The following is a 56776-nucleotide window of genomic DNA, read 5'->3' as shown; positions in this document are numbered from 1 at the left end:
AGGAGAGTGGCTGCGCCGGACAGACGCCACTGGCCTGCAGTCGGAGGTCGACATACAGGCGCACGGTGAGGTGCCAGATGTTGGTCATCGCCTGCCGACGCTACTCCCCGCCGACCCACCGGCGGAAGGAGCGGCTCCCGTGACGCTCCTTACAGGTCCGATTCCTGCCCCGATGCTCCGGTCGGCACGGTCGCCCGGGTCAGCCCGAGTGTGGTCGCGGTGGCCAGGCCCCAGCTGGCCGCCACCGCCAGCAGCACCCGCTCCAGCACACCCACCACGCCGCTGCGGCCCACGGTCAGCATCGCCACGGCGATCGCGGCGGAGCACGGCAACGCCAGCACGGCGCCCAGGCCGGCGATCCACCGCACCGCCCGGCCGGCGGCGGCGGAGCGGAGCAGGGCCAGCATCGCGAGGACCACCGAGGCCGTCGCCGCGATGCTCGCGCCGCCGTGTACCAGATCGGCCACGGTGGGCGTCTCGAAGGGCGGCAGCGGGCAGCCCGCGCTGCACGTCACCGCGCCCGATAGCAGCGTGAGGACGCCGCCGGCCACGAGCAGCGCCCCGGCCACCCGCAGCGCCGTGGGCAGCGCCACCGCGAGCAGCAGCAGCGCGGCGGCCAGGGCGAAGATCCCGATCCGGTACGCCGCGGCGTACCGGCTGTCGGTGACGCCGGCCTCGCTGACGTACCCGGTGGGGCCCGGACCGGGACCGGCGACCACGGCGACCGTCACCGCGACCACGCCCGCCAGGGTGCAGCCGGCGGCGGCCGACGCGGCGGCGACCCGGCCGAGGCCCCGGTCAGCCACGCCCGTGTGGCGTGGTCCAGCCGTGCAGGCCTGGACCGAGCGGCACGATGCCGGTCGGGTTGATCTCCCGATGCGTGCCGTAGTAGTGCCGCTTGATGTGGTCGAAGTCGACCGTCTCGCCGAAGCCCGGGGTCTGGAACAGGTCCCGGGCGTACGCCCAGAGCACCGGCATCTCGGTCAGCTTCTGCCGGTTGCACTTGAAGTGCCCGTGGTACGCCACGTCGAAGCGGACCAGTGTGGTGAAGAACCGCACGTCCGCCTCGGTGATCGCGTCGCCCATCAGGTAGCGGCGCCCGGCCAGTCGCTCCGACAGCGCGTCCAGCCGGGCGAAGAGCGCCAGGTACGCCTCGTCGTACGCCTCCTGCGAGGTGGCGAAGCCGCACCGGTAGACGCCGTTGTTGACGTCCCGGTGGATCTCCGTCATCAGCGCGTCCATCTCCGGGCGCAGCTCGACCGGGTAGAGGTCGGGCGCGTCGGGCTTGTGGAACCGCCGCCACTCGGTCGAGAAGTCCAGGGTGAGCTGCGGATAGTCGTTGGTGACCACCCGCCCGGTCAACGTGTCCACCAACGCCGGCACGGTGACTCGGCCCAGGTAGTCCGCGTCGGTGGCCAGGTACGCCTCGGAGAGGAAGCCGATGCCCAGCACCGGGTCGAAGCCGTCCTGGTCGAGGGTGAACCGCCAGCCCCGCTCGTCCCGGATCGGGTCGACGGTGCCGAGCGAGATCACCTCGTCCAGCCCCAGCAGGCTGCGGACGATCCGCGCCCGGTGCGCCCACGGGCAGGCCCGGCACCAGATCAGCCGGTACCGGCCGGCCTCCAGCGGCCAGCGGTCCTGGTCGTCCGGGCCGCCGCCCTCCGGCGAGGTGGAGTGCGGGGTGACCCGACCGGTGAACCGGTTGGGCTGGCGGACGAACGCGCCGCTGCCGGCGGTCTCTGCGCTGAACTGGGCCCGGGCCATGCCGCCAACCTATCCGGTCGGCGCGCGGATATCCTGGCGCTCGGGCGTCCCCGCGACCCGGGCGACGCCGCCGCCGAGCCCCTTCCCACCCCCGAAGGACAGCGCCGATGACCGTGGCATACCTCGTGGCCGGAGTCCGCACCCCGATCGGCCGGTACGCCGGCGCCCTCGCCGGGGTACGCCCCGACGACCTCGCCGCCCACGTGATCCGCGAGCTGGTCGCCCGCCACCCGTCGGTGGACTGGGCCCGCACCGACGACGTGATCCTGGGCTGCGCCAACCAGGCCGGCGAGGACAACCGCAACGTGGCCCGGATGGCGGCGCTGCTGGCCGGGCTGCCCGAGGAGGTCCCCGGCAGCACGGTCAATCGGCTCTGCGGCTCCGGCCTGGACGCGCTGGCCACCGCCGCCCGGTCCATCGTGGCCGGGGAGGCCGACCTGGTGGTCGCCGGTGGCGTGGAGAGCATGAGCCGCGCTCCCTTCGTCATGCCGAAGGCGGCGACGCCGTTCTCCCGCACCGCCGAGGTGTACGACACCACCCTCGGCTGGCGGCTGGTCAACCCGCTGATGAAGGCCGGTTGGGGCATCGACTCGATGCCGGAGACGGCGGAGAACGTGGCCGCCGAGTTCGGCGTCGACCGGGCCGTGCAGGACGAGTTCGCGCTGCGCTCGCAGCAGCGGGCCGCCAAGGCGCAGGCCGACGGCCGGTTCGCCGAGGAGATCGTGGCGGTGACCGTGCCGGCCGGGCGGCGCGAGACGAAGCTGGTCGAGGTCGACGAGCACCCCCGGGAGACCACGCTGGAGAAGCTCGCCGCGCTGCCCACCCCGTTCCGCGAGGGCGGCACGGTGACCGCCGGCAACTCCTCCGGCGTCAACGACGGCGCCGTGGCGCTGCTGGTGGCCTCCGAGGCCGCGGTCGCCCGGTACGGGCTGACCCCCCTCGCCCGGATCGGCGGCGCCGCCGCTGCCGGCGTACCGCCCCGGATCATGGGGATCGGGCCGGTGCCGGCCACCCGCAGGCTGCTCGACCGCCTCGGGGTGGGCCTCGGCGAGGTCGACGTGGTGGAGCTGAACGAGGCGTTCGCCGCGCAGGGTGTCGCGGTGCTGCGCGAGCTGGGCCTGCCCGAGGACGCCGAGCACGTCAACCCCAACGGCGGCGCGATCGCGCTCGGCCACCCGCTCGGCGCCAGCGGCGCCCGGCTGGCGCTGACCGCCGCGCTGGAGCTGCGCCGCCGGGGCGGCCGGCGGGCCCTGGCCACCATGTGCGTCGGCGTCGGGCAGGGCATCGCGCTGATGCTGGAGTCCGCCGCCTGACTCGCGCCGCCGACCCGCCCTGCGCCGCGAGGTCAGCGACGTGGCGGTGTCCCGGGGCCCGGGACACCGCCGGCGGGCGGTTCGGCGGTCCACCCGCGAATGTGGATCCCCCGCGCTCTGGCGTACGCGCATAGAGTGGTCTGCACCACACGATCCGCAGGTCGGCCGGTGTCGCCTTTGCGTGCCCGCGCGCGCCGGACATCGGTGCCGTCCCGCGCCATTGCGACGAACTGGGGCGAAGCGATGCAGATGCCGGACGGACTTCCCGCCGAGATAGACCTGAGCCGGCCGAGCGCGGCCCGGGTCTACGACTACTTCCTCGGTGGCGCGCACAACTTCGAGATCGATCGGCAGCTGGCCGAGCAGATCGCCAGCATGACCCCGAACCTGGCGGCCACCATGCGCTCCGGGCGGGAATTCCTGCGCCGGGCCGTCCGGGTGCTGCTCGACGCCGGCATCGACCAGTTCCTCGACATCGGTTCGGGCATCCCCACCGTCGGCAACGTGCACGAGGTGGCGCAGGCCGCCAACCCGCAGGCGCGGATCGTGTACGTCGACATCGACCCGGTGGCGGTGGCGCACAGCCGGGAGCTGCTGGCCGGCAACGACCGGGCCACCGCGATCCGCGCCGACCTGCGGGAGCCCAAGCTGATCCTGGACGAGGCCCGGGCCAGCGGCCTGATCGACTTCAGCCGCCCGGTGGGCATCCTGCTCGCCGGAGTGGTGCACTTCATCCCCGATGTGGACCGCCCGGCCGACATCCTCGCCGCCCTGCGGGCCGCCGCGGTGCCCGGCAGCTTCCTGGTCATCTCCCACTCCACCTTCGAGGACCAGCCGCAGGAGATGCTCGACGCGCAGCGGCTGTCGGCGCGTACCGCCACCGAGATCACGCTGCGGTCCCGGGCCGACGTCACCGGCTTCTTCGGCGACTGGACGATCCTGGAGCCGGGCGTCGTGCACATGCCGCTGTGGCGGCCCGACTCGCCCTCCGACGTGGACGAGCACCCCGAGCGGTTCGGCGCGTTCGGCGGCGTCGCCCGGTACGACCGCCACGCCGGCTGAGCCCGACATGGCCGCCGTCCCGGATCCTGGCGGAGACGACCTCGACCGCCCCGGCGCCCACCGGTACGCCGCCGAGTGGGCCCGGGCGGTGCGCCGGCTCGGTTTCGTGCCGCTGAGCGCGGACGAGACCGAGCGGCTGCTGTTCGCGCACACCGTACGGCTGGGCCAGGCCGTGCTGGCCGGGGAGTTCGCCGCCACCCCGGCGGAGGACGTGGGCCGGGCGCTGGTGGCGGCGCACCTCACCGAGCCCCGGGTCCTGGACTGGTCGGTGCACGCCCTCGGTGACCGGTTCCTGGCGCAGGTGCTGCCGGTCCGGGCCCACCGCGCCGACGCCGCCGACCGGGTGGCGGCGTTGCAGGGGGCGCTCGCGTCCGGGTTCGCCCGCGCCCTGCGCAACCGGACCTTCAGCCAGCAGGAACGCATCGCGCGCTCGGCCTGGCAGGCCCGGGACGCGGTGGAGCGGGCGCTGCGCGACAGCGAGGCCCGCTTCCGCGCGGTCTTCACCGGCGCGGTGATCGGCATCGGCATCGCCGGCATCGACGGACAGATCATCGAGGTCAACCAGTCCTTCGCCGACATGCTCGGCTATCCCACGGACGAGCTGCGGCAGCTCAACGTGACGTCGCTGTTCCACGCCGACGACGCCGCCGGCATGTGGGAGCTGTACCAGGAGCTGATCGAGGGCAAGCAGGACCACGCCCGGGTGGAGAAGCGCTACCACCGCAAGGACGGCACAGTCGTCTGGACCGACCTGGCGGTCTCGCTGATCCGGCACGACGACGGCCGCCCCCGGTTCACCGTGGCGATGATCGAGGACATCACCGAGCGGTACGAGCTCCAGCAGCGCCTGCGCTTCCAGGCCCTGCACGACCCGCTGACCGGCCTGCCCAACCGGACGCTGTTCTTCGAGACGCTGGGCCGGTGCTTCGACCTCGCCGGTCCCGAGCAGCGGATCGGCGTCTGCTTCCTGGACCTGGACGGCTTCAAGGCGGTCAACGACAGCCTCGGCCACGACCTCGGCGACCGGCTGCTGATCACCATCGCCCGCCGGCTGGCCGACTGCGTGTCCGGGCAGGGCCACCTGGTCGCCCGGATGGGCGGCGACGAGTTCGTCATCCTGGTCGACGGCGGCGAGGGGCTCGACGAGGCGGTCGGCGTCGCCGAGCTGGCCCTGGCGGCGGTGGCCGCCCCGGTGCTGATCGGCGACCACCAGCTCGCGGTCTCCGCCAGCGTCGGCGTGGTGGAGTGCCCGGCCGCGGAGACCAGCGCCTCCGAGCTGATGAAGGCCGCCGACACCACCCTCTACTGGGCGAAGGCGGAGGGCCGGGGCCGCTGGGCGGTGTACGACCCGGAGCGCAGCGCCGCCTACATCGCCCGGTCGGCGCTCGCCGCCGGCCTGCCGGCCGCCCTGGACCGGGACGAGTTCGTGGTCCACTACCAGCCGATCGTCTCGCTGCTGGACGGGCAGATGCTGGCGGTGGAGGCGCTGGTCCGCTGGCGGCACCCGGAGCTGGGCCTGGTCGGGCCGGACCGGTTCATCGGGCTGGCCGAGGAGACCGGCCTGATCGTCCGCCTCGGCGAGTGGGTGCTGGGGCAGGCCTGCCGGGACGCCCGGGCCTGGCACCGCGAGTTCCCGGCGCAGCGGCTGGTGGTGAGCGTCAACCTGGCCGCCCGGCAGGCCGACGACCCGGCCATCGTGGACACGGTCGCCGGTGCGTTGCGCCGCACCGGCCTGCCGGCGGAGCTGTTGCAGCTCGAGCTGACCGAGAGCGCGGTGATGGGCACCGCCGGGGAGCCGCTGCGCTCGCTGCACCGGCTGGCCGACCTCGGGGTACGGCTGGCGATCGACGACTTCGGCACCGGGTACTCCAACCTGGCGTACCTGCGGCGGCTGCCGATCCACTGCCTGAAGCTGGCCGGCCCGTTCGTCGAGGGGATCCGGGCCGACGACCCGGACGCCCCGGCCGACCACCGGGACGAGCGCATCGTGGACGCGCTGGTCCGGCTGGCGCACGCGCTGGAGCTGTCGGTGACCGCCGAGGCGGTGGAGACCGGCGCGCAGGCCGAACGGCTGCGGGCGCTGCGGTGCGACACCGGGCAGGGGCGTTGGTTCGGTGCGCCGATGCCGGCGGACCAGATCACCGCCCGGCTGCGCGGTGGGGAGGCGGCGTGAGCGGGCGGTGGTCGTACCGCCCTCGGTCGCCGGAGCGGCGACAGGCGGAGGCGGCGGTGTGGGCCTGACGGACTCGCAGGCGGCGGTGTCGGTGGTGGCGGCGCTGGCCATCCTGGCCGGGCCGGTCGACGTGGCCGAGCCGGGCGTCGTGGTCACAGTGCCGTAGCCGCGCCGGCTACCGCGGGAACTGGGTTGCCTGGTCCCCACACCTGCGGCAGCCTTCGCAAGGTGATGGAAACCCGTGTGCTCAACGAGGGCGATTGGAAGATCTGGAGGGAACTGCGGCTCGCCGCGCTGGCGGAGGCGGCGTACGCCTTCGGCTCCCAACTGGCGGACTGGCAGGGCGACGGCGACCGTGAGGAACGCTGGCGCGGGCGGTTGGCCATCCCCCGCTCGTACAACGTGGTGGCGATGCTCGACGGGCAGCCCGTCGGGATGGCCAGCGGGGTGCCGACCGATCTGGACGGCGTCGTCGAGCTGATCTCGATGTACGTGGCGCCGGTGGGACGGGGCCGGAGCGTGGGCGACCACCTCGTGCGGGCGGTCGAGCAGTGGGCCCGGCAGGTGGGCGCGGGGACGCTGCGGCTGGCCGTGGTGGAGGGCAACAAGAACGCCTGGGCGCTCTACCAGCGCAACGGCTTCCGTGACACGGGTGAGCCCGGCGATCTCATGCCCGACGGCCTGCGTCGGGAGCACATCATGGCCAAGAGTCTCGTTCCTTAGCGGTCCGGCCGCCGATCGAGGGCGCGCCGCGACCGGATACCTGTGGCCAGCAGCCCGGCGACCGGGCCAGCGTGTCCGCGCCGACCGCACGTCCGTCACTTACCGTGATGCACGATCGGCGGCAGAGGTGTGCGCCCCAAGCGCGTCGGCGGTTGTTAAGGTCGACGCCTTGATCGGTGGGAGGGCGGCGGCAGGACATGCGGGTGACGATGACGAGCGCCGCGGCACGGAATGGCCGCGCGAACGAGGACTTCACCGGCGCCGTACCGACGGCAGCGGTGCTGATCGACGGCGCCGGCATCCCGGGCGCCGAATCGATCTGCCGGCACGGCGTGGCCTGGTACGCCGGCCGCCTGGGAGGCAGCCTCCTCAGCCTCTTGTCACTCGTGCGGGACCGCAGCCTGTCGGCGCTGCTCGCCGAGGCCATCGAGCGGGTGACGGACGATCACCGGGACACCTGCGACGTCGCCGACCCCATCAGTCCGTCGGCGACCGTAGCCATCCTGCGCCTGTCCGACGGCCTCGTCGAGTATCTGGTGCTCGGTGATTCGGTCCTCGTGCTCGACAGAGCAGACGGTGCGCCGCTCGTCGTCTCCGATCCCCGGGAGGTGATCATCAGCCGGTCGTACCGGTCCGCGCTCGAGGCCGCCGCCGACGGTAGCGACGAGTACCACCGACTCCTGCGAGACTTGCGCGCCAACCGGAACCAGCCGGGCGGCTTCTGGCTGGCGAAGGACGACCCGCGGGCGGCAGACGAGGCGATCACCGGAAGCTGTCCGAGCTCCGAGCTGACCGGTGCCGTCCTGCTCAGCAATGGAGCCAGCCGCATCGTGGACCGGTTCCGGCTCGCCGACTGGCCAGGGGTCATGGCCGTCCTGGCGTCGAGCGGGCCCGCCGAAATCATCCATCGTGTTCGGCAGGCGGAGGCGCGCCACGCGGTGGCGGCGGACGATGCGACGATCGCACACTGTACCGACCTCGGCGAGGCCTGACCGTCGCCAGTGGAGAATGCCCGGCCGCCTGGCGTGGTATGACTGACTGCCGCCGCCGGCCCACCCTGGGGCAGCGGTGGACCGCCTGGTAGCGCACATCCGCTCATTGGCTACGACCGATGACTCGACCTCACCGCATCTCGTCACGGAGCGTAGCGCACGTCGACGGCATGAGCGGATGCGACGGCGCCGTCCACTAAGGTCCAAGTCATGGCAGCAAGGGCAGCGGGCGCGTTTCGTCGGACGTCGATCGAGCGATCAGACCAGCGCGTCGCATGGGAACGGCCAGACCAAGCCTTCTTCGCTGCCGGAGCGTGTCACATCCTCGCCTGGGTTTGCCGAGATTCCTACCCGGACCGGTCGATCGAGGTAGCGGCGGTGCGCTTCCCAGGCGAGCGGCAGGTCTTTCACGCCTATGCGACCTGGGATGGCTGGGCGTTCGACCACTCGGGCTGGAATCCGGAGCCGCAACTACTTCTGGTCAACACGGACTTCGAAGGCCGCCCACTCGAGCGGGTCGAGATCACGGTCGGCCTCGCAGAGTTCTGCGAGGTGCACAACTCCCGCATGCCCGACCAGTACTGGCGTGACCCTCTCCCGCGTGCTCGCGAATATGTGGGCCGGTACATCCCGCCGTGGACGTAGCGCCTTCGCCGCACACGCGTCGCGGCTCTTACCGGCCGGTGGCACCGTCGACAAGCTCCCGCAGGATGTCGGCGTGTCCGGCGTGCCGGATGGTCTCGCTCGTCATGTGGGCGAGCACCCAGCGAAGCGTACGAGGCTTGTCACCGACCGGCTGCGCGGTGAGGACGTCCGGGCCAGCGGCTGCGGTGATGTGGGCGTCGCTTTCGGCAATCGCAGCCCGATAGTCGGCGAGGATCTGATCTGGGGACCGGTCCGGCTCGACCACCATGTCGAAGTCGACGTCGGCGTAGCGCGGGTCGCCGGCGAACGTGTAGCCGAACCAGTACCGTTCGGCGTCGGTCAAGTGCTGAACCAGTCCCAGCAGTGTGGTGTCGGAGACGACCAGGCGGCGCCGCAGCTGCTCCTCGCTCAAGCCGGCGACCTTCTTCAGCACGCATGACCGAGCGAAGGACAAGAAGGCGAGGGTGGTGTCAAGCTCGCCACCGTCGTTGCGCGGCACGGCTTCGCGTTGGGACTCAAGCACGCCCCAACCTTACGTGCTGTCACCCGGGGAGGCAGACGCGGACCTCCCGCTGGTGGAGGTCAGCCTCACCTACGGCGCCGACCTGCCCGGCCATGGGAGCGACCGCAGTGGCTGCTGCGGCGCTGGTAGCGTGTGTTTGCATTCCAGCCAGCCCGCCGCGGCGGAGTGTTTAGGAGCAACGCGTGGTCGTGATCCTCCCCGAGGTTTCCCGCACCCTCAACGAGTACCTGCTCGTGCCGAACCTCACCACCGAGGACTGCACCCCGGACAACGTCGACCTGTCCACCCCCGTCGTGCGGCACCCGGTCGGCGGGTCCTCGCCGCTGCGCATCGCCGTACCGCTCGTCAGCGCGATCATGCAAGCGGTCTCCTCGCCCCGCCTCGCCATCGCGCTCGCGCAAACCGGCGGGCTGAGCTTCATCCACCAGAACCAGACCGTCGAGGCGCAGGCCGAGTCCGTCAGCGCGGTCAAACGCCACAAGGCGGGCTTCCGGCACTCCGACATCAACACGAAGCCATCCGCGACGCTCGGCGAGGTCAGCCGCCTGCTCAAGGCCGCCGAACGGGACGTCGCGGTCGTCACCGACGACGGCACCTCGAGTGGCCTGTTCATCGGCCTGATCTCCACCGCCGACTTCCATCCCCATCGTCACGACCTCAACGACACGGTCGAGTCCCGGATGCGCCCGGCCAACGGTCTGGTCACCGCGCCACCGACGATCTCGCTGTCCGACGCGAACACCCTCATCTGGGACCACCGCCTCGACCTGCTGCCGATCGTCACCGCCGGCGGTCACCTCGCCTCGATTGTGCTGCGCCGGGACTACGAGCTGCACAAACAGTTCCGCAACGAGTCCATCGACGACGATAAGCGGTTCCGGGTCGGCGCCGGGATCAACACCCGCGACTACCGCGACCGGATCCCCGCCCTCGTCGAGGCCGGCGCGGACGTGCTGTGCATCGACTCCTCCGACGGCCACTCGGTCTGGCAGCAGAAGACGTTGCAGTACGCCGTCGGTGAGTTCAACGGCGCTGTCCCGGTCGGCGCGGGGAACGTCGTCGACGGCCGCGGATTCCGGTACCTCGCCGATGCCGGTGCCGCGTTCGTCAAGGTCGGTATCGGCGGCGGGTCGATCTGCATCACCCGCGACCAGAAAGGCATCGGCCGCGGGCAGGCTTCCGCACTCATTGACGTGGTTGCCGAACGCGACCGCTACGCAGACGAAACCGGCATCTACGTGCCGATCTGCTGCGACGGCGGTCTCCTCGCCGACTACCACATGGCGATCGCCCTCGCCCTCGGCGCCGACTTCATCATGCTCGGGCGCTACTTCGCCCGATTCGACGAAAGCCCCTCCAACCTCGTCAATCTCGACGGGCAGATGTTCAAGGAATACTGGGGTGAAGGCTCCCAACGGGCCCGGAACGTCGCCCGCTACGACCAGGGCGAGACCGAGCTGCCGTTCGAGGAAGGCGTCGACGGCTACGTGCCGTATGCCGGCAGCCTCTACCCCAACATTGCCCGTACGGTCGCGAAACTGCGCGCCACCATGGTCAGCTGCGGCGCCATCACACTGCCGGACTTTCACCGCGACGCGATGCTCGTTCAGGTGTCGCAGCAGAGCTACGAACAGAATGGCGCCGAAGTCCGGTTGCGCAGCGGCTCAGGCGGCAGCGGACAGTAGACGGCCGCTTCGTCATCCGAACGGGCGGCCTGGGCGCAGCATCCGCGTTCCCGGGCATGACACCGCGCTTCATCCCCGCCTCGGCAACGCTTTCGTGCCCGGTCGGGCGCACACCAGGTACAGGCGTAGTCCCCAGAAGATGGCTGTCGAACCAGAAGTCACTGTCGCGGGCCAGCTTTCGATCGTCTTCCTGATCAGCGGCAGGGCGGCGCGCAGTCGCTTGATTTGACGATCTCTCCGCCCTAGAGGACGGAGATTCCCTCTACGCTGCGTGTGGAACGCGCGGCGTCCGGGCGGATTCCTGCTTCCCCGCGCGGTGCCGGCGCGGATGCCGGTCTTACCTGCGCTCCACAGGCGTTTAGGGTCTCGGCGCGTCCCGCCGCGAGCACGTTGATGGCCGCGTTGACGTCCCGATCGTGGGTGCTGCCGCACGGGCAGACCCACGATCGAACGGCGAGCGGCAACTTCTCGTTGATCCGGCCGCAGTTCGAGCACATTCGGGTGGACGGGAAGAACCGGTCCACCCGGCCGAAGGTACGCCCGTACCGGGCAGCCTTGTACTCCAACATCGCGGTGAAGCTGGCCCACCCGGCGTCGTGTACCGACGTGGCGAGCCGGGTCCGGCCGAGACCGACGACGCACAGGTCCTCGACGTACACCGCTTGGTTGTCGCGGATGACCGTCGTGGACAGTTTGTGCTGCCAGTCCCGCCGGGTATCGGCCACCCGCGCATGCTCCCTGGCGACCTTGACGACGGCCTTCTTGCGGTTCTGGGTCCCTCGCTGTTTGCGGGACAGGTCCTGCTGCAATCGCTTGAGCTTGCGTGCGGCGCGACGCAGGAACTTCGGCGCGGCGACCTTCGTGCCGTTCGACAGCACCGCGAAGTGCGTCAGGCCTAGGTCGATGCCCACCTCGGAGTCGACCGGCGGCAGTGTCTCGTCCGCGCTGGTCTGCACAACGAACGAGGCGAAGTATCGGCCCGCCGCATCTTTAACCACCGTCACGGACGACGGCTCGGACGGCAGGGCCCACGACCAGCGCACCCGCACGTCGCCGATCCTTGGGCAGGCGCAGGCACCCGTTGTCGAGGACCGTGAACCGGGAGTTCTTGGTGAAGCGGATCGCCTGCCGGTTGTCCTTGCGTGACCGAAACCGTGGTGGTGCAACCTTGCGGCCCTTGCGCTTGCCTGTGATCGAGGTGAAGAAGTTGCGGTATGCGGTGTTCAGATCCGCCAGGGCCTGCTGCAACACCACGGCGGACACCTCGCCCAGCCATGCCCGCTCTGGGGTGCCCTTGGCTTGGGTGATAACCAGCTTCGACAGGTCGGCGTCGGAGACGTACTTCTCGCCCGCCTCCTGGAGCTGCTGGCGCAGGCGCAGCCCGTCGTTGAACACCACCCGCGCGCACCCGAACGCCCGCGCCAGCGCTTCCTGCTGGGCGGGCGTCGGGTAGACGCGATAGTTGTACCGGAGCTGCACATCGGACAGTCTACCATTGGTCTATAGTCGAAATTGAAAACGTCCGCACCGGCAGGAACTGTGTTTTCGTCTTGCATGCCCACTTGGTCTTCGTGACGAAGTTCCGGCACCGGGTGTTCGCCGACCGGCACCTGACCCGCCTGGAGGAGATCATGCGGGCGGTGTGCGCCGACTTCGAATGCGAGCTGGTTGAGTTCAACGGTGAAGGCGAACACGTCCACCTCCTGGTGAACTTCCCACCCAAGGTCGCCCTGCCGAAGCTGGTCAACAGCCTCAAAGGCGTCTCCTCACGTCGATTACGCCAAGAGTTCCCCGACCTCGTACGCCACTACCACCGAGCCAACCGCCTCTGGTCCGCCTCATACTTCGCTGGCTCCATCGACGGCGCACCCCTGACCACGCCGCGCCAGCACATCGAGCAGCAGAACCAGCCAGGTTAGACCACGCTCGGGCCTCGGCGGCCCTCCCGCGCGGGCCTCCACCCCCGCCCTAAAGTGCGGAGCACTGGCCCGCATTTCGGTAGCGGACCCAGTGGGCCTCGGAGCTCCGCCATGACATAGATCATGAGACCGCGCCAGAGCCACTTCGCCGGCCTGACCGTCAGAGATGACAAGTCCGTTCCGACCGGATGACAGCGTGGAGACCGATATAGAGGCTCCGTGAACCCATCCACCGGATGCATCCGTTCTCCCATAGACGCGCGTTTTACGCGCGTGTCAGGCCCAACTGATCCACGGGCAATGTCCCACTACAAGGCCTTAGGAGGCCCAGATGACAGCTTTGACTCACACGCGCAAGGCATGGCGACCGGTCCTGATCGGCGCCCTGGCGCTGGCAGGGATGGCCACCACCGCGACGCCGGCAAGCGCAGCGAGCAGCAACCGCACCGGACTTTGCAACAAGTCAACAACCTACTCGTCGACCCTGGAGTTCCCCTCATCGCCCCTGAAGTCCCCCTCGCGTGGCGCCGCCCTGGACCTGCCGGCGGGCGACGGGTTCTCTAGCCCTCTGGTCGCGCCGGGCAAGTGTTGGAGCATCGAACTGCCCGCCGGCAGCTCTCAGACTGTCCAGGTGTATGCCCACAGGAACGGCTCGATGGTCTCCATCGGCCGGTGGACGATCAAGACGGGCGAGCACAACGTGTTCCGGACCTACGGCTCGATCTCCTCGCCCTACTTCACCTTCTCACACAACTGACCGCCGCAATCGCCCCGCGCGCCCTTTTGACGGGCGCGCGGGGCCAGGGCCAATCGCGTAATCGTGCGGCGAGGCTCTGAGCAGGTGTGTTTTCCCGCATCACCATGAACTGACAGGGCCGACCACTGACCAGCCACGAGGTTCATCAGGCAACTCCCCGCAACCGGCGGAACCTGTGCCCGGCTCATGCTCGGCAAGCCACGTCATCGGATGCGTCAGCAGCAGCGGGTGCGGCCCGGGCTCAATCGTCGACGGCCCTGCGCTGACGCGGCTTGGCACGCACACACGCATGCGTTCACCCTGGCGATCGGGCGACGCACTCGCATCGGCAGATCCGTGCGCTGAGCGCCGCGATCCATCCGTTACACGGCGTGACGCGCGGATCGCGGCAGATGTGCGAACCCGATCAAGCAGCCAGATCGTCTCCTCCTGGCGTTGTTGTCGAGATCGGGACAGCCCCTGGGAGGGCGCCGCAGCCATGCTGCGGAGGCGTTGCGGCAGCGGTTGGTCGCCGTGGTGGTTGATCGATACTGTGCCGTGGTGGCCCGTACACAGCTCACCGCCGAGTTGGTGGTTGACGGTCGTGTTCCGCACGCATTGGCGCTGTCGCCGGACGGCAAGTGGGTCGCCTACGTGGTCGCCCCGGTCGGACGGGCTGGTGATCACCCCGTTAGCGAACTCTGGGTCGCCGCCACCGACGGGACCGGGTCGCCGCGACGATTCACTTCGGGTGAGGCGCACGATTCGGCGCCGCGGTGGGCCGACGATTCGCTGCTGGTCTACTTTCTCTCCGACCAGGCCGAGCGTGGCACGGCGCAAGTACACCGGGTCGGGCTGGTCGACGGTGTCGTGGAGGCGGTCACGTCCTGGTCCAGTGGGGTGTCAGGTCACCTCCCGTTGGCCGATTCCGACCTGGTCGTCGTGATCGCAGCCGATGAACCGTCCGCTGAGGACCAACGTCGGGACAGGGAGCGCGACGACGCTCGGGTGTGGGGCGAGCGTGTACGCCCGGACCGGCTGCGGCTGCTCGACGTACGGAGCCGGGAGGTCCGGGCACCTGATGTGCCGTCGGCTGATCCCGCACACCCCCATGCGCCCGCTCTGGCGGTGCAGAAACTGCGCAGCGGAGTGGCCCTGCCAGCCGGCCCGGGTCGCCCTGCTCGTCGAGTACCGGGGCGACCGGACCGGGCTGCTGGTGTACCTCGGCGGGCTGCTGGCGGAGGCGACCGACCAGCTCGGCCAGCTCCACCCGCAGGCGAGGCTGGATCTCACCGAGCGTTTTCTCGCCTGGGCCAGGGCCCGCGGCTGACCACCCTTCCCACCCGAACGAGCAGGGTCCCGGTGCTGCTGGCGGGAACCAGCGGCCCCGGGGCCCTGCTCATCGCAGCGCTACCACGTGCGCGGGAAGAGCAGCGGCGCGGGGCACCCGTCGGGTACGGCGGAGCACGCCGTACGTGAGAGAGAGGTGGGTGCCCCGCGCCGCCGTGGAGCGGGCGTTGCCGAGCGCCCGGTGGAGGCCCGTCGCGATCGGGCCTGGTCACGGGCTCAAGCATGCGGCCGGACGGGCCCGGGCGGCAACCCGATTTGCGAGTTCGGCACCCGCGACGGATTGACCGCCGTGATCGACGGGACGAGACTCGGGCGCACTCGTACCGGGGACCACCTCAAGGAGGTGTGCAGTGGCCACGACGCCCTCGCCGACCGCCGAGCAACCGATGGACGACGACGCCCGACGACTCGCCGAACTCGGCTACCAGCAGGAGTTGCACCGCAAGTGGAGCGGCTTCTCCAACTTCGCCATCTCGTTCTCGATCATCTCGATCCTGGCCGGCTGCTTCACCACGTTCGGCCAGGCGTGGAACAACGGCGGCCCGGTCGCCATCTCCTGGGGCTGGCCGCTGATCTCGCTGTTCATCCTGATCATCGGCTTCTGTCTGGCCGAGCTGGTCTCGGCGTACCCGACGGCGGGTGGCATCTACTGGTGGGCGGCGAAGATGGGCCGCCCGGTGCACGGCTGGTTCACTGGCTGGCTCAACCTGATCGGGCTGGTCGCGGTCACCGCGTCGGTGGACTACGGCTGCGCGACCTTCCTCAACCTCACCCTGTCGGCGTTCTTCGACGGCTGGGCCGGAACCCTGCACCAGGCGTTCGGGCTCTTCGTGGTCATCCTGGTGCTGCACGGGCTGATCAACATCTTCGGGCACCGGATCATCGACGTGCTCCAGAACGTCTCGGTCTGGTGGCACGTGGCCGGCGCGGCGGCCGTGGTGGCGATCCTGCTGCTGGTGCCGGACGACCACCAGAGCTTCCGGTTCGTCTTCACCGAGCGGTTCAACAACTCCGGCTTCGGCGACGGCGACACCGGCGGGCTGACCTTCTGGTTCTACGTGCTGCCGCTGGGCTTCCTGCTCACCCAGTACACGATCACCGGTTTCGACGCCTGCGCGCACGTGTCCGAGGAGACCCGGGGCGCGTCGCAGGCCGCCGCCAAGGGGCTCTGGCGGTCGATCTTCTATTCCGCGGTCGGCGGCTGGATCCTGCTGCTCGCCTTCCTCTTCGCCGCCACCGACGTGGACGCGATCAACTCCGCCGGCGGCTTCTCGGGGGCGATCTTCGAGACCGCGCTGACGCCGTTCTTCTTCAAGGCGGTCATCATCATCTCCACCGTCGGCCAGTTCTTCTGCGGGATGAGCTGCGTGACCTCGATGAGCCGGATGGCGTACGCGTTCAGCCGGGACCGCGCGGTGCCCGGCTGGCGGCTCTGGTCGAAGGTGGACCGCAACGGCACGCCCGCCAACGCGATCGTCGGCGCCACCCTGGCCGGCCTGCTGCTCACCCTGCCCGCCCTCTACGGGAACTCCGGCGGAGTCCCGGTCGCCTTCTACGCGGTGGTGTCGGTGGCGGTGATCGGCCTCTACCTGTCGTTCGTCATCCCGATCGCGCTGCGGCTGCGGATGGGGGACCGGTTCCAGCCCGGGCCGTGGACGCTGGGCCCGAAGTACAAGCTGCTCGGCTGGATCGCGGTGGTCGAGATCGCGGTCATCTCGGTCTACTTCCTGCTGCCGATCGTTCCCGCCGGGGTGCCCGGCAACGCCGACTTCAGCTGGTCGGCGGTGAACTACGCGCCGCTGGCCGTGGGCGGGGTGCTGCTGCTGGTGGCCGTCTGGTGGTACGCCTCGGCCCGGAAGTGGTTCACCGGCCCCCGCCGTACCGTCGACCTGCCGGCGCCGCGAGCGGCCACGGACGCCGCGCCCGCCGACGAGCCGGCCTGACCCCGGCCGTCCCGGTCCGCCGAGCCAGCCGGTGGACCGGGGCCGGGGTACGTGGGCAGGCCCATGACGACGTTCGACGATTGACCCCGACCCTCTGGTGCCGTGCTGAACGACGGCGCTTGCTCATCGGATCCTGGATCTAGGATGCGGCGATGCAGATCTCCATCTGGGTCCCCTACGACGAGAAACAGCTACGGCGCACACTCCAGTTCGTCCTCCGTCCGCAACTGAATTCCATCCGCATCCTGGGCGGAGGGCTGATCGTCCTCGGCCTCGCCCTGGTGGCCCTGGAGCCGTCAACGTCGCTGGCCTACGTTGCCCTGGTCCTCGGACTGCTGTTCGTGGTCGCGATCGCACCGATCACGGTGGCTCAGTCGATGCGTATGCAGTCCAACGTCATCAGGGACGGGTTTCACATGACGCTGGACGACGAGTGGGTCACCCTGACCTACCCGCTTGCCGAGTCGCGGTTCCGGTGGAGCGGCCTCGGCCGCGTCATCGAGACCCCCGAGGTCTGGTACATCATGTTCGGCAAGATCCAGGCGATCATGATCCCGAAGGACCCGATGACCGAGGAGCAGCGGGCCGCGTTCGCGGCGTTCGTCAACGGCTTGCACCCCGCCAGTAAGTGACCGCGCCCATGGCGAAACAGCAGGGGGCCACGATCGGTGAGGCGAGCAGCGCATTCGCCGCGCTGACCAGCAGTGGCATCCTCGGCACGCCCGCTGAGATGAGGCTGCTGGCCGAGCGACTTACCGCTGCAGGTGCGACCGTCTCGCTGGTGCGACGCGCTGGCAGCCGGTGAGTACGCGAGGCATCACCACCCAGCACGCCAATCGCGGCAGATGCGTGCAGATGATCATGAAGATGTCGATTACGGCGAGTTCGGAGGCTTGGCCTTTTGCGGGTAGATCGTCTCGTGACGGGCCAGCATGGCAACGAACTCGTCGATCTTCCGCTCGCGGGTCTGCGACCGCTTGACGGCATTGACGCGGTGGATGAGAGCGAACCGGTTGGTTTTGGTGAGTACGCCGAACATGGCCTGGGCGGCGGGGTTGGCAGCGATGGCGGCGAGGAGGTCGGCCGGCACCTCGGCTTCCGACGGCGGGGCGTAGGCGGCCGCCCACCGCCCGTCCGCCTTCGCGGCTTCTACCGCGACGCGGCCTGGGGGCAGCATTCGCCCCTGCGCCTCCAGCCGGGCCACGTGGGCGACGTTGCGTTGTGACCAGGAACTGCGGGGCCTGCGAGGGGTGAACCGGATCCAGGAGGTTTCCTGATCCCGTTTACGGGCCTGCCCGTCGATCCAGCCGAAACACAGGGCCTCGTCGACCGCCTGCTGCCACGTCAGCATGGTGACTGTGCCGCCCTTCTTGGCCAGGGCGAGCCAGACACCGGGCGAGGTGGCGTGGTTGGCCGACAACCACGCGCGCAGCGCCTCGGCGTCCGCAACGATCAACTCATCCAGTTCGGCGCTGCCCATGACTGCAGGCTATCGCTGCGCCGTTGTCGCAGCCTCTGCCTGTAGGCCAGACCGACTCGCCGGGCTGCCGGCGCGCCGGTCGCTCGGCGGCGGGGCAGGACCTCGACGCTCAGGACGGTCTCGAGGTCGGGCCGGCATGTCGGACTCCTCGTGCACGTGCCGGTTGCGGCGAGCGTCGTCCACGACTACGGGCCTCTGACAATCGCCAGCGCCATCCACGGTGGCGGCCAGACGCCGTACGAGCCGGCCACCGCAGCCCGCCATCTCGGTGGCAAAGACGCTGCGGCGTGTGGCGTCATCGTTGGTATGTCCGCGTTGCGGCAGCGGTTGGTCGCCGTGGTGGTTGATCGATACTGTGCCTCGGTGGCCCGTACACAGCTCACCGCCGAGTTGGTGGTTGACGGTCGTGTTCCGCACGCATTGGCGCTGTCGTCGGACGGCAGGTGGGTTGCCTACGTGGTCGCCCCGGTCGGGCGGGCGGGTGATCACCCGGTCAGCGAACTCTGGGTCGCCGCCGTCGACGGGACTGGGTCTCCCCGACGATTGACTTCGGGTGAGGCGTACGATTCGGCGCCGCGGTGGGCCGACGATTCGCTGTTGATCTACTTTCTCTCCGACCAGGCCGAGCGTGGCACGGCGCAACTGCACCGGGTGGGGCTGGTCGACGGCGTCGTGGAGGCGGTCACGTCCTGGGTCGGTGGGGTGTCCGGGCACCTTCCACTAGCCGATCCGGACCTGGTCGTGGTGATCGCAGCCGATGAACCGTCCGCTGAGGACCAACGTCGGGGCACGGAGCGTGACGACGCTCGGGTGTGGGGTGAACGCGTACGCCCGGACCGGCTGCGGTTGCTCGACGCACGGAGCCGCGAGATACGGACACCGGATGCGTTCGGCGATCGCCATGTCGTCGAGGTGGCCCAGCGGCCCGACGATGGAGTGCTGGCGGTACTGACCTGGTCGACCCCCGACGTGGACCCGGGCCTGGTGGAGCCCGGTCTCCACCTGCTCGACCCGGACAGCGGCGTGACGCGGGACCTCGGACCGGCTGCGGCGGACGCGTCGTCGCTTGTCTGGTGGCCCGCCGACGAGGGCTGGCACCTGGCATATGTCGCGACGACCCCGCCCGCTCTGGTGGGCGGACACGCGGTTCTCGATGTCGCCGTGCCGGTGAACGGGCCGGTGGGCGAGCACCGCAGTCTGACCGCCGGCACGACCGTCTGCCCGAGCAACCTGGTTCAGGTCGACACCGGTCCGCCACTGGCGCTGGTCGCCGACGGGCTCGATACCGCGATCCACCGGCTCGATCCAGCCGGGCCCACCCTCGTCGAGCTGTCCCGGGTCAACGGCCTCGCGACGTCGTTGACCACGAACCGGCACGGTGACGCCGTCGCGGCGGTGGTCAGCACGTCCTACGAGCCCGGAAACGTCCACGCCGGCCCCACGAGTGGGCCGCTGACGAGGCTGACCGACCTCAGGCCCGAACTCCGCGACATCCGGTGGGGTGTCCAGGAACGCCTGTCATACGAGGCATCCGACGGGCTGGCCCTCGACGGCCTGCTGATCCTGCCCGCCGGCCGGTCCCACAAGGACGGGCCCTTTCCACTGGTGACACTGGTCCACGGCGGCCCGTACCACCGGCACGCCGACCGGCTCATGCTCGGCTGGGACCCGTCCGGCCAGTGGCTGGCGACCGCCGGCTACGCCGTGTTCCTGCCGAACCCGCGTGGCGGCCAAGGGCACGGCCACGACTTCGCGGTGCGCGTCGCCGGCGCGGTCGGCCTCGACGAGTGGACCGACATCTGCGCCGGCATCGACCTGCTCATCGCCGACGGCGTCGCCGACCCGGACCGGCTGGGCATCGGCGGCTGGAGCCACGGCGGCTTCATGGCCGCCTGGGCGGTCGGGCAGACCGACCGGTTCAAGGCCGCCGTGATGGGCGCCGGAATCAGCGACTGGGGAATGCTCGCCGCAACCGGAGAACAGGGGCCGTTCGAGGCCGCCCTCGGCGGTAGCAGCGGCTGGGAAGGAACGGGCCCACACCGCCACGACCGGCTCAGCCCGATCTCGTACGCCTCCAAGGTCCGCACGCCGGTGCTGATCCTGCACGGCGAGAACGACACGAACGTTCCGCTATCACAGGCGGAGTTCTTCCACCGCGCGCTACGCAGGTTCGGAGTCGAGCACCAGTACGTCGTCTATCCCCGAGAGAACCACTCGATCCGCGAACGCAACCACCAACTCGACGTACTCCGCCGCACCCGCGCATGGTTCGACCGGTGGCTCGGATGACCCCGACGTCCGACCGCGCCACGCACTCATCTCGGCAGTTTCGACGGTCGTTCGTCACGACCCGAAACGGGCGGATCGCGGCAAACAGCGCGCCCGGTCAAGCAAGGGGGGTGCGGCGCGGTCGTCGATGGGACACCTCGTGGGTTGGTGGAGGAGCCGATCGTCGTGGGAGCGGGGCGCGAGCACCGGTGGATCTTGGTTTGTTCGTTGGTTCGTATGGGGATGGCTACGGGGCCGGTACCACCGATGCGGCCGCGGTCGCGACCAGACCGGCGAGCGTGGTCGTCTCGGCCATGATGCCGATGTGGCCGCGGCGCGGCACGAGCACGAGGCGGGCGTTGGGCGCGGCGGCCAGAAACCGTCGCTCGTCCGCGCGGAACGGGTCACGCGCGCCATTGAACAGCAGCACGGGTCCCGGATAGCGGCGAAGATCTGCGATCGGGTCCAACCCGGACATGGCCGCGACGACCTCGGGCATCACCGCGCATCGTACGCCGCCGGCGATCATCGCCTCGGCGATCGGGCCTGGCAGCGCTCGCCGGAATCCGCGTGCGCTGAGCCGGTCGGCGACCGCCGGACTGCTTGCCGAGAGTCGGGCCATGAGGCGGTACGCGGTGAGGAAGCCTCCGCGTGGACGGACGGTGCAGCCGCCGGCGACGAGGGCCGCGACCCGGTCGGGGTGTCGGCCGGCGGTGGCGATCGCCAGGAAACCGCCGAGTGAGTGCCCGACCAGCACGGCTCGACCGCCCACATCGTCAATGGCGGCAAGGATCGCCTCGACCGCGCTGTTGGTGGTGAACGGCTCGGTGTGTCTCGTTCCGTGGCCTGGCAGGTCCGGCGCGGCGATATGGCCGTTGACGAGTGCGGCGACCGGCCCCCACATGCTGCCGCTGACTCGGATGCCGTGGACGAACACCGTAGGAATCGTGCCGGCTGGAACCATGGCGCCCCCTCGGCGGGTTACAACGCAACGTTGCGTTGCATTCAAAGGTAGGCTGCTTGCCATGACGGAGGCAAGTGGCCCACGGCGTACCGCGGAGATCCTCGACGCAACCCTGCACCTGCTGGCTGAACGCGGCTACGAGCGGCTTACGATCGAGGGCGTCGCCGAACGCGCCGGCGTGAACAAGACCACCATCTACCGCTGGTGGCCGTCCAAGGCCGCGCTCCTCGGCGCGGCGTTGATCGACGCACCCCTACTGCGGTTCACCGCGCCAGACACCGGCAGCCTGCACGGCGACCTGATGGCCCTCGTCCAGGCATTGGTCAGACTGCTCACCGAGCCGCCATCGGCGGCCGTCGCGGTCGCCGCGTTCGGCGCCGCCGCGCAGAACGCGGAGCTGGCGGCATACGCGCGGGCCTTCTTCGCCGACCGTCTCGCCGCCGAGCTGCCGATCTTCACACGCGCCGCGCAACGTGGCGAGCTGGCCGCCGACGCCGACCCGATGCTCATCATGGACGCACTCGCGGGCGCGGTCTGGGTCCGCGTCGTGCTGCGCCAATTTCCGATCGAGGAGGGCTACGCAGCGAAGCTCGCGTCCATGTTGCGCGCGGGAGTCGCCTTGTGAGCAGCGACCCCACGGCCGCGCGATCGCCGACCTGCCGTAGCCCTCGTCTGCGCATGCTATTGCGACGCCACGAAGGCGACTGCATGGCGTACTGATTTCGGCAAGACCGCGCATCGAGCGCCACCCCACGTCCCGTCACGTACCGTGACGCCCGGTCGGCGGCAGATGAGGGCGTCTTCAGGCGCATCCGCTGGGGCCGCCGGAGCACCGCTCTGCGGCGCGGAGGTCGCAAGCAGTGGCAGGCCCACGGCAGGGTGCAGCGGGTCGACTGCGGTGCGTTGCGGGCGGCCAGGGCGGCCATACCCAACCTCGATGTAAAGAATTCTGGACACCACGTCAAACATTCGTTACGTTCATGGTGTCGAAAATGTTGTACACCGAGGGGCAGGCATGGCGCACAGAGAGAAGCGCGCGTGGATCATGTTTTTCGTCGCCGTGGTGGCGTACGTCGTCTACGTGATCACTGTGGTGGGCCGCGCGGGTGGGCGGCCGTTGACGGAGGTTCCTTACGCGGCGGCGTTGCTGTGGACCGTCGGTGCGTCGATCGTTGCGAACATCGTGGCCGAGACCGCGATCGGTGTCGTGAGCCCCAAAGCGTCGCGCGCCGCGGACGTGCGTGACCGACAGATTGGCCAACTGGGCGACTACGTCGGTCAGTCGTTCCTGGTCATCGGGGCGGTCGCGGCGATGCTCATGGCGATTGCTGGGTGGGACCGGTTCTGGATCGCTAACGTGATCTACCTGGGCTTCACGCTGTCGGCGGTCCTGGGCTCGGTCGCGAAGATTGCCATGTACCGCGGGAGGCTCCCGCAATGGTGAAGCCGACCCGCGTGACGAACTGCATCCGCGCACTGCGCTTCGCGCACGGCGAGATGACCCAGGCCGAACTGGCCGAACGCGTCGGCGTGACCCGGCAGACCGTCATCGCCATCGAGCAGGGCCGGTACTCGCCCTCCCTCGAAGTGGCCTTCCTCATCGCCAACGTCTTCGGCGTACGGCTCGACGAGGTGTTCCAGCACCCCAACTCTGGCGAGGAGACATCATGAAGGCGATCGTTCAGGACGTGTACGGCCCGGCCGACGTGCTGGCACTGCGTGACATCGACCGGCCCTCGGTCGGTGACGACGAGGTGCTCGTACGGGTGCGTGCCGCAGGCGTGGACCCGGGCGTCTGGCACCTCATGACCGGCCGGCCGTACCTGGTGCGAGCCTTCGGGTTCGGACTGCGCAGGCCCAAGGCGCCGGTACGCGGCCGGGACCTGGCCGGGGTTGTGGAGGCCGTCGGCGCGCGGGTTACCCGGCTGCGACCGGGGGATGAGGTGTACGGGACCTGCGAGAGCGGCTCCTTCGCCGAGTACGCGACCGCCCGGCAGGACCGGCTGGCGATCAAGCCGGCGAACCTCTCCTTCGAGCAGGCCGCGGTCACGCCCATCTCCGGGATGACCGCGCTGCAGGGCCTGCGCGACTGCGCGGGCCTGCGGCCAGGGCAACGAGCCATGGTCATCGGCGCGGCGGGCGGCGTGGGCAGCTTTGCCGTGCAGATCGCCAAGGCATTCGGCGCCACGGTCACCGGCGTGTGCAGCACCGCGAAGGTCGACCTCGTCGGTTCCCTCGGCGCCGCCGACGTCATCGACTACATCCACAGCCAGATCGACGGCAACGGGGCACGGTACGACGTCATCATCGACACGGCGGGCAACCGTCCGGTATCCCTGCTGCGGCGCGCTCTGACGCCGCGCGGAACCCTGGTCCTGGTCGGCGGCGAGAATGGTGGCGGCCGGCTACTCGGCGGCTTCGACCGACAGATGCTGCGCGCACCGCTCATGTCCATCTTCGTCAGTCAGCGCCTGCGCAGCCTGATGGCCAAGGAACACGCCGCCGACCTCGAGGAACTACGACGGCTCATCGACTCCGGCGCCGTCACCCCCGTCATCGACCGCGCCTACCCCCTCGCCGACGCCGCCGACGCGATCCGCCACCTCGCTCAAGGCCACGCCGCCGGAAAGACCGTCGTCACCGTATAGGTACCTCGACCAGCTGCCGGCAACATCCTCAATTCGGCAAATTAGTGAGTTGATCATGGATATCCAACCGCCGTCCCGCTACGCAACGTAGTCCCCCGTCGGGAAGTCGGGCTCCATGCGGGCGCTAAGCCCTCGGCGAGTCGGCGTGGGCCAGCTCCGGCGGAACGCGTTTCGTTCCTGCGTGGCCGTGCCGGCGTTGTTCTGACCATGTCGGGAGCGAAGCGCCGCATACCCGTTGTGGTGAGGCGAGGTCCGAGGACGGCGCCGTTGTCGGCGGAAGATCGGCGGCAGGCGGTCACTGCCTTGACTGTCATGATCCACCAGTGGTGGTCGGGCGGCCGGAGCCGCAAGCGCCGATGCTGTTCGCGGATCGAATCAGTCGGGCGGCACTGCGGCGGGCGGCCGTCGGTGAGCTGGTCAGGGTAGGCGTCGGCGTACGGCCGTAAGTGTGACGATCGGCCCCTGAACAGCGTGAATGCGGTTCGGGTTCTGCCACATCCGGTCCACCGACAGCTTCCGAGCTGGAAAAACGTGAAACCGCATCGGAGGTACGCGAACCACCCTGGCGAACTGCACTGTGACCTGGGGAAACATGGGTGTCCCGGTTGGTGCGGCCCGCGATCGTGCGTTGACGGCTGCTTGGGCCGAGAGGCATGGTGATTGGCCTGATCAGGTACGCCGCGCGTTATCGGCGACATGAAGACACGTTGGACCATGGTCGCTCGGCTGCCTCGGGATTCTCGTCGAAAGCCGCTGACTCTCGTGAGCGCTGATGTGCTTGTGGATGCATGAGATCGATGCGCTGATCGTGAGTCAGGTCGACCGCAAGTCCTCACCTCACGGCTGGAAGTACTCCGACATCAGGCGGCTGACCCATTCCGGCTGCTCGACGTTCTCCGGTAGGAACTCTGCCATCACTGGCTTCAGGTCGATAACCGGGGTGCCGGAGACCGCGTCGAGGCCCACCACCGTCAGTTCGCGGCCGTGGACGGATTCGATGGCGCAGCACGTCACCCCGATGCGGTTCGGTCTGCGAGGGCCGCGGCCGGCGAACACGCCAACGGGCGGGAGGTCGGGACGGCCGCGGTTGGGACGGGGCTCGCGGTAATCGCCGTGGTCCGGGAACTGGTCGAAAATGAAGAGGATCTCCACGTGGGAGAAGCCTTCCAGGCCTTGGAGGCACGCATCGCCGAAGCGCTCGTCGACGGTGATCGTGCTGCGGACGGCACCCCAGTTGTCCGTTTGCTGAACGTCCGTCCTCGCGTTCTGGACGGTACCTATCGGGGTGATTTCGAAGCTGAGCATGATTCCTTGTCCCTCTGAAGCGAAGCGAATGTAGCGACGGAAAAGCTTGTAGCTACTGGCACCGCGCCTTATCCGCGGCACGAGAGTGCGTGGTGGGGCGGTGATCCAGTGCGGCAGATTACGGAACGATCACTACGCCTCCGCGCACTCCGCCTCGGGCCAGCCGGTGGTGGGCCGCTGCCGCCTCGGTGAAGGAGTAAACACCGGCGACCCGCAGCGGGATGTCACCGCTTTCCACCAACTTCACCAGTTCGCCTAGCCGGGCGCTGTCGGGCAGCACGTTCAGTGCGAACGTCCGGATTCCCCTCGCCGGCTCCGGGCGCAGTGGGGGTGAGGCGGCCACGTAACCGCCGCCGTCCCTGACCAGTCCCATCAGTGACGAGCCGATCACTGCGAGGTCGACAACCGCGTCGAAGCTGGCCGCCGCTACCGGGATCGGATCGTCCGAGCGTGGCACGAACGCCGCGCCGTGCGACTCGACGAACTCGCGGTCGCCCGCCGCCGCTATTCCTGTGGCGTGCAGGCCGGCGACTCGGGCCAGCGCCAGGGTGAACCCGCCGACCTGCCCCGCGGCGCCGGTGACGAGCACGGACGAGCCTGCCGGGAGCGCGAGCAGGTCGAGGGCTTGGGCGGCGGCGAGGCCGTTGGTCGGCAGGGTCGCGGCCTCGCTGGCGGGAATGCCGGCGGGCGCGGCGGTCAGCCATGCGGCATCGAGGACCACATACTCCGCGTGGGCGCCGACCGTGGTGCGCAGCCAGGGTGAGAAGCCGATGACGTTGTCATCCACGGTGAGATCGCCGACGGACGGACCCACGGCGTCGACCGTGCCGACCACGTCCCAACCGGGTACGTACGGCAGCCCGGCCGGCAGTGGTGCCGGGAATCGACCGGCGCGAATCATGAGATCAACCGGGTGTACGACGGACGCGGCGACCCGTACTCGTACCTGACCCGGCCCCGGCTGCGGCACCGGCAAGTCCGCCACCACCTGCAAGACCTCCGGCCCTCCGAACTGTGCATAGCTGACTGCGCGCATCGCCGTACCCTCCGTTGAACGTCATGATCGCCATTACGGTAGGTATCCTCGGGCACTGTGAGAAAGTAGGCACCTGGAAGTGCCTAGGGGGCCGGCAAGGGGTGGCAGATGGCGACGACGACCGCTGGGCAACGACGAGAGCAGGCCAAACGCGACTATGACGCGTTTCTGGCGGGCTGCCCGACCCGGGAACTGCTGAGCACGCTCACCGACAAATGGGCGGCACTGGTGATCGCGGCGCTCGCCAGCGGTCCGCAGCGGCACAGCGAGCTCGCCCGCCGCATCGCCGGCGTCAGCCAGAAGATGCTCACCCAGACTCTGCGCACACTGGAACGCGACGGTCTGCTCACCCGTACCGTGACCGCGTCGGTGCCTGCCCGCGTCGACTACGAGCTCACCCCGCTCGGCCACGACCTGTTCCCGGTAATGGTCGGGATCAAGACCTGGGCAGAGACACACATGGACCGCGTCTTTCAGGCCCGCGCCCAGTTCGACGCGCGACCATGAAGCCCAGTGGGCAGGTATGGCCAAGCACCCGGCTCGGCCGGCCCCGCCGCCGGTGGACGGCGAGGACGCCGCCTTTGTCATGCAGGTGGTCGAGCGGTTGGCGCGCGCCGGAAGGGTGCCGATCATCTCAGACCTGACAAGCGTTCTGCTCGTCGGAGACATCGTCGCTCTTGGGCCCGGGCGCACGGCGTCGGCATAGTGGAGATCGGCCCCGGCGACTACCTCATAATCGCGAACCCGCAGGCAATCGAGGGCAACGAACTCGCCGAAGCCGTGGCCGCCCTGCCACCGTTGCGCCAGAGCTGCATGCCGGTGCACGTGGAGCATCCAGCCGATCCGCTGCCGTACTGCCGCTCGATCCTGTCGTACCCGCTCGACTGGAAGCTTCGGTACGACCTGCTGGAGACGAACCTGCGCCAAGTCGACCGGGAACCAGCAGCGCTCGTCATGGAGCCCGACCGGTCCGGGCGGTCCGAGCTGGTCGGGCCCGGAAGCGGCACCGATGTACCGGGGGAACCGGACCGCGCTGTTGCGCTACCTCGGGGGGCTGATGGCCGAGGCCCGGGAACAGCTCGCCCAGCTCAACCCGGGCCACGCCCCGGACCTACACCACCGTTTCATCGCCTGGGCGCGGGCCCGCGACTGACGGCGTGACATCCGAACGGGTAAGGGCCGGTCGGTCGCGTTTGCCACGGTGTCCGGAGGGGGCATTGACGGTGATCCGGTTCTGCCAGTAGACCTTTCCCATGGAGGCGCGCAGATGAGGAAAGCCCCGCTCACGCTGGAACAGCTGCGCGTCGCGGTCGCCGATGGCGAGCTCGACACGGTGGTGCTGGCGCTAACCGACATGCAGGGCCGGTTGCAGGGCAAGCGGTTCCACGCCCCCTACTTCCTCGACCAGGTGGTCGCGCACGGCAGCGAGGGCTGCAACTACCTGCTCGCTGTCGACGTCGACATGAACACCGTCGACGGGTACGCGATGTCGAACTGGGCACGCGGCTACGGCGACTTCGCCATGCGGCCCGACCTGGACACCCTGCGCCGGGTGCCCTGGCAGCCGGGCAGCGCCCTGCTCCTGGCCGACCTGGAGTGGCTGGACGGCGCCGGCCCGGTGGTCGCCTCGCCCCGGCAGATCCTGCGCCGGCAGCTCGACCGGCTGGCCGCCCACGGGCTGACCGCGTACGCCGGGACCGAGCTGGAGTTCGTGCTCTTCCGCGACTCGTACGAGGACGCCTGGCGGCGCGGCTACCGCGACCTGACGCCAGCCAACCAGTACAACGTGGACTACTCGCTGCTGGGCACCGCCCGGGTGGAGCCGCTGCTGCGCCGCATCCGCACCGAGATGGCCGGCGCGGGGCTGACCCCGGAGAGCGCCAAGGGCGAATGCAACCTCGGCCAGCACGAGATCGCCTTCCGGTACGACGAGGCGGTGGCCTGCGCCGACCACCACGTCATCTACAAGAACGGGGCCAAGGAGATCGCCGCCCAGGAGGGCATGTCGATCACCTTCATGGCCAAGCCGAACGACCGCGAGGGCAACTCCTGCCACATCCACTTCTCGCTGCGCGACGCCGACGGCCGCTCGGCGATGCTCGGCGACGGGCCCGCGCACCTGTCGGTGACCGGGCAGCGGGTGCTGGCCGGGCTGCTCGACACCATGCGCGAGCTGAGTCTCTTCTTCGCGCCGAACGTCAACTCCTACAAGCGCTACCAGCCCGGCTCGTTCGCCCCGACCGCGCTGCGCTGGGGCACCGACAACCGCACCTGCGCGCTGCGGCTGGTCGGGCACGGGCAGGGGACGCGGGTGGAGAACCGGGTGCCCGGCGCGGACGTCAACCCGTACCTGGCGATCGCGGCGCTGGTCGCCGGGGCGGTGCACGGCATCGAACGGGAGCTGGAGCTGGGCGAGGAATGCCGCGGCAACGCGTACGACGACGCGGCCGCCGAGCGGGTCCCCGCCACCCTCCGCGACGCCCTCACCCGCTGGGAATCCTCGACGGTGGCGAAGGACGCCTTCGGCGACGAGGTGGTCGCCCACTACGCCAACCAGGCCAGGGTCGAGCTGACCGCCTTCGACGCCGCCGTCACCGACTGGGAGCTGGTCCGTGGCTTCGAACGCCTCTGACGCCGCCCGCGTCCCGCGATCGCGCGCGTCGGTCCCGCCGCGCGCGCGGGTGGGCGGCACGGGTCGGGGCGGCAACTGCGAGAGGACGGGGTGGGGCGCGTGACCGAGGTGCGGAACCCGGCGACCGGGGAGATCCTGCGGGAGGTGGTGGCCACCTCGCCGGCGGAGGTCGACGCGGCGATCGGGCGGGCCGCGCGGGCGTACGAGACGTGGCGGGGCGTGGCACCGGGGGACCGGGCGCGACTGCTGCGGCGGTTCGCCGCGGTGGTCGACGCGCACCTTGAGGAGCTGGCGCGGCTGGAGGTGGGCAACGCCGGCCACACCATCGGCAACGCCCGCTGGGAGGCGGGCAACGTCCGGGACGTGCTCGACTACTACGCCGGCGCCCCGGAGCGGCTCACCGGGCGGCAGATCCCCGTGCCGGGCGGGCTGGACGTCACCTTCCACGAGCCGCTGGGCGTGGTCGGGGTGATCGTGCCGTGGAACTTCCCGATGCCGATCGCCGGCTGGGGCTTCGCCCCGGCGCTCGCCGCCGGCAACACGGTGGTGCTCAAGCCCGCCGAGCTGACCCCGCTGACCGCGCTGCGGCTGGCCGAGCTGGCGGTCGAGGCGGGCCTGCCGGAGGGGGTGTTCACCGTGCTGCCGGGGTCGGGCGGCGTGGTGGGGGAGCGGTTCGTCACCCACCCGGCCGTACGCAAGGTCTGCTTCACCGGCTCCACCGAGGTCGGCACCCGGATCATGGCCGGGTGCGCCGAGCAGGTGAAGCGGGTGACCCTGGAACTGGGCGGCAAGAGCGCCAACCTGGTCTTCGCCGACGCCGACCTGGCGAAGGCGGCCGCCACCGCCCCCTACGCGGTCTTTGACAACGCCGGCCAGGACTGCTGCGCCCGCTCCCGGATCCTGGTCCAGCGAGCCGTGTACGACCACTTCCTCGAACTCCTCGAACCGGCCGTGCGCGCCTTCCGGGTGGCGGACCCGGCCGTCGAGACCACCGAGATGGGCCCGTTGATCTCGGCCGCGCACCGGGACCGGGTCGCCGGGTACGTCGACGGCGCGAAAGTCGCCTTCACCGGCTCGTGCCCCGACGGCCCCGGATTCTGGCACGCCCCGACCGTGCTGCTCGCCGGGTCCCCGGCCGACCGGCACTGGCGGGAGGAGGTCTTCGGGCCGGTGGTGTCGGTGCTTCCGTTCGACGACGAGGCCGACGTGATCCGGCTGGCCAACGACACCGAGTACGGCCTCTCCGGGTCGATCTGGACCCGCGACGTCGGCCGGGCACTGCGGGTGGCCCGCGCGGTCGAGTCGGGCAACCTCAGCGTCAACTCGCACTCCTCGGTGCGGTACTGGACCCCGTTCGGCGGCATGAAGCGTTCCGGGCTCGGCCGTGAGCTGGGCCCGGACGCGCTACACGCCTTCACCGACGTCAAGAACGTGTTCATCAGCACAGAGGAGTGAGCGTGCAGCAACGACTGGCGGACCGGGTGGCCGTGGTGACCGGGGCGGGCAGCGGGATCGGGCTGGCCACCGTACGGCGGTTCGCCGCCGAGGGGGCGCGGGTGGTCTGCGTCGACATCGACGCCGAGGCCGGCGAGCGGGCCGCTGAGGAGGTGGGCGGCGAGTTCGTCGCCTGCGACGTGGCCGACGAGGCGTCCGTCCGGGAGCTCTTCGACGGCGTGGCGCGGCGGCACGGCCGGGTGGACGTGGCGTTCAACAACGCGGGCATCTCCCCGCCCGACGACGACTCCATCCTGGAGACCGGCCTGGACGCCTGGGAACGGGTGCTGCGGGTCAACACCACCAGCGTCTACCTCTGCTGCAAGTACGTCATCCCGCACATGCGCCGGCAGGGCAAGGGGTCGATCATCAACACCGCCTCGTTCGTCGCGCTGATGGGGGCGGCCACCTCGCAGATCGCGTACACGGCGAGCAAGGGCGGGGTGCTGGCGATGACCCGGGAGCTGGGCGTGCAGTTCGCCCGGGAGGGGATCCGGGTCAACGCGCTCTGCCCCGGCCCGGTGGCCACCCCGCTGCTGCTGGAGCTCTTCGCCGCCGACCCGGAGCGGGCCGCCCGCCGGCTGGTGCACGTGCCGATGGGGCGGTTCGGCGCCCCGGAGGAGATCGCCGCCGCGGTCGCCTTCCTGGCCAGCGACGACGCGTCGTTCATGACCGCCGCGCAGTTCGTGGTGGACGGCGGCATCACCGGCGCGTACGTCACCCCGCTGTGAGCCGTCCGCTGATCGGGATCAGCGCGTACGTCGAGCCGGCCGCCTGGGCGGTGTGGCGGGACGTGCCGGCGACGCTGGTGCCGCAGGCGTACGTCCGGGCGGTCACCGCGGCCGGCGGCCGGGCCGTGGTGCTGCCCCCGGACGACGTGGACGCCGATGTGGTCCGGGTGCTGGACGGGCTGGTCCTGGCCGGCGGCGCCGACATCGGCCCGGAGCGTTACGACCAGCTGTCCGACCCGCGTACCGAGCCCCGGCCGGACCGGGACGCGGGCGAGTTGGCGCTGCTCGCCGGCGCACTCGCCGCCGACCTGCCGGTGCTGGGCATCTGCCGGGGCATGCAGTTGCTGGCGGTCGCCCACGGCGGGGTGCTGCACCAGCACCTGCCGGACGTCGTCGGTCACGACCGGCACCGCCCGGCCCCGGGGGAGTACGGCGGGCACCCGGTCCGGTTCGCGCCGGGCAGCCTGGCGGGCGCGGTGTTGGCCGGGGTGGACCGGGTCAACTCCTACCACCACCAGGGGGTCGCCGACCCGGGGCGGCTCACCGCCACCGGCTGGGCGGACGACGGGGTGGTCGAGGCGGTCGAGGACCCGCGGCGGCGCTTCCTGCTCGGCGTGCAGTGGCACCCGGAGAACGAGGCCGATCCCCGCCCCGTGACCGCCCTGGTCCGCGCCGCCCGTTCCGGATGACGGGAACGGGCCTCCCCGGCCGTGGCGGGGGTCACCAGGCGGCTCGGCGATAGGGTGTCGTCATGACCGTCCGTGCGCCGCTGACCCCTGGCACGCTTTCCCCGTGGCGAGCGGTGCCTGGCCACATCGTCCGACCGGAGTACGTGGGTAAGAAGCGCCCCAGGGAGTGGCGTGGCTCGCACGTGCAGACCCCGGAGACCATCGAGAAGATGCGGATCGCCGGCCGGCTCGCCGCCCAGGCGACCCAGCTCGCCGGCGAGCACTGCAAGCCGGGGGTGACCACCGACGAGATCGACCGGGTGGTGCACGAGTTCCTCGTCGACCACGGTGCCTACCCGTCGACTCTGGGCTACAAGGGCTTCCCGAAGTCCTGCTGCACCAGCCTCAACGAGGTGATCTGCCACGGCATCCCCGACTCGACGGTGCTCCAGGACGGCGACATCATCAACGTCGACGTCACCGCCTACCTCGACGGGGTGCACGGCGACACCGACGCGACCTTCTGCGTGGGAGAGGTCAGCGAGGAGGCCCGGCTGCTGGTCGAGCGCACCCACGAGGCGATGATGCGCGGCATCAAGGTGATCGCCCCGGGTCGCCAGATCAACGTGATCGGCCGGGTCATCGAGTCGTACGCCAAGCGGTTCGGCTACGGCGTGGTGCGCGACTTCACCGGTCACGGCATCGGCGAGGCGTTCCACAGCGGCCTCTACGTGCCGCACTACGACAGCCCGCGCCCGATCGACGTGATGGAACCGGGAATGACCTTCACCATCGAGCCGATGATCACCCTCGGCACCTACCAGTACGACATGTGGGACGACGGCTGGACGGTGGTCACCAAGGACCGGAAGTGGACGGCCCAGTTCGAGCACACCATCGTCGTCACCGACGACGGCTACGAGATCCTCACCCTGCCGTGACCGAGACCCCGGCGGCGCTGCGCGAGGCGCACCACGCGGACGTGTCCGGCGGCTGGCTGCGCCCGGCCGTCTTCGGCGCGATGGACGGGCTGGTCACCAACATCGCCCTGATCGCGGGTGTCGGCGGCGGCGGCGTCTCCCCGCGCAGCATCGTCCTCACCGGCACGGCCGGGCTGGTCGCCGGCGCCATCTCGATGGGGCTCGGCGAGTACACCAGCGTCCGCTCGGCCAACGAGCAGGTCGCCGCCGAGGTGGCCAAGGAGCGGCGCGAGCTGGAGCGGCACCCCGAGGCGGAGGCCCGCGAGCTGGCCGAGGCGTGGATCGCCCGGGGCCTGCCCCGCGACCTCGCCATGCAGGTCGCCGACGCGGTCCGGCGCAACCCGGAGGAGGCGCTGCGGGTGCACATCCGCGAGGAGCTGGGCGTCGACCCCGACGAACAGCCCAGCCCCTGGTCGGCGGCGATCTCGTCGTTCGTCTGCTTCTCCGTCGGGGCGCTGCTGCCGCTGTTGACCTACCTGCTCGGCTTCACCAGCCTCTGGCTGGCGCTCGGCGTCGGCGGGGTGGGGCTCTTCGTGGCCGGGGCGGTCGTCGCCCGGTTCACCAGCCGCCCCTGGTGGACCGGCGGCCTGCGGCAGCTGCTGCTCGGCGCCGCCGCCGCCGGTGCGACATACCTCGTCGGCGCCTTCATCGGCATTCAGGGCGGCATCGGCTGATCCCCCGCCGCCGTTCACCTTCTCCACGTACTTTCCCGGAATGAGTGGCCATTCGACGCAGAATGGCCACTCATTCCGTGAAAGAGGGGGCGCGCTCGGCGCTGAGGGGACGGGGATGGGTGGGTCAGGGGGTGAGGAGGTCGTCTACGGTGCCGTCGACCGGGCGGCCACGGGCGGCCAGTTCGTCGGCCTGCCGGCCGAGGACCGCGCCCACCTCGGTCATGTCCGCGCCCGCCAGCCCGGTACGGCGGACCGCGTCGCCCGGGTCGCGGAAGTAGGTGCGGCTGAGCAGGCCGGTCACCGTGGCCGCGGCGAGCCGGGCCTCGCCGAGCATCAGCAACGCCTGGTCGGTCTCATACCACTCGGCGAGCCGGGCGGCCCGGGCGTGCGCCGCGCAGCCCCGGTACCAGGCCTGCCGGGCGGCGGTGCTGAACTCCGCCGGGCGGGCCCGGGCCAGCCGGCCCAGGTGCTCGTCGCGCAGGGTGCGCAGCCAGCCGGTCGGGTCGTACAGGGCGGTGGTGGTGACGTACCGGTCGGCGGTCAGCGGCCAGAGCGCGGTCAGCACCCGGGCCTGCCGCAGGTATTCCTCGCTGCCGGCCACGGTCAGGTCGACCAGCACGCCGTCCACCCGCCGGGTCGACGGCGCCGGGCCGGCCCCGGCCCGGTAGGTGGCCAGGAGCAGGCCGACCTCGCGGTCCCCGCCGCCGTCGTCGTCGCCGTGCGCCAGCGGGCCGTGCACCGCCACCGCGAGGATGTCCGCCGGGAACCGCCGCCGGGCCGCCTCGGCCACCCGCTCGGCGACCCTCCACCGGGGATCGTCCAGGTGCGGGTCGGCGCCCAGCTCCGCGCTGCTGCCGTCCACCCGGCACCACCTCCGTCGCGTCCCGCGCCCGCCGGTAACCGAGTCATCACCCTAGCCAGGATCGACCGCCCCGCCGGTCTGCCGCGCCCGGGTCAGGCCGGCGCGTCGCCGACCGGTCCGCCGGTCGGCACCAGCCGGAAGATGCGGATCTCCCGGCCGCCGGCCCGCTCGACGTACGTCCGGTACGCCGGCCACTCGGCGACCAGCAGCCGCCACAGCCGTTCCCGCTCGGCCCCGGTGGCCACCTCGGCGCGGACCGCGACCCGGCGCCCCTTCACGTCCACCTCGGCGGCCGGCTCCGCGAGCAGGTTCATCGCCCAGCCCGGCTGGTGCTGCTGCCCCCAGTTCGACCCGATCACCACGTACGCGTCACCGTCCGGCACGTACAGCACGGGGTTGCTGCGGGGCTTGCCGGAGCGGCGGCCGGTGGTGGTGACGACCAGCGAGGGGACCAGCCCGAGCGCGACCACCCGGCCGCGGGTGAGCCGCCCGACCATCCGGTCGGCGGGGACGAGCAGGCGCATGGTGGCGCCGAACCACGCGTGGTGACCGAGTCGGCGACTGAGGGTTCTCAGGACGGACACGCCGCCAGTCTGCCGGCTGGGCGTGGCCGGCGACACCCCCGGACGGTCCCGCTCAGTCCAGCCGCCGCTCCACGGCCAGCCGGGACCGGGTGAACAGGCCCGCGCCGAGCATCGCCACCAGCGGCACCACCACCAGCACCCCGAGGGTCAGCCAGGGCACCACCACCGGGTACGGCGTCGGCACCGGCCAGGCCTGGGCGTACTCGCGGTTGACCGAGGTCAGGATGATCACCGCCGAGCCGAGGCCGGCCACGATGCCCAGCACCGAGCCGAGGCCGGCGATCACCCCGGCCTGGCAGAGCGAGAGTATTCGGCGTAACCCGGGACTGGCGCCGACGGCGGCGAGGGTGGACAGGTCCCGGCGGCCCTCCGCGGCGGCGAGCCCGGTGGCCACCCCGGCCGCGCCCAGGGTGATCAGGCCGGAGCCGAGCGCGAGCAGGAGCAGCAGCGGCCGGTGGCGCGACGCGGGCGGGCCGGACTCCACCTCGATCAGCACCGGGACCAGCGAGCGCAGCTCGGCGGCGAGGCGCCGCTGCTGGGTGGCGCTCGGCGCGTCGTCGGTCTCCACCGCGTACCCCAGGTGTTCGGTGGCCAGGCCGAGCTTCGTCGCCGCGGGCGCGGAGAGCACCAGCCGGTCAACGGGCAGGCCACCGTGCAGCACGTACCCCGGGACGGTGACGGTGGTGGTCACGGGCGGAGCGGGACCCTCGGACACCCGGTCGGCCACGAGGGCCACCCTGCCGTCGACCAGGTAGCGCGGGTCGGTCACCACCGCTCCGCCGGCCCGCAGCACGGCCGCCGCCCGCGTCACCTCCTCCACCGGGGCGTCGGTGAGCGCCGGCAGGGCGGCCCCGTCGTCCACCACCACCGGCAGGTACATCCCCTGGGGAATCGGCGTGGGCCGCTTGCAGCGGGGGTCGGCCAGGGCGCGCTGCCGGACGGCGGGCGACCGGAACACCTCCGCCTCGAACGGGCAGGCCCGCTCGGGCGGCAGCATCGCGGTGACCGTGCAGTAGTCCTCCGGCCACCTGGGCGCGGCGCAGACCGGCACGTCGACCCGGGAGACCGAGCCGGCGGCCAGTACGGCCCGGACCCGCTCGGCGACGGCGGGCACCGGTGGCAGGTCCACCCCGTCCGGCGGTGCGGACCGCAGCAACATCATGTGGCCGGGTGGGATGCCCGGCTGCCAGCCGGCCCGGTTGCGCGCGTCGTCGCTGGCGACGTAGACGCCGAGGGCGACGCTGCCGGCGACCGCGGCCATCACCGCGGAGATGGCCGGGCCCGCCGAGGAGCGGTTCCGGCTGGCGTCACGCAGCGCGATCCGGGGCGCCAGCGGCAGCGCCCGGCCGGCCCGGGCGAGCAGCCCGATCAGGGTGGGGGTGGCGAAGACCAGCCCCAGCTCGCCGAGGGTCAGCCCGGCGAGGATCACCGTCGGCCCGCTCCGCTGCGCCCCGAACGCGGCGATCCCCGACCCGAGGACGGTCAGCGCCACGCCGAGGACGAGCCAGCGACGCCGGTGCGGCGGCACGGTGCGCCGGCCGGCCAGCCCCGCCACCACGTCCTGCCGGGCGGCCGTCCAGGCCGGGGTGAGCGCGGCCAGCACCCCGGCCAGCACGGCGACCGCCGCGATCAGGGTCAGCGCCGCCGGGAAGACGCGGTACCCGCCGGAGCGCGCGCCGAAGACGTACTGCTCGACCAGCGGCCGACCGGCGAACGCGGCGGCGATGCCGAGCAGCAGCCCGAGCGCGGCCCCGCCGGCGCCCAGCACCACCCCGTCGGCGAGCACGATCCGGCGCAGGTGGACCGCGTCCCCGCCGGCCACCGCGACCAGGGCGAGGTCCCGGCGCCGCCGGCGTACGCCGACCGCGAAGGCCGGCCCGACCAGCAGCACCACCTCCAGCAGGCCGAGCCCGGCGACCAGCACCGCCGTCCCGGCCGTCTCGGCATCCGCCGGGACGGGGGTACGGGTGGGGTCCGCCTTGACGCTGCCCCTGCCGGGGACCGGCGTCCGTGCGCTGATCGCGATCCCGGCCGCGTTGAGCCGGTCGGCCAGCGCGGCGTCCACCGGTCCCGGCAGGTCGACCAGCCAGCTCTCCTCCGCCGCGCTCTCCGGTGGGGCCACCGCCTCCGGGTGCAGCGCGACCACCTCGTGCAGGTCGTCGGGGAACTCCATCACCCCGACCACCGTGTAGCTCCGCGAGCCGTCGGCGAGGGTGACCGTCCCGCCCACCTCGACGCCGAGGCGGCGTAGTGCCCGGGGGCTGACCGTGATCTCGTCGGGGCCGGTGGGCGCCCGGCCGGCGCGCGGCCGCGCCAGCGAGCCGGCGAGCGGATCGGTCAGGTCGAGCGACCGGCCGCTGAAAGTGACGAGCTGGTCGTCGACGCGCGCCTCGAACGGCACCCACCAGTGCACCCGGCTGACCCGGCTGCCCGGCGGCAGCAGTGCGGTCACCTCCTCGGCGGTGAACCGGCGGGTACGCGGGTCCTCGCCCCCCATCGGGTACGGGCGGTCGCCCCACGGGTCCTGCTCCACCGCGGTGTCGGCGATCCAGCGCAGCTCGGCGTCGGCGGCGCCGATCCGCCGGTCGACGCGTTCGGCCCGGGTGAGCGCGGCCATGTCGTAGCTGACCGCGACGAAGGTCAGCGCCAGCACCGGCAGGGTGATCATGGCCAGCACCAGCGCGGTACGCCCCCGCGCCCGACGCGCCTCCCGGCGGGCGATCCGCAGCGCGGCCCGCCACGACCCGACCGCCCCGGCGATGCGCCCGCCGCCGCGCCGCACCGGCGGCCGCCTCACCGACCGCTGCCGGTGAGCAGCTGTTCGACGCCACCCAGCGGCGCGGTCGCGTCCACCAGCACCCCGTCGCGCAGGAAGATCACCCGGTCGGCCCAACCGGCGTGCCGCGCCTCGTGGGTGACCAGCACGCCGGCGGCCCCCGCGTCGACCCGACGGCGCAGCAGGTGCAGCACCGCCTCCCCGGTCTGAGAGTCCAGTGCCCCCGTCGGCTCGTCGGCCAGCACCAGTCGCCGCTCGCCCACCAGCGCCCGGGCGATCGCCACCCGCTGCTGCTGACCGCCGGACATCTGGTCGGGGAAGCGTCCGCCGAGCCCGGTCAGCCCCACCTCGTCCAGCGCGGCCAGCGCCGCCCGGCGGGCCGGCCGTACCCCCACGCCGTCGAGTTCGAGGGGAAGGGCGACGTTCTCCGCCGCGGTGAGGCTGCCCAGCAGGTTGAGGTCCTGGAAGACGTAGCCGATCCGCCGGCGGCGCACCCGGGCCAGCTCGCGGCGGTCGAGCGCGCCCAGCGGCTGGCCCTCGACCCGCACCTCACCGGCGGTGGGGCGGTCCAGGCCGCCGGCGAGGGTCAGCAGGGTCGACTTGCCGGAGCCGGAGGGGCCCATCACGGCAACCAGCTCGCCGGGGTGGACGGTGAGGCTCACCCCGCGCAGCGCGTGCACGGCGGCCTCGCCGCCACCGTGGGTGCGGTGCACCTCGCGCAGGTCGAGTACCGGGTCGCCGGCCGCGCTCACCGCACGCCCTTGCGGTCGTGGTCGCCGTCACTCACCGGCGGGCCTCCTCGTCGGCGTGCCGCACCGCCCCGGCCGCCCCGGCCGGCCCGACCTGGCCGGCGGTGGGCGGGGCCGGGCGGTACCGGACCAGGCTCGTCTCGCAGTGGTCCAGCCAGCGGATCTCCGCTTCGGCCTGGAACACCATCGCGTCCAGCACCAGCCGCCAGGGCAGGTCCTCCGGCTGGTCGCTGGCGTACTTCAACCGGGTTAGCTCCTGCAGGGTGCGCATGGTCGCGCTGCGCTGGGTCTGCACCACGGACCGGACGTCGACGCCGGGGGTGGTCAGCGCCAGGGCCAGCTTGATGGAGAGCTCGTCCCGGGGCCGGTCGGCGCGGCTGAGCGGGGTGGCGAACCAGAGCGCCAGGTCCGCCCGCCCGGCGTCGGTGATCTCGTACGGCCGCTGCCCACCCTCATGCTCGGGCAGCGAGCGGACCAGGCTGTCGCGTTCCAGCCGGTTGAGGGTGGTGTAGACCTGCCCGATGTTCAGCGGCCAGGTCGAGCCGGTCGACTCCTCGAACGCGGCCCGCAGCTGGTAGCCGTACATCTGGCCACGCTCGAGCAGGGCGAGCAGGCCGTGGCGGATGGACATGGTAACGGAGTATGCATACCTGGTATGCCCTCCGCAACCGGAGCGCGGGCCGCCACGCTCAGGCGGGCCGGCCGGGGAAGGCCACGGTGACCGGCGACACTCCTGCGGTCCGTCGCCAACGGGTGGCCCGCACGGCGCAGTCGGTCAACGCGTTCAACGCCCGGGTGCGGTCCGCGCCGGTGGTGACCGGCAGCGCCGCCCGCCAGAACGCCGCCGTCCGCTCCTCGATCTCCACCGCCAGTCGCAGCGCGCTGGCCCGGTCGGTGACCGGGTAGGGCAGCGCGTACCCGGCCCGGTCCGCCGGGACCTGACCGCCCCCGGCGGACAGCTGCAGCACCAGCGCGTCGCGCCGGGCCCGGTGCGCCGCCTCGGCTGCGCGGGCGTCCCGGCGGGCGGCGTCGGTGAGGCGTACCCCGATCGGGCCGTAGGCGAAGATCGCCGCGTACTCGGCCGTCAGCGCCGCGGCCAGCGCCTGGCCGGGGTCGGTGGGTGCCTGCCCCCGGATCACCTCAGCACCTCCACGTGGGTGACCCGGGCCGCGGCGATCGAGCCGAGCACCGCGGCCCGCTCGCCCGGCGCCGCCACGCACGCCTTCGCGGCCGACTCCCGGCCGCGCTGTTCCGCCTCCCGCAGCCCGGCGAGCAGCCCGTCCCGGTCGGCCGCCGGTCCGGTGGCGCTCGGGGCGGGCGACCCGGAGGGCGCGGGGCGCCCGATCAGTCGCTGGATCTCCTCGGCGTGTGCGGCGTGCGCGTCGGCGATCGGGGTGAGCCGGTCGGCCAGCCCCGGGTCGGCGGCGACGGCGGCCCGGTGCCGGGCGGCCAGCTCCCGTGACTCGCCCGCCAGCGGCTCCAGCGGGTCGGGCGGTGGGGTGGGTTCCGCCCGGTCGAAAAGATCACAGCCAGTCAGCGGCAGGGTCGTGCCGCCCGCCGTCAGGAGCGCCCCCGCGCGCAGCACGGTCCGCCGGGTTTGCCCCGATCCACCGCGGTCTGTCGTCGTTCTGCCCGTTGCCACCGGACAAGTCAACACCATCTCCGCCGTCAGGTGGGCGACCGGCGTCGGTGCGCCGCCCGGCCCGCCGCCCGACCGGCGCGTTACGCTCTGCGCAGCCACCGGCGCTTCGCCCCGGTGGCGTGAGGCATGGCGGGCCACCGGGCCGCCGCACAACAGGAGAAGGGTGCGCCAGATGACGCAGCGTGGCCGTGCCACCAGGCCGACGGGGCCGACGGGGCGACCCCGTCGCACCGACGGCCCCCGGGGCGGGGACCGTGCGGGCGCACCCCGGGGCGGTGACCTCGCCGCCCGCCGCAACCGGCTGCGCGAGGTGATCGAGCCCGTGGTCCAGGGTGTCGGGTACGACCTGGAGGACCTGTCGGTTTCCCGGGCCGGCCGGCGGCACGTGGTACGCGTGATCGTGGACTCCGACGGCGGGATCAACCTGGACGCCGTCGCGGACGTCTCCCGGGCGGTCTCGGCGGCGCTGGACGCGGCCGAGGAGGCCGGCGGCGACATCGTGGCTGGCGAGTACCAGCTGGAGGTCAGCTCCCCGGGCGTGGACCGGCCGCTCACCCTGCCCCGGCACTGGCGGCGCAACGTGGGCCGCCTGGTCAAGGTGACCACCCGGGGCGGCGCGGGCCTGCCCGGTCAGCGCGGCGAACAGCCCGCCGGGGACCGTCAGGTCACCGGCCGGGTGGTGGCGGCCGACGACGAGCGCGTGGTGCTGGAGTCCGACTCCGGCCGCGCGGAGCACACGTACGCCGAACTCGGCCCCGGCCGGGTGCAGGTCGAGTTCAGCCGCCTCGACGAGATCGACGAAGCGGACGAGTTCGGCAGCCTCGACGAGGCCGGCGACGACACCGACGACATTGACGACATCGACGACGAAGATGATGTGGAGGACGAGGAGAGGTGAACATCGACCTCGCGGCGCTGCGCGCACTCGAGCGCGAGCGGGAGATCCCGTTCGACACGATCCTCGCGGCGATCGAGACCGCGCTGCTGACCGCCTACCGGCACACCGACGGGGCCGAGCCGCACTCCCGGGTGGAGATCGACCGCAAGACCGGGGCCGCCCTGGTCTACGCCCAGGAGGTGGACTCCGACGGCACCGTGGTGCGGGAGTGGGACGACACCCCGCACGACTTCGGCCGGATCGCCGCCATGACCGCCAAGCAGGTGATCCTCCAGCGGCTGCGGGAGGCCACCGACGAGGTGCACTTCGGTGAGTATGTCGGCCGCGACGGCGACCTGGTCACCGGGGTGGTGCAGGCGCACGAGGCGCGCACCGAGAAGGGCATCGTCAGCGTCGACCTGGGCAAGCTGGAGGGCGTGCTCCCGCAGTCGGAGCAGGTGCCCGGCGAGCGGTACGTCCACGGCGAGCGGATCCGCTGTGTCGTGGTGCACGTGGCCAAGGGAATGCGCGGCCCGCAGATCACGTTGTCCCGGTCGCACCCCGGGCTGGTGAAGAAGCTCTTCGCGCTGGAGGTGCCGGAGATCGCCGACGGCACGGTCGAGATCGGCGCGATCGCACGTGAGGCGGGTCACCGTACGAAGATCGCGGTGCGCTCCACCACGCAGGGCGTGAACGCCAAGGGCGCCTGCATCGGCCCGATGGGCCAGCGGGTCCGCGCGGTGATGAGCGAGTTGCACGGTGAGAAGATCGACATCATCGACTGGTCGGACGACCCGGCGACCTTCGTCGGCAACGCGTTGTCGCCGGCCAAGGCGCTGCGGGTCGAGGTGGTCGACCTGGCCAGCCGGACGGCCCGGGTGACCGTGCCCGACTTCCAGCTCTCGCTGGCGATCGGGCGCGAGGGGCAGAATGCCCGACTTGCCGCCCGACTGACCGGTTGGCGGATCGACATCCGGTCCGACGCGGAGCAGACCAGCACGGCCAGCCGGGGCGGAGCTGATCACGTCCCGGAGCCGGGCGGCGCGATCCCGAGCAGCTAGGGGTAGACTTCTTCCAGTGGTACGACGCGCGCAGCCGGAGCGCACCTGTGTGGGTTGCCGGCGACGTGCGCCGGCCAGCGAATTGCTGCGGATCGTCGCAGTCGGCGACGGGGCTGGTTACAGCCTCCGGCCCGATCCGGCCCGCAGGCTGCCGGGTCGGGGAGCGAACATGCACCCGGATCCGGCCTGCTTCGCGCTGGCGGTGCGGCGGCGCGCCTTCGGGCGTGCGCTGCGCATCACCGGGGTCCCCGACCACGGCGCCCTCGCGGAGCACGTCGACGCGCCAACCACTACGTCCGGTCAACCCGACCGGGCGAGGGTCGCTAGCAAGGTAGGACGACCGACATGAGCACACGATGAAGTCCCTGAAATGACCAGGCTTCAAGTGCACGAGTGAGGTCGCTGCGGGTGCTGCCCGCACGACCTCGGAGTGAGGAGTGCAGTGGCAGGTAAGGCCCGCGTACACGAGCTTGCTAAGGAGCTCGGGGTCGAGAGCAAGACCGTTCTCGCCAAGCTGAAGGAAATGGGCGAGTTCGTGAAGTCCGCGTCCAGCACCGTCGAGGCGCCCGTCGCCCGACGGCTGCGTGGCGCATTCGTCGCGTCCGCCGGTGGCTCCTCGGCGCCGGCCGCCCCGCCGGCGGCCGCCCCGAGCCCGACCCCGACGCCGTCCCCGACCCCGGGTGCCCCCCGGGTCTCGGCCAAGCCGATGCCGCCCCGGCGGCCGGCCGCGCCGACCCCTGGACCGAAGCCCAAGGGCCCGGTCCCCGGCCCGCCGCAGCCGGCGACCCCGGTCGCCAAGCCGGCGAGCGCGCACGACATCGAGGTGGCCGCCGCCGAGGCGCGTGCCACGGCGCTGAAGGCTGAGCAGGAGGCCGCGGTCAAGGCCGCGCAGGCCGCCCGCCAGCAGCAGCGCGAGAACGTCCGCCGGGAGCCCCCGGCCGAGGGCGGTCCCCGTCCGGGTCCGCGTCCGGTTCCGAACGCGGTGCCGCCGCGTCCGGGTACCCCGGCCGCCGGTCGTCCCGGTGGCCCGACCCCGGGCCCGGGTGCCCGGCCGGGTGGCCGTCCGCCGGCGCGCGGCGCCGGCAACAACCCGTTCGGCATCCAGGGCGGTCAGCAGCAGCGGCCCCCGGCCGCCGGTGCCGGTGGCCCCCGGCCCAGCCCGGCGGGCATGCCGCCGCGGCCGAGCCCGGCCTCCATGCCGCCGCGGCCGAGCCCGGCCTCCATGCCGAGCCAGCGGCCGGCGACCGGTCGTCCCGGTCCCGGTGGCGCCGGCCGTCCCGGCGGTGGCGCCGGTCGCCCCGGTGGCGGTGGCGGCGGCTTCCGTGGCGGTCCCGGTGGCGGTGGCGGTGGCGGTGGCTTCCGTCCCGGTCCCGGCGGCGGTGGCGGCGGCGGTGGTTACCGCGGTGGCCCCGGTGGTGGCGGCGGTGGTGCTCCCGGCGGCGGTTTCCGTCCGGGTGCGCCGGCCGGTGGCGGTGGTCGTCCCGGTGGCGGTGGCCGTGGCCGTGGCGGCGGCGCCGCGGGCGCCTTCGGGCGTCCGGGTGGCCGGCCGACCCGTGGTCGCAAGTCCAAGAAGCAGCGCAGACAGGAGTTCGACAACCTGTCGGCCCCGACCATGAGCTCGGGTGCCCCACGGGGTCAGGGTCAGGTCGTCCGGCTCTCCCGTGGCGCGTCGCTGTCGGACTTCGCCGACAGGATCAACGCCAACCCGGGTTCGCTGGTCCAGGAGATGTTCAACCTGGGCGAGATGGTCACCGCGACCCAGTCCTGCTCTGACGACACCCTGCTGCTGCTGGGTGAGCACCTCGGCTTCAACGTGCAGATCGTCAGCCCGGAGGACGAGGACCGCGAGCTGCTCGCGCAGTTCAACATCGACCTCGACGCCGAGGTCGCGGAGGAGCGCCTGGTCAGCCGTGCGCCGGTGGTGACCGTCATGGGTCACGTCGACCACGGTAAGACCAAGCTGCTCGACGCGATCCGCAAGGCGAACGTCGTGGCCGGCGAGGCCGGTGGCATCACCCAGCACATCGGTGCCTACCAGGTCCACGTGCCGCACGAGGGCGAGGACCGTGCGGTGACCTTCATCGACACCCCGGGTCACGAGGCGTTCACCGCCATGCGTGCCCGCGGTGCCCAGGTCACCGACATCGTGGTCCTGGTCGTGGCGGCCGACGACGGCGTCATGCCGCAGACGATCGAGGCGCTCAACCACGCCAAGGCGGCGGACGTGCCGATCGTGGTGGCGGTCAACAAGGTCGACAAGCCGGAGGCGAACCCGGACAAGGTCCGCCAGCAGCTGACCGAGTACGGCCTGGTCGCCGAGGAGTACGGCGGCGAAACCATGTTCGTCAACGTGGCGGCGAAGCCGGGCATCGGCATCGACGAGCTGCTCGAGGCGGTCCTGCTGACCGCCGACGCGTCGCTGGAGCTGACCGCTCCGATCGACGGGCCGGCGCAGGGTGTGGCCATCGAGGCGCACCTGGACAAGGGCCGCGGTGCGGTGGCGACGGTGCTGGTGCAGAAGGGCACCCTGCGGGCGGGCGACTCCATCGTCGCCGGTGGGGCGCACGGCCGGGTCCGGGCGATGCTCGACGAGAACGGCAACCAGGTCGCCGAGGCCGGTCCGGCCCGTCCGGTCCTGGTGCTCGGTCTGACCGCGGTGCCGGGTGCGGGTGACACCTTCCTGGCCGCCGAGGACGACCGCACGGTGCGCCAGATCGCCGAGCAGCGGCAGGCACGGCGACGGGCGGCGGCTTTCGCCAACTCCCGCGGCCGGGCCACCCTCGAGACGCTCATGGAGCAGCTCAAGGAGGGCGAGAAGACCTCGCTCAACCTGGTGCTCAAGGGCGACGTCTCCGGTTCCGTGGAGGCCCTCGAGGACGCGCTGTTCAACCTCGACATCCCGGAGGAGGTCCAGCTTCGGATCATCCACCGGGGCGTGGGTGCGATCACCGAGAGCGACGTCATGCTCGCGAGCGCCTCGTCCGAGGCGGTCACGATCATCGGCTTCAACGTGCGGGCCGCCAACAAGGTCCGCGAGATCGCCGACCGCGAGGGCGTGGAGATCCGGTACTACACCGTCATCTACCAGGCCATCGAGGAGATCGACGCCGCGCTCAAGGGTCTGCTCAAGCCGGAGTACGAGGAGGTCGAGCTGGGCAGCGCGGAGATCCGCGATGTCTTCCGCTCGTCCAAGATCGGCAACATCTCCGGTTGTATCGTCCGGTCCGGCATCATCCGCCGCAACGCCAAGGCGCGGCTGCTGCGGGACGGGGCGGTCGTGGCGGACAACCTCACGATCAGCTCCCTCAAGCGGTTCAAGGACGACGCGACTGAGGTCCGCGAGGGCTTCGAGTGTGGTCTGACGCTGGGCGGTTTCAACAACGTCCAGGCCGGCGACATCATCGAGACCTTCGAGATGCGGGAGAAGCCGCGCGCCTGATCCGGTGCTGACACAGTGATCAAGGGGTTTACGCCGTTCGGCGTAAACCCCTTGATCATGTCCGGGGGTGTCCGTATCGTCCGGAGCGATGTACACGGGAACCGCAGTCTTCGACCTGCTGCTGCCAGGCGACTCACGGTCGCTCAAGGCAAAGAGATCATATGTACGGCCGATCGTGGCGGCGCTGCGCCGCTTCGAGGTGTCGGCCGCCGAGGTGGGCGCGCTCGACCTGCACGGTCGGGCCGAGATCGGGGTGGCCGTGGTGGCCGCCGAGGCGTCCCACGTCCGCGAGGTGCTGGACTCCTGCGAGCGCCTGGTGGCCGGCCGCCCCGAGGCTGAGCTGCTGTCGGTGCGCCGCCGGCTGCACGGCGAGGACGACTGACGCCGGGGTGGCCGTCGCCACCGACGGTGCCGCACGACCGGCCCGCCCGCGCGGGTAGTGTTCGACATGTTGGGCGGTCGGTCCCGGCGGCGCCCCGCGCCGTCGTACCGGCCGGGAGCAGAACGCCCTGGAGGTGGGGGAGATGACGGATCCGGCCAAGGTACGCCGGCACGCGGAGCGCATTCGCGAACTGGTCGCGTCGGTGGTGCGGAGCCAGATCAAGGACCCTCGGCTCGGGATGATCACCATCACCGACGCCCGCATCACCGCCGACCTGCGCGACGCCACGGTCTTCTACACGGTGCTCGGTGACGCGGCCGCCCAGGCCAGCACCGCCGCCGCCCTGGAGAGCGCCAAGGGCATGCTGCGCAGCACCGTCGGCAAGGCGCTCGGGCTGCGCCACTCGCCGACCCTGACCTTCGTCCTCGACGACGTGCAGGACCAGGTCAAGCACATCGACGACCTGCTCGCCGCAGCCCGCCAGTCCGACGCCGAGGTGCAGCGGCTCGCCGCGGGCGCGGCGTACGCGGGCGAGGCCCAGCCGTACCGGGTCGACGAGGACGAGGACGCCGAGGACGACGACGAGGACGCCCCGTCGGCCACGGACCGGCGGTGAGCGGCACCCCGGGCGCGGCCGGCGACCTGCTCAGCGGGCCGGCGCACGCCGGCCCGGACGAGTCCGACTGGGCCGCCGCGGTCGCGGCGGTACGCCGGCTGCCGGCCGATGCCCGGGTGCTGCTGATCTGTCACGTCAATCCGGACGGCGACGCGCTGGGCAGCATGCTCGGCTTCGGGCTCGGGCTGCGCCGAGTCGGCGTACGGCACCTCCAGGCGACCTTCCCCGGGCCGCCCGAGGTGCCCGAGCCGTTCCGCTGGCTGCCGGGGCTCGACCTGCTGGTGCCGGCGACCCGGGCGTACCCGGATCCGGACCTGGTGGTCTCCTTCGACGCGGCGAGCGAGTCCCGGCTGGGCGAGCTGGCCGACCGCCTCGACACCGCCGGCGAGGCGCTGGTCCTCGACCACCACGCCTCCAACACCCGGTTCGGCCGGGTGCACCTGGTGGACCCGCGGGCCGCGGCCACCTCGGTCGTCGCCGACGAGCTGCTCACCCGGCTCGACGTGCCGCTGGACGCGGAGATCGCGCAGTGCTTCTACGTTGCGCTGACCACCGACACCGGGTCGTTCCGGTTCGAGGCCACCACCCCTGCGGTGCACCGGCTGGCGGCGCGGCTGCTGGCCACCGGCATCCGCCCGGGTGACATCTCCCGCCGGATCTTCGACACCCGGCCGTTCGGCGCGGTCCGGCTCTTCGGCGAGGTGTTGGGCCGGGCCCGGCTGGAACCGGCGGCCGCCGCCGGGCACGGCCTGGTCTGGACGTACGCGACCCTGGATGACCTGGCCCGGCACGACCAGCGGCCGTACGTGCTCGAGTCGCTGATCGATTCGGTGCGGTGCACCGCCGAGGCCGACGTGGCCTGCGTGCTGAAGCAGGTGGGCCCCGCCGAGTGGGCCGTCTCCATGCGCAGCAAGGGCGCGGTGGACGTGAGCGCGGTGGCGGTGGCGCTGGGCGGCGGCGGTCACCGGGTCGCGGCCGGGTTCACCGGGGCGGGCAGCGCCGAGGACGTGGTGCGGTCGATCCGGGCCGAGCTCGACGGCGCGCTGATCACCCGCTGAGCTCCGGGGGATGTCGGTCTTCCCCGCGTCGGGTGGGCGCGGGGAGAATCGGAGGATGAAGCAGCCCCCCGAGCTCACCGTGGACCTGCCACGCGCCTGGGACCGTCCGGTGGTCACGGTGCCGGTGCTGGCCTGCCTCTCCCTGGTCGGTGGGCAGCTGCCGTCCTTCTCGACGCGGGCCAACCTGTGGATCCTCGGCACCGGCGGCGCGCTGATCTGGCTGGGGCTGGGCAACCGGGTGCCCCGCCGACCGGCGCCGCGCCGGCTCGGGCGGGGCGCGCTCTGGTGGGTGCTGCCGGTGGCCGTCTTCGGCGTCTTCGAGGGCGCGACGTTCGTGCTGTCGGTCGGCGACGAGTTCCCCACCTTCTCCCGGCTGGCGGACCCGCTGCTCACCGACGAGCTGGTCCGCTCCGCCGCCTGGTTCGGCTGGCTGGCCGCGTTCTGGGGGCTGGTCCGGCGATGATGCGCATCCTCGCCATCGCCGGTTTCGTGACCGCCCTGCTGCTCTTCGCCGCAGTCGAGTGGGCCGCCCGCCGCCCGGACTCCCGGGTGCCGTCGCTCGGCGACGTCTGCGCGTACGTGATGCGGTACGAGGTCGGGCCGGTTCCGGTGGGCCGGATCGGGGTGTTCGGCTTCTGGTGGTGGCTGGGCTGGCACTTCCTGGCCCGCTGAGCGCGCCGGCCGCCATCGCGTCCAAATGGCGGGAACTGTGGGCAGCATGTGGACCTGAACGTTAATTTGGGAAACGACCCCGCGCCGCGCCGCGACGCAGGTCGTGGGCGGTGGTGCCACACCCGGCGCCGCTTCCCTCCAGGGTCAGACCGACCCGGGCTCACGCTGCCCGGCGAGCCGCTCCGGTGATCCCGGACCGCCGCCAGGCGCTCAGCAGGACCGCCCGTAGGGCCGCCGTCCCCGGTGGTCCGCACCCTGGAAGGGAACTCCCATGGCGCCCAAGCCCAAGCCCGAGACCACCGACGAGGCGCGCGAGCAGATGCGGCGCGCCCTGCAGACGTCGATGGACACCCGTCAGTGACGCTGCCCGACCGGCGGTGACGCCGCTGACGTTCCGCGTCGCCGACGTCACCGCCCCTCGGTCCGGCCCGCCCGCCGTGGCGGCCACCGGGTCCAGCCCCTCGCTCGCGTCCGCCGGTCCCTTGCTCGTGTCCGCCGGTCCCTTGCTCGCGTCCGCCGGTCCCTTGCTCGTGTCCGCCGGCCTGAGCCCGGCGGCAGCTTCCGGTACCGTCCTGCGGTGCGCCGCATCCTGATCGTTGGTAGTTCGGGCGCCGGCAAGAGCACCCTCGCGCGGGCGGTGGCCAGCCGGCTGGACCTGCCGCTGATCCACCTCGACCGGCACTACTGGCGACCCGGCTGGGTCCCCGCCGACGACGCGGCCTTCCGCGCCGAGGTGGCCGCGCTCGCCGCCGCCGGGAGCTGGGTGATGGACGGCAACTACGCCGCCACCCTCGATCTCCGCCTGCCCCGCGCCGACCTGCTCGTGCTGGTCGACCTGCCGTGGCCGCTCTGCCTCGCCCGGGTCGTCTGCCGCCGCTGGGACCGCCGCGCCGCCGGTCGCCCCGACCTGCCGGCCGGTTGCCCCGAACGGCTCGACCTGGGCTTCCTGCACTACATCTGGCGCTACCCCGGCCGGTCCCGGCCCAGGGTATTCGCCGCTGTCGCAGCCCACGCACCGGAGCTGCCCGTCGTCCGGCTGCGCAGCCGCCGCCAGATCCGACGCTGGCTCGACGCCCTCCCGCCGCGCTGAGCCACTGGTCGCCTCCGACCACCCGTCTCCAGCCACCCGTCTCCAGCCACCCGTCTCCAGCCACCCGTCTCCAGCCACCCCGTCTCCAGCCACCCCGTCTCCGGCTGCCCGCCCCGGCCATGTGCGGGCCCGCGCCCGCCTCGCCGCCAGCCCGCCGGCCTCGTGCGGCCCGTGCCTGCCCCGGCCGCCGCCCCGTCCGGCCGTGTCTGGCCCGTCCCCGCCGCCCCGTCCGGCCGTGCGCGGCCCGCGTGCCGACCAGGTGGCCGGGCCCGGCAACGTGGGCCGGCGTGGGTGGCCCCGATCCGGCGCCCGCTGTGGTCCGGCCCGGGTCGGGCTGGCCAGCCCGCGTGATCCACACCGAATGCGGCATGTGGCGGTGTCCGGAGACGGGGGACACCGCGACATGCCGCAAACGGAGTCGATCTGGCCGTCCAGGGTCGGTGCCGCCCGGCCGCCGGCGACGCGCCCGTCCCGACTGCTCGTCCGGGCCGCACCTGGCCGGGCCGCACCTGGCCGGGCCGCACCTGGCCGGGCCGCACCTGGCCGGGCCGCACCTGGCCGGGCCGCACCTGGCCGGGCCGCACCCGTCCGGCCGGGCCGCACCCGTCCGGCCGGGCCGCACCCGTCCCGGCCGCAACCGGCCGGGCCCGCCTGGGCCGGTACCGAGCGTAAGTGATGACAGGTCTTGCGATCCTTACCTCGGTCGTGCCAGGATCGGCGGCGATGAGCCAGCCCGCCACCGCCACCGCCAACGCCAACGCCAACGCGACCGCGCCGCCGCGCCGGATCGCCGCCCTCGCCCTGCCCGCCCTGGTGGTGCTCGCCGCCGAACCGCTCTACGTGCTGGTCGACACGGCCGTGGTCGGGCACCTCGGCCGGTTGCCGCTCGCCGCGCTGGCCGTCGGCGGCACCGTGATGACCCTCACCGCCTGGCTGGGCACCGTGCTCGCGTACGGGATCACCGGTCGGGTGGCCCGGCGGTTCGGCTCCGGCGACCGGGCGGCGGCGGTGGCCGAGGGCGTGCAGGCGTCCTGGCTCGCCCTCGGGGCGGGCGTGCTCGTCGCGCTCGCGATGCAGGTCGGCGGCGGGATGCTGGCGCGTACCCTCGCCGGGAGCGGTGGCGACGTGGCCGGCGCGGTCGCCCAGTGGCTGCGGATCGCGGCCCTCGGCGCGCCGGGGCTGCTCCTCGCCGCCGCCGGTAACGGCTGGCTGCGCGGCATCCAGGACACCCGCCGTCCGCTGGTCTTCGTGCTCGCGCCCAACCTGCTCTCCGCGGTGCTGTGCCCGCTGCTGGTCTACCCTGCCGGGCTCGGCCTGGCCGGTTCGGCGGTGGCCAACGCCATCGCCCAGACCGTCTCCGGCGCGCTCTTCGCCGCGGCGCTGGTCCGCGAGCGGGTCTCCCTGCGGCCCCGGCCCCGGCTGATCCGGCAGCAGTTGGTGCTCAGCCGCGACCTGCTGGTCCGGGGCGTGGCGTTCCAGGCCAGCTTCCTCTCCGCCACCGCGGTCGCCGCGCGGTTCGGCGCCGCCGCCGTCGGTGCCCACCAGATCGCCCTGCAACTGTGGTTCTTCACCGCACTGGTGCTCGACGCCCTGGCCATCGCCGCCCAGGCGCTGATCGGCGCCGCGCTCGGCGCCGGCGACGCCGCCGGGGCGCGGGCCCTCGCCCGCCGGTTCGCGCTGCTCGGCGGCGTCTGCGGCGTCGGCTTCGCGGTGCTGATCGCCGCCGGCGCCGGCGTCGTGCCGTCCTGGTTCAGCTCCGACCCGCAGGTACGCGAGCAGGCCATGGTGGCCTGGCCCTGGTTCGTGGCGATGCAGCCGCTGGCCGGGGTGGTCTTCGCCCTCGACGGCGTGCTCATCGGCGCCGGGGACGTGCGCTACCTGCGCAACCTCACCATCGTCGCGGCGCTCGGCGGCTTCCTGCCGGCGATCTGGCTCGCCCACGGGCTGGACCTGGGGCTCGGCGGGATCTGGGCCGGGCTGACCTTGTTCATCGTGATCCGGCTGGTCGCGCTGCTGCTGCGGCTGCGCTCGGGCGGGTGGGCGGTGGTCGGCGCGGTCCGCTGACCCGCTCGGCGGACCGGACCGGACCGGACCGGACCGGACCGGACCGGACCGGACCGGACCGGGACGCGACGGCGTGGTGCCCTGCGGTGCAAGCCCGCGCGACCCCGTCTGGCAGGCTTGGCGGTCGTGAGCGGTGACGGTCTGATCGTGGTGGACAAGCCGGGCGGCATGACGTCGCACGACGTGGTGGCGCGCATCCGCCGGCTGGCGAGGACCCGGCGGGTGGGGCACGGCGGCACCCTCGACCCGATGGCCACCGGCGTGCTGGTGATCGGGGTGGGCCGGGCGACCCGGCTACTGACGTACGTGATCGGCGCGGGCAAGAGCTACACCGCCACGGTCCGGCTCGGCCAGGCCACCGTCACCGACGACGCCGAGGGCGACGTGATCGCCACCACCCCGGCCGGTCAGCTCACCGACGACGCGGTCCGGGTGGCGTTCGCCGCGCTCGCCGGCGAGGTCGACCAGGTGCCGAGCGCGGTGAGCGCCATCAAGGTCAACGGGCAGCGGGCGTACAAGCGGGTGCGCGAGGGGGAGAGCGTCGAGCTGCCCGCCCGGCGGGTCACCATCTCCCGCCTCGACGTGCTGGCCGTGCGCCGGGACACCCCCGACGTGCTGGACGTCGACATCGACGTGACCTGCTCGTCCGGGACGTACATCCGGGCCATCGCCCGGGACGCGGGCCTGGCGCTCGGGGTGGGCGGGCACCTGACCGCGCTGCGGCGCACCGCGGTGGGCGGCTTCCACCTCGCCGAGGCCGCCACCCTCGACCAGTTGGAGCAGCGCGCGCCCGAGGTGGTCAACCTGCCGCTCGACGCGGCAGCCGACCGGTTCTTCCCGCGCCGGGAGGCCAGCGCGGACGAGGCGAAGGTGCTCTCGCACGGCGGGCCGCTGGACGCGGCCGGCATCGCCGGGCCGTACGCCGTCTTCGGTCCCGACGGCGGCCTGATCGCTATCGTCAGCGAGCGGGACGGCCGGGCCCGCGCGGAGATCGTGCTCGCCCCGGCCTGACGGCGATGGCGGGTGCGCCGGTCGCGCGGCCGGCGCGGGTACCCGGCGAGGCCCGGGGAAGCAGGGGAGGAGCGGCATGCAGCGGTGGCGGGGGTACGACGCGGCGCCCGGTGGCTGGGGGCGTTCCGTCGTCACCATCGGCGTCTTCGACGGTGTGCACAAGGGGCACCAGGCGACGATCGGGCACGCCGTGGCCCGGGCCCGGGAGCTGGGCGTGCGGTCCGTGGTGGTCACCTTCGATCCGCACCCGGCGGAGGTGGTGCGCCCCGGCTCGCACCCCGCCGTGCTCACCGAGCCGGCCCGCAAGGCGGAGCTGGTCGAGTCCCTCGGCGTCGACGTGCTCTGCGTGGTGCCGTTCACCCCGGAGTTCTCCCGGCTGCCGGCCGAGGCGTTCGTGCACGACATCCTGGTCGAGCACCTGCACGCCGCGCTGGTGGTGGTGGGGGACAACTTCCGGTTCGGGCACCGGGCGGCCGGCGACGTGACGCTGCTGGAACGGCTCGGCCGGACCTTCGGCTTCGGCGTGGAGAGCGCGCCGCTGGTGGCGGAGGCCGGCACGGTCTTCTCCTCGACGTACATCCGCTCCTGCGTCGACGCCGGCGACGTGGCCCCGGCGGCCGCCGCGCTCGGCCGGCCGCACCGGCTGGAGGGGGTGGTGGTCCGGGGCGACCAGCGCGGACGTGAGCTGGGTTACCCCACCGCCAACCTGCTCTGCCACCGGCACGCGGCGGTTCCCGCCGACGGGGTGTACGCGGCCCGGCTGGTGCGCCGGGGGCAGCGGGAGCCGCTGGCCGCGGCGGTGTCGATCGGCACCAACCCGACCTTCTCCGGCCGGGAGCGGCGGGTGGAGGCGTACGCGCTGGACTTTTCCGGCGACCTGTACGGCGAGCGGCTGGCCCTGGACTTCGTCGCGCACCTGCGCGAGCAGCGCCGGTACGACTCGATCGAGCCCCTCCTGGCGCAGATAGCCGAGGACGTCGAGCGGACCCGCCGGGCGGTCGGCTGAGCGCGCGCCCGGCCGCGTCGCGGCCCTTGACCGGGCGGTACCGGGGTGGGCTGGTAGTCTGGCGGGGACGTCGGCTGACCGACGTGGGGCCTCGCGTGCCTGCACGACGCCGCGGGTGCGAGGTGCCGGTCCGTTCCGGTCTCCTGACCGGTCCGACGGACACCAGTGATCAACCCATCGAAACAGGGAGAACATGGCGCTCGACCAGGAAGCCAAGGCCAAGATCCGCACGGAGTACGCGACCGCCGAGGGCGACACCGGTTCGCCGGAGGTGCAGGTCGCGGTCCTCACCAAGCGGATCGCCGAGCTCACCGAGCACCTGAAGGTGCACAAGCACGACCACCACAGCCGCCGCGGGCTGCTGCTGCTGGTCGGCCGGCGCCGTCGGCTGCTCAACTACGTCCAGAAGAAGGACATCAACCGCTACCGGTCGCTCATCGAGCGGCTCGGTCTGCGCCGGTGACGTGACGGGGGAGTGGCCTGCGGCCGCTCCCCCGTTCCGGTACCACTGAAGAACAGGGCCGCGCGACGACCCGAGAGGGAGCCGGTCAGCGTACCGGTCTCCGGTAGTGGCCTCCGGGCACCCCGGCATCACGCCGGCCACCCGGGCGCTTCGATCGAAGACCGGCCGTCTGAGCAGCTCCCGTGTCGTGGGCCCCCGACGCGAAGGAGCACGACAGCACCATGACCGAGACCAACCTCGGCACCGAATCCCGCACCGCCGTGATCGACAACGGGTCCTTCGGCACCCGTGAGATCACCTTCTCCACCGGTCGGCTGGCCCGTCAGGCCGCCGGCTCCGTCGTCGCCCAGCTGGGCGAGACGGTGGTCCTCTCCGCCACCACCGCCGGCAAGCAGCCGAAGGAGCACTTCGACTTCTTCCCGCTGACCGTCGACGTCGAGGAGCGGATGTACGCCGCGGGCCGGATCCCCGGCTCGTTCTTCCGCCGCGAGGGCCGCCCCAGCGAGGACGCCATCCTCACCTGCCGGCTGATCGACCGGCCGCTGCGCCCGTCGTTCGTCAAGGGCCTGCGCAACGAGGTCCAGGTCGTCGAGACCGTCCTGGCGCTGGACCCGCAGCACCCGTACGACGTCGTGGCGATCAACGCCGCCTCGATGTCGACCAAGCTCTCCGGCCTGCCGTTCTCCGGCCCGATCGGGGCGACCCGGGTCGCGCACATCGACGGCCAGTGGGTCGCCTTCCCGACCCTGGAGGAGCTGGCCCGGGCCACCTTCGACATGGTCGTGGCCGGTCGCGCGCTGCCGGACGGCGACGTGGCGATCATGATGGTCGAGGCCGAGGCGACGCCGAACGCCGTCACCCTGATCGCGGGCGGCGCCACCGCCCCGACCGAGGAGATCGTGGCCAGCGGCCTGGAGGCCGCCAAGCCGGCGATCCGCGAGCTGTGCCGCGCGCAGAGCGAGCTGGCCGAGGTGGCCGCGAAGCCCGTCGCCGAGTTCCCGGTGTTCCTGGACTACCAGGACGACGTCTACGAGGCGGTGGCCGAGCTGGCCCGCACCGAGGTCGCCGAGGCACTCCAGATCGCCGGCAAGGCGGACCGCGAGGAGGCCCTGGACCGGGTCAAGGCCCGGGTCGCCGAGGAGCTCGGCGGTCGCTTCGAGGGCCGGGAGAAGGAGCTCAGCGCCGCGTTCCGGTCGCTGAGCAAGTCCGAGGTCCGCAACCGGGTGCTGCGCGAGCAGGTCCGCATCGACGGCCGCGGCCCGCGCGACATCCGCCCGCTGACCGCCGAGGTCGGCGTGCTGCCCCGGGTGCACGGCTCGGCGCTGTTCGAGCGGGGCGAGACCCAGATCCTGGGTGTCACCACGCTGAACATGCTGCGCATGGAGCAGATGGTGGACACCCTCTCCCCGGAGAACCGCAAGCGCTACATGCACAACTACAACTTCCCGCCGTACTCGACCGGTGAGACCGGCCGGGTCGGTTCGCCGAAGCGGCGCGAGATCGGCCACGGCGCGCTCGCCGAGCGGGCGCTGATCCCGGTGCTGCCCTCGCGCGAGGAGTTCCCGTACGCCATCCGGCAGGTCTCCGAGGCGCTCGGCTCCAACGGCTCCACCTCGATGGGTTCGGTCTGCGCCTCGACGTTGGGCCTGCTCAGCGCCGGTGTGCCGCTGAAGGCGCCGGTCGCCGGCATCGCCATGGGCCTCATCTCCGACGAGGTCGACGGCAAGACCCAGTACGTGACGCTGACCGACATCCTCGGTGCCGAGGACGCGTTCGGTGACATGGACTTCAAGGTCGCCGGCACGCCGGAGTTCGTCACCGCGCTGCAGCTCGACACCAAGCTCAACGGCATCCCGTCGGACGTGCTGGCCGCCGCGCTGCAGCAGGCGAACGAGGCCCGGCAGGTCATCCTCAGCGTGATGCAGGCGGCGATCGAGGGTCCGGCCGAGATGTCGGACTACGCGCCGCGGGTCACCACGGTGAAGATCCCGGTCGACAAGATCGGCATGGTGATCGGCCCGAAGGGCCAGACCATCAACGCCATCCAGGACGAGACCGGCGCCGAGATCTCCATCGAGGACGACGGCACGATCTACGTCGGCGCGACCAACGGCCCGTCGGCCCAGGCCGCGGTCGAGCGGATCAACGCGATCGCCAACCCGACGCTGCCGAAGGCCGGCGACAAGTTCCTCGGCACCGTGGTCAAGACGGCCGCGTTCGGCGCGTTCGTCTCGCTGCTGCCGGGCCGCGACGGCCTGCTGCACATCTCCAAGGTGGGCGACGGCAAGCGGGTCGAGAGGGTCGAGGACTTCCTCAACGTCGGCGACAAGGTCGAGGTCGAGATCGCGGACATCGACGCCCGCGGCAAGATCTACCTGGACAAGGTCCGCCCGGAGGGCGCCGAGGCGCCGGCCGCCGGTGAGGCCGCCGAGGGTGAGCGTCCGGCCGGCCGCGGTGGCGACCGGGGTCCGCGCGACCGCGGTGACCGCGAGCGGGGCGGCGACCGGGGCGGTCGTGGCCCGGGCGGCGGCGACCGCGACCAGGGCGGCGAGGGTGGCGAGGGCGGCGAGCGTCCGCGCCGCCGCACCCGGCACAGCTGAGCATCACCCGGCCGGGGGGGGGGGGGGGGGGGGGGGCCCCCCGGGGGGGCCCCCCCGCCCCCCCCGCGAGGGTTTCTTCGTTTTGGGGTGGGGGGGGCGCCGGGGGGGTTTTTTGT

56 protein-coding genes and 1 pseudogene are annotated in these 56776 nt (G+C 72.2%); 41 read left to right on the top strand and 16 right to left on the bottom strand.

What is annotated here, in order from left to right:
* Positions 1–149: 149 nt before the first annotated feature.
* Positions 150–806 (bottom strand): DUF998 domain-containing protein, encoded by a 657-nt coding sequence (locus ABZ807_RS08635; RefSeq protein WP_357154413.1) that lies wholly within the window; start codon positions 804–806, stop codon positions 150–152.
* Positions 799–1764, bottom strand: coding sequence for a glutathione S-transferase C-terminal domain-containing protein (locus tag ABZ807_RS08630; protein WP_357154411.1), 966 nt, complete (start codon positions 1762–1764; stop codon positions 799–801). The genes ABZ807_RS08635 and ABZ807_RS08630 overlap by 8 nt, the downstream gene beginning before the upstream one ends.
* A 107-nt stretch (positions 1765–1871) precedes the next feature.
* Here ABZ807_RS08630 and pcaF point away from each other — a divergent pair, with 107 nt between their 5' ends.
* The 6 genes from pcaF (at position 1872) to ABZ807_RS08600 (ending at position 8672) form a co-directional block, all read left to right on the top strand.
* A complete protein-coding gene (gene pcaF / locus ABZ807_RS08625) occupies positions 1872–3077 on the top strand; it encodes a 3-oxoadipyl-CoA thiolase (RefSeq protein ID WP_357154408.1) in 1206 nt (401 codons plus the stop codon).
* Positions 3078–3320: 243 nt separating this feature from the next.
* Positions 3321–4139 (top strand): SAM-dependent methyltransferase, encoded by an 819-nt coding sequence (locus ABZ807_RS08620; RefSeq protein WP_357154406.1) that lies wholly within the window; start codon positions 3321–3323, stop codon positions 4137–4139.
* A 7-nt stretch (positions 4140–4146) separates the two neighbouring features.
* Positions 4147–6312: an EAL domain-containing protein gene (locus ABZ807_RS08615; RefSeq protein WP_357154403.1), complete on the top strand. Its 2166-nt coding sequence runs from the start codon at positions 4147–4149 to the stop codon at positions 6310–6312.
* Between the two features lie 231 nt (positions 6313–6543).
* Positions 6544–7035, top strand: coding sequence for a GNAT family N-acetyltransferase (locus ABZ807_RS08610; RefSeq protein ID WP_357154791.1), 492 nt, complete (start codon positions 6544–6546; stop codon positions 7033–7035).
* Between the two features lie 197 nt (positions 7036–7232).
* Positions 7233–8027, top strand: coding sequence for a hypothetical protein (locus ABZ807_RS08605; RefSeq protein ID WP_357154401.1), 795 nt, complete (start codon positions 7233–7235; stop codon positions 8025–8027).
* A 210-nt stretch (positions 8028–8237) separates the two neighbouring features.
* Positions 8238–8672, top strand: a complete 435-nt coding sequence (locus ABZ807_RS08600; RefSeq protein ID WP_357154399.1) for a hypothetical protein — start codon at positions 8238–8240, stop codon at positions 8670–8672.
* Between the two features lie 28 nt (positions 8673–8700).
* Here ABZ807_RS08600 and ABZ807_RS08595 read toward each other — a convergent pair whose 3' ends face one another.
* The gene (locus ABZ807_RS08595; RefSeq protein WP_357154396.1) at positions 8701–9195 is read right to left on the bottom strand and encodes a DinB family protein; all 495 of its coding nucleotides are present in this window, start codon (positions 9193–9195) and stop codon (positions 8701–8703) included.
* Positions 9196–9377: 182 nt separating this feature from the next.
* Between ABZ807_RS08595 and ABZ807_RS08590 the strand changes: the two genes are divergently transcribed.
* Positions 9378–10880 (top strand): IMP dehydrogenase, encoded by a 1503-nt coding sequence (locus ABZ807_RS08590; RefSeq protein WP_357154393.1) that lies wholly within the window; start codon positions 9378–9380, stop codon positions 10878–10880.
* 242 nt (positions 10881–11122) lie between these two features.
* Here the strand turns inward: ABZ807_RS08590 and ABZ807_RS08585 are convergent, their stop codons facing one another.
* Complete coding sequence (locus ABZ807_RS08585; protein WP_357154390.1) at positions 11123–11929, bottom strand: transposase; 807 nt, start codon at positions 11927–11929, stop codon at positions 11123–11125.
* The gene (locus ABZ807_RS08580; RefSeq protein WP_357154388.1) at positions 11871–12359 is read right to left on the bottom strand and encodes a transposase; all 489 of its coding nucleotides are present in this window, start codon (positions 12357–12359) and stop codon (positions 11871–11873) included. The genes ABZ807_RS08585 and ABZ807_RS08580 overlap by 59 nt, the downstream gene beginning before the upstream one ends.
* Before the next feature lie 23 nt (positions 12360–12382).
* On the opposite strand from ABZ807_RS08580, the gene tnpA reads away from it, so the two are divergent.
* From tnpA to ABZ807_RS08550, 6 genes are all read left to right on the top strand, one after another.
* A complete protein-coding gene (tnpA, locus tag ABZ807_RS08575; protein WP_357154790.1) occupies positions 12383–12799 on the top strand; it encodes an IS200/IS605 family transposase in 417 nt (138 codons plus the stop codon).
* A gap of 331 nt (positions 12800–13130) precedes the next feature.
* Positions 13131–13556 (top strand): hypothetical protein, encoded by a 426-nt coding sequence (locus tag ABZ807_RS08570; RefSeq protein WP_357154385.1) that lies wholly within the window; start codon positions 13131–13133, stop codon positions 13554–13556.
* A 1060-nt stretch (positions 13557–14616) separates the two neighbouring features.
* Positions 14617–14865 (top strand): flavin reductase, encoded by a 249-nt coding sequence (locus tag ABZ807_RS08565; protein ID WP_357154382.1) that lies wholly within the window; start codon positions 14617–14619, stop codon positions 14863–14865.
* A gap of 370 nt (positions 14866–15235) precedes the next feature.
* Positions 15236–16828 carry an amino acid permease gene (locus tag ABZ807_RS08560; RefSeq protein WP_357154379.1) on the top strand — a complete coding sequence of 531 codons (1593 nt, stop codon included), beginning with the start codon at positions 15236–15238 and terminating at the stop codon, positions 16826–16828.
* Between the two features lie 152 nt (positions 16829–16980).
* Entirely contained in the window at positions 16981–17460 is a 480-nt protein-coding gene (locus tag ABZ807_RS08555) for a YcxB family protein (protein WP_357154377.1), read from the top strand.
* 8 nt (positions 17461–17468) lie between these two features.
* A complete protein-coding gene (locus ABZ807_RS08550) occupies positions 17469–17633 on the top strand; it encodes a hypothetical protein (RefSeq protein ID WP_357154375.1) in 165 nt (54 codons plus the stop codon).
* A 69-nt stretch (positions 17634–17702) separates the two neighbouring features.
* Here ABZ807_RS08550 and ABZ807_RS08545 read toward each other — a convergent pair whose 3' ends face one another.
* Entirely contained in the window at positions 17703–18308 is a 606-nt protein-coding gene (locus tag ABZ807_RS08545; RefSeq protein WP_357154373.1) for a YdeI/OmpD-associated family protein, read from the bottom strand.
* Between the two features lie 363 nt (positions 18309–18671).
* Between ABZ807_RS08545 and ABZ807_RS08540 the strand changes: the two genes are divergently transcribed.
* A complete protein-coding gene (locus ABZ807_RS08540) occupies positions 18672–20597 on the top strand; it encodes a S9 family peptidase (protein WP_357154371.1) in 1926 nt (641 codons plus the stop codon).
* Between the two features lie 226 nt (positions 20598–20823).
* Here the strand turns inward: ABZ807_RS08540 and ABZ807_RS08535 are convergent, their stop codons facing one another.
* A complete protein-coding gene (locus tag ABZ807_RS08535; protein WP_357154368.1) occupies positions 20824–21513 on the bottom strand; it encodes an alpha/beta fold hydrolase in 690 nt (229 codons plus the stop codon).
* Positions 21514–21601: 88 nt separating this feature from the next.
* Here ABZ807_RS08535 and ABZ807_RS08530 point away from each other — a divergent pair, with 88 nt between their 5' ends.
* The 4 genes from ABZ807_RS08530 to ABZ807_RS08515 all read left to right on the top strand — a co-directional run bounded on the left by ABZ807_RS08530 (position 21602) and on the right by ABZ807_RS08515 (position 24188).
* Positions 21602–22165: a TetR/AcrR family transcriptional regulator gene (locus tag ABZ807_RS08530; RefSeq protein WP_357154367.1), complete on the top strand. Its 564-nt coding sequence runs from the start codon at positions 21602–21604 to the stop codon at positions 22163–22165.
* Positions 22166–22555: 390 nt separating this feature from the next.
* On the top strand, positions 22556–22984 hold the full coding sequence (locus tag ABZ807_RS08525) for a hypothetical protein (protein WP_357154365.1): 429 nt from the start codon (positions 22556–22558) through the stop codon (positions 22982–22984).
* The gene (locus tag ABZ807_RS08520; protein ID WP_357154362.1) at positions 22978–23211 is read left to right on the top strand and encodes a helix-turn-helix transcriptional regulator; all 234 of its coding nucleotides are present in this window, start codon (positions 22978–22980) and stop codon (positions 23209–23211) included. Before ABZ807_RS08525 ends, ABZ807_RS08520 begins: the two co-directional genes overlap by 7 nt.
* Positions 23208–24188: an NAD(P)-dependent alcohol dehydrogenase gene (locus ABZ807_RS08515; protein ID WP_357154359.1), complete on the top strand. Its 981-nt coding sequence runs from the start codon at positions 23208–23210 to the stop codon at positions 24186–24188. The genes ABZ807_RS08520 and ABZ807_RS08515 overlap by 4 nt, the downstream gene beginning before the upstream one ends.
* Before the next feature lie 837 nt (positions 24189–25025).
* Here ABZ807_RS08515 and ABZ807_RS08510 read toward each other — a convergent pair.
* Positions 25026–25493, bottom strand: coding sequence for an SAM-dependent methyltransferase (locus ABZ807_RS08510; protein ID WP_357154357.1), 468 nt, complete (start codon positions 25491–25493; stop codon positions 25026–25028).
* Between the two features lie 118 nt (positions 25494–25611).
* Positions 25612–26529 carry an NADP-dependent oxidoreductase gene (locus tag ABZ807_RS08505; protein ID WP_357154354.1) on the bottom strand — a complete coding sequence of 306 codons (918 nt, stop codon included), beginning with the start codon at positions 26527–26529 and terminating at the stop codon, positions 25612–25614.
* Positions 26530–26637: 108 nt separating this feature from the next.
* Here ABZ807_RS08505 and ABZ807_RS08500 point away from each other — a divergent pair, with 108 nt between their 5' ends.
* From ABZ807_RS08500 to ABZ807_RS08465, 8 genes and pseudogenes are all read left to right on the top strand, one after another.
* Positions 26638–27036 carry a helix-turn-helix domain-containing protein gene (locus tag ABZ807_RS08500; protein ID WP_357154353.1) on the top strand — a complete coding sequence of 133 codons (399 nt, stop codon included), beginning with the start codon at positions 26638–26640 and terminating at the stop codon, positions 27034–27036.
* A gap of 514 nt (positions 27037–27550) precedes the next feature.
* A pseudogene (locus ABZ807_RS08495) lies at positions 27551–27682 on the top strand (flavin reductase); the annotation flags it as partial.
* A gap of 114 nt (positions 27683–27796) precedes the next feature.
* Positions 27797–29161 carry a glutamine synthetase family protein gene (locus ABZ807_RS08490; protein WP_357154351.1) on the top strand — a complete coding sequence of 455 codons (1365 nt, stop codon included), beginning with the start codon at positions 27797–27799 and terminating at the stop codon, positions 29159–29161.
* Between the two features lie 99 nt (positions 29162–29260).
* Complete coding sequence (locus ABZ807_RS08485) at positions 29261–30616, top strand: aldehyde dehydrogenase family protein (protein ID WP_357154348.1); 1356 nt, start codon at positions 29261–29263, stop codon at positions 30614–30616.
* Positions 30617–30618: 2 nt separating this feature from the next.
* Positions 30619–31386 carry a 3-oxoacyl-ACP reductase gene (locus tag ABZ807_RS08480; protein WP_357154344.1) on the top strand — a complete coding sequence of 256 codons (768 nt, stop codon included), beginning with the start codon at positions 30619–30621 and terminating at the stop codon, positions 31384–31386.
* Positions 31383–32075 carry a gamma-glutamyl-gamma-aminobutyrate hydrolase family protein gene (locus ABZ807_RS08475; RefSeq protein WP_357154341.1) on the top strand — a complete coding sequence of 231 codons (693 nt, stop codon included), beginning with the start codon at positions 31383–31385 and terminating at the stop codon, positions 32073–32075. Before ABZ807_RS08480 ends, ABZ807_RS08475 begins: the two co-directional genes overlap by 4 nt.
* A 62-nt stretch (positions 32076–32137) precedes the next feature.
* The gene (gene map, locus ABZ807_RS08470; protein ID WP_357154339.1) at positions 32138–32995 is read left to right on the top strand and encodes a type I methionyl aminopeptidase; all 858 of its coding nucleotides are present in this window, start codon (positions 32138–32140) and stop codon (positions 32993–32995) included.
* Complete coding sequence (locus ABZ807_RS08465) at positions 32992–33708, top strand: VIT1/CCC1 transporter family protein (protein WP_357154336.1); 717 nt, start codon at positions 32992–32994, stop codon at positions 33706–33708. The genes map and ABZ807_RS08465 overlap by 4 nt, the downstream gene beginning before the upstream one ends.
* 124 nt (positions 33709–33832) lie before the next feature.
* Here ABZ807_RS08465 and ABZ807_RS08460 read toward each other — a convergent pair whose 3' ends face one another.
* From ABZ807_RS08460 to ABZ807_RS08430, 7 genes are all read right to left on the bottom strand, one after another.
* Entirely contained in the window at positions 33833–34570 is a 738-nt protein-coding gene (locus ABZ807_RS08460; protein ID WP_357154335.1) for a nucleotidyltransferase domain-containing protein, read from the bottom strand.
* Between the two features lie 92 nt (positions 34571–34662).
* On the bottom strand, positions 34663–35154 hold the full coding sequence (locus tag ABZ807_RS08455; RefSeq protein WP_357154332.1) for a nitroreductase family deazaflavin-dependent oxidoreductase: 492 nt from the start codon (positions 35152–35154) through the stop codon (positions 34663–34665).
* A gap of 52 nt (positions 35155–35206) precedes the next feature.
* Positions 35207–37951 carry an FtsX-like permease family protein gene (locus tag ABZ807_RS08450; protein ID WP_357154331.1) on the bottom strand — a complete coding sequence of 915 codons (2745 nt, stop codon included), beginning with the start codon at positions 37949–37951 and terminating at the stop codon, positions 35207–35209.
* Positions 37948–38682 (bottom strand): ABC transporter ATP-binding protein, encoded by a 735-nt coding sequence (locus ABZ807_RS08445; protein ID WP_357154329.1) that lies wholly within the window; start codon positions 38680–38682, stop codon positions 37948–37950. Before ABZ807_RS08445 ends, ABZ807_RS08450 begins: the two co-directional genes overlap by 4 nt.
* 31 nt (positions 38683–38713) lie before the next feature.
* Complete coding sequence (locus ABZ807_RS08440) at positions 38714–39310, bottom strand: PadR family transcriptional regulator (protein ID WP_357154326.1); 597 nt, start codon at positions 39308–39310, stop codon at positions 38714–38716.
* Positions 39311–39368: 58 nt separating this feature from the next.
* The gene (locus ABZ807_RS08435; protein ID WP_357154323.1) at positions 39369–39818 is read right to left on the bottom strand and encodes a ferritin-like domain-containing protein; all 450 of its coding nucleotides are present in this window, start codon (positions 39816–39818) and stop codon (positions 39369–39371) included.
* A complete protein-coding gene (locus tag ABZ807_RS08430) occupies positions 39815–40264 on the bottom strand; it encodes a hypothetical protein (protein ID WP_357154320.1) in 450 nt (149 codons plus the stop codon). The genes ABZ807_RS08435 and ABZ807_RS08430 overlap by 4 nt, the downstream gene beginning before the upstream one ends.
* A 229-nt stretch (positions 40265–40493) precedes the next feature.
* On the opposite strand from ABZ807_RS08430, the gene rimP reads away from it, so the two are divergent.
* The 15 genes from rimP to ABZ807_RS08355 all read left to right on the top strand — a co-directional run bounded on the left by rimP (position 40494) and on the right by ABZ807_RS08355 (position 56660).
* Entirely contained in the window at positions 40494–41219 is a 726-nt protein-coding gene (gene rimP / locus ABZ807_RS08425) for a ribosome maturation factor RimP (protein WP_357154318.1), read from the top strand.
* A complete protein-coding gene (nusA, locus tag ABZ807_RS08420; RefSeq protein WP_357154316.1) occupies positions 41216–42259 on the top strand; it encodes a transcription termination factor NusA in 1044 nt (347 codons plus the stop codon). Before rimP ends, nusA begins: the two co-directional genes overlap by 4 nt.
* Before the next feature lie 16 nt (positions 42260–42275).
* Complete coding sequence (locus ABZ807_RS08415; RefSeq protein WP_357154313.1) at positions 42276–42608, top strand: YlxR family protein; 333 nt, start codon at positions 42276–42278, stop codon at positions 42606–42608.
* 93 nt (positions 42609–42701) lie between these two features.
* Positions 42702–45698 (top strand): translation initiation factor IF-2, encoded by a 2997-nt coding sequence (gene infB, locus ABZ807_RS08410; RefSeq protein ID WP_357154312.1) that lies wholly within the window; start codon positions 42702–42704, stop codon positions 45696–45698.
* A gap of 88 nt (positions 45699–45786) precedes the next feature.
* Entirely contained in the window at positions 45787–46080 is a 294-nt protein-coding gene (locus tag ABZ807_RS08405) for a DUF503 domain-containing protein (RefSeq protein WP_357154309.1), read from the top strand.
* A 142-nt stretch (positions 46081–46222) separates the two neighbouring features.
* Complete coding sequence (rbfA, locus tag ABZ807_RS08400; RefSeq protein WP_357154306.1) at positions 46223–46696, top strand: 30S ribosome-binding factor RbfA; 474 nt, start codon at positions 46223–46225, stop codon at positions 46694–46696.
* Positions 46697–46722: 26 nt separating this feature from the next.
* Positions 46723–47754, top strand: coding sequence for a bifunctional oligoribonuclease/PAP phosphatase NrnA (locus tag ABZ807_RS08395; RefSeq protein ID WP_357154788.1), 1032 nt, complete (start codon positions 46723–46725; stop codon positions 47752–47754).
* A gap of 55 nt (positions 47755–47809) precedes the next feature.
* Complete coding sequence (locus tag ABZ807_RS08390) at positions 47810–48217, top strand: hypothetical protein (RefSeq protein ID WP_357154304.1); 408 nt, start codon at positions 47810–47812, stop codon at positions 48215–48217.
* Positions 48217–48426: a DUF6186 family protein gene (locus ABZ807_RS08385; RefSeq protein WP_357154786.1), complete on the top strand. Its 210-nt coding sequence runs from the start codon at positions 48217–48219 to the stop codon at positions 48424–48426. Before ABZ807_RS08390 ends, ABZ807_RS08385 begins: the two co-directional genes overlap by 1 nt.
* A 577-nt stretch (positions 48427–49003) precedes the next feature.
* Positions 49004–49516, top strand: coding sequence for an AAA family ATPase (locus ABZ807_RS08380; protein ID WP_357154302.1), 513 nt, complete (start codon positions 49004–49006; stop codon positions 49514–49516).
* Positions 49517–50239: 723 nt separating this feature from the next.
* The gene (locus ABZ807_RS08375) at positions 50240–51580 is read left to right on the top strand and encodes an MATE family efflux transporter (RefSeq protein WP_357154300.1); all 1341 of its coding nucleotides are present in this window, start codon (positions 50240–50242) and stop codon (positions 51578–51580) included.
* Positions 51581–51706: 126 nt separating this feature from the next.
* Positions 51707–52591 carry a tRNA pseudouridine(55) synthase TruB gene (gene truB, locus ABZ807_RS08370; RefSeq protein ID WP_357154296.1) on the top strand — a complete coding sequence of 295 codons (885 nt, stop codon included), beginning with the start codon at positions 51707–51709 and terminating at the stop codon, positions 52589–52591.
* Between the two features lie 76 nt (positions 52592–52667).
* On the top strand, positions 52668–53597 hold the full coding sequence (locus ABZ807_RS08365) for a bifunctional riboflavin kinase/FAD synthetase (RefSeq protein WP_357154293.1): 930 nt from the start codon (positions 52668–52670) through the stop codon (positions 53595–53597).
* A gap of 193 nt (positions 53598–53790) precedes the next feature.
* Positions 53791–54060 (top strand): 30S ribosomal protein S15, encoded by a 270-nt coding sequence (rpsO, locus tag ABZ807_RS08360; protein WP_109804764.1) that lies wholly within the window; start codon positions 53791–53793, stop codon positions 54058–54060.
* Positions 54061–54281: 221 nt separating this feature from the next.
* Positions 54282–56660, top strand: a complete 2379-nt coding sequence (locus ABZ807_RS08355; RefSeq protein ID WP_357154784.1) for a polyribonucleotide nucleotidyltransferase — start codon at positions 54282–54284, stop codon at positions 56658–56660.
* Positions 56661–56776: the final 116 nt, after the last annotated feature.

Origin of the sequence: Micromonospora sp. NPDC047548 (assembly GCF_040642975.1) — a bacterium.
In the GTDB taxonomy this organism is placed as follows: domain Bacteria; phylum Actinomycetota; class Actinomycetes; order Mycobacteriales; family Micromonosporaceae; genus Micromonospora.
The sequence above is the reverse complement of the archived record's forward strand: the minus strand, read 5'-3'. Positions and strand labels throughout refer to the sequence as shown.

What these genes read in the sequence shown, in the direction of transcription:
- ABZ807_RS08520 (WP_357154362.1), top strand. Translation starts at nt 22,978, where the DNA reads ATGGTGAAGCCGACCCGCGTGACGAACTGCATCCGCGCACTGCGCTTC.
- ABZ807_RS08355 (WP_357154784.1), top strand. Translation starts at nt 54,282, where the DNA reads ATGACCGAGACCAACCTCGGCACCGAATCCCGCACCGCCGTGATCGAC.
- ABZ807_RS08545 (WP_357154373.1), bottom strand. Translation starts at nt 18,308, where the DNA reads ATGGGCAGCGCCGAACTGGATGAGTTGATCGTTGCGGACGCCGAGGCG.
- ABZ807_RS08405 (WP_357154309.1), top strand. Translation starts at nt 45,787, where the DNA reads ATGTACACGGGAACCGCAGTCTTCGACCTGCTGCTGCCAGGCGACTCA.
- ABZ807_RS08610 (WP_357154791.1), top strand. Translation starts at nt 6,544, where the DNA reads ATGGAAACCCGTGTGCTCAACGAGGGCGATTGGAAGATCTGGAGGGAA.
- ABZ807_RS08505 (WP_357154354.1), bottom strand. Translation starts at nt 26,529, where the DNA reads ATGCGCGCAGTCAGCTATGCACAGTTCGGAGGGCCGGAGGTCTTGCAG.
- ABZ807_RS08570 (WP_357154385.1), top strand. Translation starts at nt 13,131, where the DNA reads ATGACAGCTTTGACTCACACGCGCAAGGCATGGCGACCGGTCCTGATC.
- ABZ807_RS08385 (WP_357154786.1), top strand. Translation starts at nt 48,217, where the DNA reads ATGCGCATCCTCGCCATCGCCGGTTTCGTGACCGCCCTGCTGCTCTTC.
- ABZ807_RS08365 (WP_357154293.1), top strand. Translation starts at nt 52,668, where the DNA reads ATGCAGCGGTGGCGGGGGTACGACGCGGCGCCCGGTGGCTGGGGGCGT.
- ABZ807_RS08440 (WP_357154326.1), bottom strand. Translation starts at nt 39,310, where the DNA reads ATGTCCATCCGCCACGGCCTGCTCGCCCTGCTCGAGCGTGGCCAGATG.
- ABZ807_RS08550 (WP_357154375.1), top strand. Translation starts at nt 17,469, where the DNA reads ATGGCGAAACAGCAGGGGGCCACGATCGGTGAGGCGAGCAGCGCATTC.
- rimP (WP_357154318.1), top strand. Translation starts at nt 40,494, where the DNA reads ATGACGCAGCGTGGCCGTGCCACCAGGCCGACGGGGCCGACGGGGCGA.
- ABZ807_RS08630 (WP_357154411.1), bottom strand. Translation starts at nt 1,764, where the DNA reads ATGGCCCGGGCCCAGTTCAGCGCAGAGACCGCCGGCAGCGGCGCGTTC.
- ABZ807_RS08620 (WP_357154406.1), top strand. Translation starts at nt 3,321, where the DNA reads ATGCAGATGCCGGACGGACTTCCCGCCGAGATAGACCTGAGCCGGCCG.
- ABZ807_RS08600 (WP_357154399.1), top strand. Translation starts at nt 8,238, where the DNA reads ATGGCAGCAAGGGCAGCGGGCGCGTTTCGTCGGACGTCGATCGAGCGA.
- ABZ807_RS08530 (WP_357154367.1), top strand. Translation starts at nt 21,602, where the DNA reads ATGACGGAGGCAAGTGGCCCACGGCGTACCGCGGAGATCCTCGACGCA.
- rbfA (WP_357154306.1), top strand. Translation starts at nt 46,223, where the DNA reads ATGACGGATCCGGCCAAGGTACGCCGGCACGCGGAGCGCATTCGCGAA.
- pcaF (WP_357154408.1), top strand. Translation starts at nt 1,872, where the DNA reads ATGACCGTGGCATACCTCGTGGCCGGAGTCCGCACCCCGATCGGCCGG.
- ABZ807_RS08500 (WP_357154353.1), top strand. Translation starts at nt 26,638, where the DNA reads ATGGCGACGACGACCGCTGGGCAACGACGAGAGCAGGCCAAACGCGAC.
- ABZ807_RS08390 (WP_357154304.1), top strand. Translation starts at nt 47,810, where the DNA reads ATGAAGCAGCCCCCCGAGCTCACCGTGGACCTGCCACGCGCCTGGGAC.
- ABZ807_RS08555 (WP_357154377.1), top strand. Translation starts at nt 16,981, where the DNA reads ATGCAGATCTCCATCTGGGTCCCCTACGACGAGAAACAGCTACGGCGC.
- ABZ807_RS08375 (WP_357154300.1), top strand. Translation starts at nt 50,240, where the DNA reads ATGAGCCAGCCCGCCACCGCCACCGCCAACGCCAACGCCAACGCGACC.
- ABZ807_RS08515 (WP_357154359.1), top strand. Translation starts at nt 23,208, where the DNA reads ATGAAGGCGATCGTTCAGGACGTGTACGGCCCGGCCGACGTGCTGGCA.
- ABZ807_RS08510 (WP_357154357.1), bottom strand. Translation starts at nt 25,493, where the DNA reads ATGCTCAGCTTCGAAATCACCCCGATAGGTACCGTCCAGAACGCGAGG.
- map (WP_357154339.1), top strand. Translation starts at nt 32,138, where the DNA reads ATGACCGTCCGTGCGCCGCTGACCCCTGGCACGCTTTCCCCGTGGCGA.
- ABZ807_RS08615 (WP_357154403.1), top strand. Translation starts at nt 4,147, where the DNA reads ATGGCCGCCGTCCCGGATCCTGGCGGAGACGACCTCGACCGCCCCGGC.
- rpsO (WP_109804764.1), top strand. Translation starts at nt 53,791, where the DNA reads ATGGCGCTCGACCAGGAAGCCAAGGCCAAGATCCGCACGGAGTACGCG.
- ABZ807_RS08490 (WP_357154351.1), top strand. Translation starts at nt 27,797, where the DNA reads ATGAGGAAAGCCCCGCTCACGCTGGAACAGCTGCGCGTCGCGGTCGCC.
- ABZ807_RS08525 (WP_357154365.1), top strand. Translation starts at nt 22,556, where the DNA reads ATGGCGCACAGAGAGAAGCGCGCGTGGATCATGTTTTTCGTCGCCGTG.
- ABZ807_RS08605 (WP_357154401.1), top strand. Translation starts at nt 7,233, where the DNA reads ATGCGGGTGACGATGACGAGCGCCGCGGCACGGAATGGCCGCGCGAAC.
- ABZ807_RS08565 (WP_357154382.1), top strand. Translation starts at nt 14,617, where the DNA reads ATGTGCCGTCGGCTGATCCCGCACACCCCCATGCGCCCGCTCTGGCGG.